The organism is Clavibacter sp. VKM Ac-2872 (genome assembly GCF_015351105.1).
Classification (GTDB): domain Bacteria; phylum Actinomycetota; class Actinomycetes; order Actinomycetales; family Microbacteriaceae; genus Clavibacter.
Map to the genome: position 1 here is coordinate 15,243 of NZ_JADKRR010000005.1, position 57,671 is coordinate 72,913.

Annotated in this window: 49 protein-coding genes and 3 pseudogenes (1 of these 52 only partly in view); 34 read left to right on the forward strand and 18 right to left on the reverse strand. The window is 67.4% G+C overall.

Going from position 1 to position 57,671, the window contains the following annotated elements:
* Positions 1-190: 190 nt before the first annotated feature.
* The 5 genes from miaA to ITJ40_RS16155 form a co-directional block, all read right to left on the reverse strand.
* Entirely contained in the window at positions 191-1,336 is a 1,146-nt protein-coding gene (gene miaA, locus ITJ40_RS16135; RefSeq protein WP_194668045.1) for a tRNA (adenosine(37)-N6)-dimethylallyltransferase MiaA, read from the reverse strand.
* Complete coding sequence (locus ITJ40_RS16140; protein WP_194668046.1) at positions 1,240-2,817, reverse strand: GMC oxidoreductase; 1,578 nt, start codon at positions 2,815-2,817, stop codon at positions 1,240-1,242. Before ITJ40_RS16140 ends, miaA begins: the two co-directional genes overlap by 97 nt.
* A gap of 1,131 nt (positions 2,818-3,948) precedes the next feature.
* Complete coding sequence (locus tag ITJ40_RS16145) at positions 3,949-4,515, reverse strand: hypothetical protein (RefSeq protein WP_194668047.1); 567 nt, start codon at positions 4,513-4,515, stop codon at positions 3,949-3,951.
* On the reverse strand, positions 4,512-5,141 hold the full coding sequence (locus ITJ40_RS16150) for a recombinase family protein (RefSeq protein WP_194668048.1): 630 nt from the start codon (positions 5,139-5,141) through the stop codon (positions 4,512-4,514). The genes ITJ40_RS16145 and ITJ40_RS16150 overlap by 4 nt, the downstream gene beginning before the upstream one ends.
* A 255-nt stretch (positions 5,142-5,396) precedes the next feature.
* Positions 5,397-6,032, reverse strand: coding sequence for a DUF2599 domain-containing protein (locus tag ITJ40_RS16155; protein ID WP_194668049.1), 636 nt, complete (start codon positions 6,030-6,032; stop codon positions 5,397-5,399).
* Positions 6,033-7,209: 1,177 nt separating this feature from the next.
* Here ITJ40_RS16155 and ITJ40_RS16160 point away from each other — a divergent pair.
* Together ITJ40_RS16160 and ITJ40_RS16165 are read left to right on the forward strand one after the other, a co-directional pair.
* Complete coding sequence (locus ITJ40_RS16160; RefSeq protein WP_194668050.1) at positions 7,210-8,052, forward strand: hypothetical protein; 843 nt, start codon at positions 7,210-7,212, stop codon at positions 8,050-8,052.
* 154 nt (positions 8,053-8,206) lie between these two features.
* Positions 8,207-8,464 (forward strand): hypothetical protein, encoded by a 258-nt coding sequence (locus ITJ40_RS16165; RefSeq protein ID WP_194668051.1) that lies wholly within the window; start codon positions 8,207-8,209, stop codon positions 8,462-8,464.
* A 59-nt stretch (positions 8,465-8,523) separates the two neighbouring features.
* Here ITJ40_RS16165 and ITJ40_RS16170 read toward each other — a convergent pair whose 3' ends face one another.
* Both ITJ40_RS16170 and ITJ40_RS17300 read right to left on the reverse strand, forming a co-directional pair.
* Positions 8,524-9,087, reverse strand: a complete 564-nt coding sequence (locus ITJ40_RS16170) for a hypothetical protein (RefSeq protein WP_194668052.1) — start codon at positions 9,085-9,087, stop codon at positions 8,524-8,526.
* An 868-nt stretch (positions 9,088-9,955) separates the two neighbouring features.
* Positions 9,956-10,084 (reverse strand): hypothetical protein, encoded by a 129-nt coding sequence (locus ITJ40_RS17300; protein ID WP_255526495.1) that lies wholly within the window; start codon positions 10,082-10,084, stop codon positions 9,956-9,958.
* Positions 10,085-10,882: 798 nt separating this feature from the next.
* Here ITJ40_RS17300 and ITJ40_RS16175 point away from each other — a divergent pair.
* Positions 10,883-11,170 (forward strand): type II toxin-antitoxin system HicB family antitoxin, encoded by a 288-nt coding sequence (locus ITJ40_RS16175; protein ID WP_194668053.1) that lies wholly within the window; start codon positions 10,883-10,885, stop codon positions 11,168-11,170.
* Between the two features lie 286 nt (positions 11,171-11,456).
* Here ITJ40_RS16175 and ITJ40_RS16180 read toward each other — a convergent pair whose 3' ends face one another.
* The gene (locus ITJ40_RS16180) at positions 11,457-11,798 is read right to left on the reverse strand and encodes a hypothetical protein (RefSeq protein WP_194668054.1); all 342 of its coding nucleotides are present in this window, start codon (positions 11,796-11,798) and stop codon (positions 11,457-11,459) included.
* Positions 11,799-11,905: 107 nt separating this feature from the next.
* Between ITJ40_RS16180 and ITJ40_RS16185 the strand changes: the two genes are divergently transcribed.
* From ITJ40_RS16185 to ITJ40_RS16200, 4 genes and pseudogenes are all read left to right on the forward strand, one after another.
* The gene (locus ITJ40_RS16185; RefSeq protein WP_194668055.1) at positions 11,906-12,400 is read left to right on the forward strand and encodes a hypothetical protein; all 495 of its coding nucleotides are present in this window, start codon (positions 11,906-11,908) and stop codon (positions 12,398-12,400) included.
* A 118-nt stretch (positions 12,401-12,518) separates the two neighbouring features.
* On the forward strand, positions 12,519-12,728 hold the full coding sequence (locus tag ITJ40_RS16190; RefSeq protein WP_194668056.1) for a hypothetical protein: 210 nt from the start codon (positions 12,519-12,521) through the stop codon (positions 12,726-12,728).
* Between the two features lie 309 nt (positions 12,729-13,037).
* A pseudogene (locus ITJ40_RS17500) lies at positions 13,038-13,109 on the forward strand (cell filamentation protein); the annotation flags it as partial.
* 606 nt (positions 13,110-13,715) lie between these two features.
* A complete protein-coding gene (locus ITJ40_RS16200) occupies positions 13,716-14,375 on the forward strand; it encodes a hypothetical protein (protein ID WP_194668057.1) in 660 nt (219 codons plus the stop codon).
* Between the two features lie 169 nt (positions 14,376-14,544).
* Here ITJ40_RS16200 and ITJ40_RS16205 read toward each other — a convergent pair whose 3' ends face one another.
* Positions 14,545-14,880, reverse strand: coding sequence for a hypothetical protein (locus ITJ40_RS16205; protein ID WP_194668058.1), 336 nt, complete (start codon positions 14,878-14,880; stop codon positions 14,545-14,547).
* 426 nt (positions 14,881-15,306) lie between these two features.
* Here ITJ40_RS16205 and ITJ40_RS16210 point away from each other — a divergent pair, with 426 nt between their 5' ends.
* Positions 15,307-16,431, forward strand: coding sequence for a ParB/RepB/Spo0J family partition protein (locus ITJ40_RS16210; RefSeq protein ID WP_370532076.1), 1,125 nt, complete (start codon positions 15,307-15,309; stop codon positions 16,429-16,431).
* Between the two features lie 1,247 nt (positions 16,432-17,678).
* Positions 17,679-19,502 (forward strand): glycoside hydrolase family 3 protein, encoded by a 1,824-nt coding sequence (locus tag ITJ40_RS16215; protein ID WP_370532077.1) that lies wholly within the window; start codon positions 17,679-17,681, stop codon positions 19,500-19,502.
* Positions 19,503-20,104: 602 nt separating this feature from the next.
* Here ITJ40_RS16215 and ITJ40_RS16220 read toward each other — a convergent pair.
* The 3 genes from ITJ40_RS16220 to ITJ40_RS16230 all read right to left on the reverse strand — a co-directional run bounded on the left by ITJ40_RS16220 (position 20,105) and on the right by ITJ40_RS16230 (position 22,417).
* The gene (locus ITJ40_RS16220) at positions 20,105-20,353 is read right to left on the reverse strand and encodes a hypothetical protein (protein WP_194668060.1); all 249 of its coding nucleotides are present in this window, start codon (positions 20,351-20,353) and stop codon (positions 20,105-20,107) included.
* 277 nt (positions 20,354-20,630) lie between these two features.
* Complete coding sequence (locus tag ITJ40_RS16225; protein ID WP_194668061.1) at positions 20,631-21,821, reverse strand: ATP-binding protein; 1,191 nt, start codon at positions 21,819-21,821, stop codon at positions 20,631-20,633.
* Positions 21,822-21,907: 86 nt separating this feature from the next.
* The gene (locus tag ITJ40_RS16230; protein WP_194668062.1) at positions 21,908-22,417 is read right to left on the reverse strand and encodes a hypothetical protein; all 510 of its coding nucleotides are present in this window, start codon (positions 22,415-22,417) and stop codon (positions 21,908-21,910) included.
* Between the two features lie 1,526 nt (positions 22,418-23,943).
* Between ITJ40_RS16230 and ITJ40_RS17305 the strand changes: the two are divergent.
* The 8 genes and pseudogenes from ITJ40_RS17305 to ITJ40_RS16265 form a co-directional block, all read left to right on the forward strand.
* Positions 23,944-24,105, forward strand: a pseudogene (locus ITJ40_RS17305) (histidine kinase dimerization/phospho-acceptor domain-containing protein); the annotation flags it as partial.
* The gene (locus tag ITJ40_RS17310) at positions 24,079-24,567 is read left to right on the forward strand and encodes a sensor histidine kinase (RefSeq protein WP_370532081.1); all 489 of its coding nucleotides are present in this window, start codon (positions 24,079-24,081) and stop codon (positions 24,565-24,567) included. The pseudogene ITJ40_RS17305 and the gene ITJ40_RS17310, both read left to right, overlap by 27 nt.
* Before the next feature lie 483 nt (positions 24,568-25,050).
* The gene (locus ITJ40_RS16240) at positions 25,051-25,806 is read left to right on the forward strand and encodes a DsbA family protein (protein ID WP_194668064.1); all 756 of its coding nucleotides are present in this window, start codon (positions 25,051-25,053) and stop codon (positions 25,804-25,806) included.
* An 854-nt stretch (positions 25,807-26,660) separates the two neighbouring features.
* Positions 26,661-27,044, forward strand: a complete 384-nt coding sequence (locus ITJ40_RS16245; RefSeq protein ID WP_194668065.1) for a hypothetical protein — start codon at positions 26,661-26,663, stop codon at positions 27,042-27,044.
* Positions 27,045-27,314: 270 nt separating this feature from the next.
* Positions 27,315-27,686 carry a hypothetical protein gene (locus ITJ40_RS16250; RefSeq protein WP_194668066.1) on the forward strand — a complete coding sequence of 124 codons (372 nt, stop codon included), beginning with the start codon at positions 27,315-27,317 and terminating at the stop codon, positions 27,684-27,686.
* Positions 27,687-27,948: 262 nt separating this feature from the next.
* Positions 27,949-28,701 carry an ABC transporter ATP-binding protein gene (locus ITJ40_RS16255; protein WP_194668067.1) on the forward strand — a complete coding sequence of 251 codons (753 nt, stop codon included), beginning with the start codon at positions 27,949-27,951 and terminating at the stop codon, positions 28,699-28,701.
* Positions 28,698-30,086, forward strand: a complete 1,389-nt coding sequence (locus tag ITJ40_RS16260) for an FtsX-like permease family protein (RefSeq protein ID WP_194668068.1) — start codon at positions 28,698-28,700, stop codon at positions 30,084-30,086. Before ITJ40_RS16255 ends, ITJ40_RS16260 begins: the two co-directional genes overlap by 4 nt.
* 232 nt (positions 30,087-30,318) lie before the next feature.
* Positions 30,319-31,572, forward strand: a complete 1,254-nt coding sequence (locus ITJ40_RS16265; RefSeq protein ID WP_194668069.1) for an ABC transporter permease — start codon at positions 30,319-30,321, stop codon at positions 31,570-31,572.
* Between the two features lie 593 nt (positions 31,573-32,165).
* On the opposite strand, the gene ITJ40_RS16270 is transcribed toward ITJ40_RS16265, so the two are convergent.
* Entirely contained in the window at positions 32,166-32,507 is a 342-nt protein-coding gene (locus ITJ40_RS16270; RefSeq protein WP_194668070.1) for a hypothetical protein, read from the reverse strand.
* A 448-nt stretch (positions 32,508-32,955) separates the two neighbouring features.
* Here ITJ40_RS16270 and ITJ40_RS16275 point away from each other — a divergent pair, with 448 nt between their 5' ends.
* From ITJ40_RS16275 to ITJ40_RS16295, 4 genes and pseudogenes are all read left to right on the forward strand, one after another.
* Complete coding sequence (locus ITJ40_RS16275) at positions 32,956-33,576, forward strand: relaxase domain-containing protein (protein WP_228512737.1); 621 nt, start codon at positions 32,956-32,958, stop codon at positions 33,574-33,576.
* Positions 33,577-33,643: 67 nt separating this feature from the next.
* Positions 33,644-36,019, forward strand: a pseudogene (mobF, locus tag ITJ40_RS16280) (MobF family relaxase).
* The gene (locus ITJ40_RS16290; protein WP_194668073.1) at positions 36,016-36,633 is read left to right on the forward strand and encodes a hypothetical protein; all 618 of its coding nucleotides are present in this window, start codon (positions 36,016-36,018) and stop codon (positions 36,631-36,633) included. The pseudogene mobF and the gene ITJ40_RS16290 overlap by 4 nt, the downstream one beginning before the upstream one ends.
* A 361-nt stretch (positions 36,634-36,994) precedes the next feature.
* Positions 36,995-37,285 carry a hypothetical protein gene (locus tag ITJ40_RS16295; protein ID WP_194668074.1) on the forward strand — a complete coding sequence of 97 codons (291 nt, stop codon included), beginning with the start codon at positions 36,995-36,997 and terminating at the stop codon, positions 37,283-37,285.
* 22 nt (positions 37,286-37,307) lie between these two features.
* On the opposite strand, the gene ITJ40_RS16300 is transcribed toward ITJ40_RS16295, so the two are convergent.
* Positions 37,308-37,625 (reverse strand): helix-turn-helix domain-containing protein, encoded by a 318-nt coding sequence (locus ITJ40_RS16300; RefSeq protein ID WP_194668075.1) that lies wholly within the window; start codon positions 37,623-37,625, stop codon positions 37,308-37,310.
* A gap of 73 nt (positions 37,626-37,698) precedes the next feature.
* On the opposite strand from ITJ40_RS16300, the gene ITJ40_RS16305 reads away from it, so the two are divergent.
* The 4 genes from ITJ40_RS16305 to ITJ40_RS16320 all read left to right on the forward strand — a co-directional run bounded on the left by ITJ40_RS16305 (position 37,699) and on the right by ITJ40_RS16320 (position 40,932).
* Entirely contained in the window at positions 37,699-38,070 is a 372-nt protein-coding gene (locus ITJ40_RS16305) for a hypothetical protein (RefSeq protein ID WP_194668076.1), read from the forward strand.
* A 10-nt stretch (positions 38,071-38,080) separates the two neighbouring features.
* Positions 38,081-38,320 (forward strand): hypothetical protein, encoded by a 240-nt coding sequence (locus ITJ40_RS16310; RefSeq protein ID WP_194668077.1) that lies wholly within the window; start codon positions 38,081-38,083, stop codon positions 38,318-38,320.
* A 248-nt stretch (positions 38,321-38,568) separates the two neighbouring features.
* Positions 38,569-38,811, forward strand: a complete 243-nt coding sequence (locus ITJ40_RS16315; protein ID WP_194668078.1) for a hypothetical protein — start codon at positions 38,569-38,571, stop codon at positions 38,809-38,811.
* A 273-nt stretch (positions 38,812-39,084) separates the two neighbouring features.
* Positions 39,085-40,932: a hypothetical protein gene (locus ITJ40_RS16320; RefSeq protein ID WP_228512741.1), complete on the forward strand. Its 1,848-nt coding sequence runs from the start codon at positions 39,085-39,087 to the stop codon at positions 40,930-40,932.
* A gap of 343 nt (positions 40,933-41,275) precedes the next feature.
* On the opposite strand, the gene ITJ40_RS16325 is transcribed toward ITJ40_RS16320, so the two are convergent.
* A complete protein-coding gene (locus ITJ40_RS16325; RefSeq protein WP_194668079.1) occupies positions 41,276-41,812 on the reverse strand; it encodes a hypothetical protein in 537 nt (178 codons plus the stop codon).
* A gap of 1,346 nt (positions 41,813-43,158) precedes the next feature.
* Between ITJ40_RS16325 and ITJ40_RS16330 the strand changes: the two genes are divergently transcribed.
* Both ITJ40_RS16330 and ITJ40_RS16335 read left to right on the forward strand, forming a co-directional pair.
* Entirely contained in the window at positions 43,159-43,929 is a 771-nt protein-coding gene (locus tag ITJ40_RS16330) for a ParA family protein (RefSeq protein ID WP_194668080.1), read from the forward strand.
* A gap of 158 nt (positions 43,930-44,087) precedes the next feature.
* Positions 44,088-44,285 carry a hypothetical protein gene (locus ITJ40_RS16335; RefSeq protein ID WP_194668081.1) on the forward strand — a complete coding sequence of 66 codons (198 nt, stop codon included), beginning with the start codon at positions 44,088-44,090 and terminating at the stop codon, positions 44,283-44,285.
* A gap of 156 nt (positions 44,286-44,441) precedes the next feature.
* On the opposite strand, the gene ITJ40_RS16340 is transcribed toward ITJ40_RS16335, so the two are convergent.
* Together ITJ40_RS16340 and ITJ40_RS16345 are read right to left on the reverse strand one after the other, a co-directional pair.
* Positions 44,442-47,522 (reverse strand): DEAD/DEAH box helicase, encoded by a 3,081-nt coding sequence (locus tag ITJ40_RS16340; protein ID WP_194668082.1) that lies wholly within the window; start codon positions 47,520-47,522, stop codon positions 44,442-44,444.
* Positions 47,523-48,309: 787 nt separating this feature from the next.
* Complete coding sequence (locus ITJ40_RS16345; RefSeq protein ID WP_194668083.1) at positions 48,310-48,657, reverse strand: Lsr2 family protein; 348 nt, start codon at positions 48,655-48,657, stop codon at positions 48,310-48,312.
* A 1,046-nt stretch (positions 48,658-49,703) separates the two neighbouring features.
* Here ITJ40_RS16345 and ITJ40_RS17315 point away from each other — a divergent pair.
* The 5 genes from ITJ40_RS17315 (at position 49,704) to ITJ40_RS16365 (ending at position 52,392) form a co-directional block, all read left to right on the forward strand.
* Complete coding sequence (locus ITJ40_RS17315; RefSeq protein ID WP_255526497.1) at positions 49,704-49,832, forward strand: hypothetical protein; 129 nt, start codon at positions 49,704-49,706, stop codon at positions 49,830-49,832.
* Positions 49,833-49,834: 2 nt separating this feature from the next.
* Positions 49,835-50,056, forward strand: a complete 222-nt coding sequence (locus ITJ40_RS16350; protein WP_194668084.1) for a DUF2188 domain-containing protein — start codon at positions 49,835-49,837, stop codon at positions 50,054-50,056.
* A 146-nt stretch (positions 50,057-50,202) separates the two neighbouring features.
* Positions 50,203-50,580, forward strand: coding sequence for a hypothetical protein (locus tag ITJ40_RS16355; RefSeq protein WP_194668085.1), 378 nt, complete (start codon positions 50,203-50,205; stop codon positions 50,578-50,580).
* A gap of 590 nt (positions 50,581-51,170) precedes the next feature.
* The gene (locus tag ITJ40_RS16360) at positions 51,171-51,503 is read left to right on the forward strand and encodes a hypothetical protein (protein ID WP_194668086.1); all 333 of its coding nucleotides are present in this window, start codon (positions 51,171-51,173) and stop codon (positions 51,501-51,503) included.
* A gap of 241 nt (positions 51,504-51,744) precedes the next feature.
* Positions 51,745-52,392, forward strand: coding sequence for an HNH endonuclease family protein (locus ITJ40_RS16365; RefSeq protein WP_194668087.1), 648 nt, complete (start codon positions 51,745-51,747; stop codon positions 52,390-52,392).
* 8 nt (positions 52,393-52,400) lie between these two features.
* Here the strand turns inward: ITJ40_RS16365 and ITJ40_RS16370 are convergent, their stop codons facing one another.
* On the reverse strand, positions 52,401-53,225 hold the full coding sequence (locus ITJ40_RS16370; RefSeq protein WP_194668088.1) for a hypothetical protein: 825 nt from the start codon (positions 53,223-53,225) through the stop codon (positions 52,401-52,403).
* Between the two features lie 966 nt (positions 53,226-54,191).
* On the opposite strand from ITJ40_RS16370, the gene ITJ40_RS16375 reads away from it, so the two are divergent.
* Positions 54,192-55,349, forward strand: a complete 1,158-nt coding sequence (locus ITJ40_RS16375) for an MFS transporter (RefSeq protein ID WP_370532078.1) — start codon at positions 54,192-54,194, stop codon at positions 55,347-55,349.
* A 2,004-nt stretch (positions 55,350-57,353) separates the two neighbouring features.
* On the forward strand, positions 57,354-57,671 hold the 5' end (the start) of the coding sequence (locus tag ITJ40_RS16380) for a DUF11 domain-containing protein (RefSeq protein ID WP_194668090.1). Its footprint extends 3,519 nt past the window's final position; 318 of the gene's 3,837 nt are visible here — the first part of the coding sequence; its start codon is at positions 57,354-57,356; its stop codon lies beyond the right edge, outside the window.

Sequence of the window (57,671 nt, forward strand, 5' to 3'; positions counted from 1 at the left end):
TGGACTTGGTGTCTGTTCCCTGGCTGGGGCTGGACTTGGTGTCCGGTCCCCTTGAAGCGTGATGAGAAGGTAGCACCTGGTTGAGATGAGTCAGAACGAGTTCTCCACAGGGCTTAGGTGGGTGCGAAACGATCTCCTCGCTGGCAGCGCTGTCCCTGCGGCGAGGCTGCAGGCAGCCTCGAGAGAGGGCTCATGCTGTCTCAGCTGGCGTGCGGACGAAGCGTCGGGCTAGCTCTGCCAGCCGCTGACGATCCGAGCCCGTCACATCGAGGACCTCGGCGTCGGCGTATCGCGCGAACCAACGGACCTGACGCCGGGAGTAGTTCTTGGTCACTCGCGTGGTGGATGTCACGGCATCCTCTATTGAGCACCGGCGGTCTAGGACTGCAATCGCCTGAGGGTATCCGTGTGCGGTACTTGCGGTCTGTCCGGCTTCGAGTCCCTGCTGGCGGAGCCTATCGACCTCGTCGAGGAGACCATCACGGAACATGCGTTCTGCTCGTGCATGTAGGGCAGGGAACAACTGCTCGCGGTCCCGTCGTAGGTGGACCGCACGGTAGCCGCGCCACACGTGGGGTGCCGGGGGCAACGAAGGTACGCTCTGGCCGCTCCGGATCGCAATTTCCAGTGAGCGGATCAACTGGCGGGGGTTTCGACGGTCGATCCTCGCTGAGGCAACTGGGTCAAGCGCATGTAAACGGGCCAGTAGGTCGTCTGGACCCAGCTTCTGATGATCACGCTCGAGTTCCGCACGCAGGTCGGGGTCAGTGGCGGGGAAATCGAGGTCATGGAGAACTGCGGATATGTAGAGTCCGCTACCGCCGACGAGGATCGCGACGTTGCCGCGACCGATGATGTTGTCGATGTCAGCCCGGGCTCTCGCGCGGTAGGTGGCTGCGGTCGATCGTTCCGTCACATCGAGCACGTCGAGTTGATGGTGCGGGATGTCATGCCGGTCTGCAACAGGAATCTTGGCGGTCCCGATGTCCATGCCTCGGTAAAGCTGCATGGCATCGGCATTGACGATCTCCGCGGTCACGCCCAGTTCGCGATACCGAATTGCGACTTCAACGGAGAAATCTGTCTTCCCCGTTCCCGTCGCTCCAACGATCCCGATCAGATTGTCATGGTGACGCGCAGGCGCTGGAGCAGCACATCTGGGTGCGAGCGCAGCGCCGCCAGCGGCGCCGCCGTCGCGTAACGCTTGGGTAAGAAGCGCATCATCGTGGTTTGGCGGGATCACTGCTGTTCCTCGTCCCACCCGTGGTGTCCGCGTCTCTCGAGCTCCCGCGCCAGCCGCCGGGCAAGCGCGACCATGGTGAGGAACGGATTCCATGACCCGTGGAACGGGAATGCGGCGCCGCCCAGGATGAACAAGTTGGTTGTACCTCGGAGTCGACCCCAGATGTCGGTGACCGAGCTTGCCGCGTCGGTGCCCATGCGCAGCGTCCCTGTCTCGTGGAACGCCGTCGGCACTCGCCGGGTCGGAAGGCGCCCCTGCCATTGGTCCTCAACGGCATTCCAGTATTCGACTCGCGCGCCTCCGGCGACCGAGGACACCACCGCATCGATTGCCTCGTCCATCTGGTCCCAGACGTGCCTGTCGAAGTCGTCGAGGTGGATGGAGCTGATGGTCCGCCCACGCGTGTCAATCCAGATCCTGTTCATGTCTTGGCCGATTTGGCATAGCCCGTGGACGAGCAGGACCACGTGCTCTGGGTCGCACATGCGCTCGGGTGTGCCATCGCCGAACATGTCCGGCAACAAGTGGAAGACGCGTTGAAGGTCCCGTGCGGGCGCGGATGTGGCAGCGGCCGTGAGGTGCAGATGGAAATCTCGCGGCCCTGCCGTGCCGTTGATGTAGAGCGCGGCGAGCTCTGGTCGGTCGTGTGACAGGCCGCGAAAAGCAGTGCGTGGAATGCGGCAAGTTAAGAAGCTGGCGCCGCTAGCTGATAGGCGTTCCCCGGCGAGAGGTGTGCCCAGCTCCGGTTGGGAACGCAGAACGATGCTGGTCGCTTCTGCGCTACCGGCGGCGAGGATGACCCGTGTACCGCGCACGTCAACATCGCCGTGCTGCGTGCGTATGGCTACGACTTCACCGTTCGTCACCGACAGCGAATGGACCATGCAGCCGGTCAGAATCTGGATGCCGTTGTGATCAGCGGCTGCGCGTACGAGCGGGACGATGGCGGCGAACTTCTGGCCTCCGCCGTCGACATGGGGTAAGTAGGCGAGCGGCGCATCGAGGTCCTTGTCGCACGCGGGGGTGACGAGACTCCTCTGGCGAACGGTGGCGCGAACGGATGACTTTCGTATGGCTGTATGCAAGGCGGCGTACTCGGGACCGGTGTCCACTGCGGGACGCGCTCCGAGCCAACTCCGGGCGTCATGCCAGTGTGCGTCGAGGTCGTCGATGATGTCTCGCGGCCAGCTGCGTAGCTGATCGCCTGTCGGTTGTGGACACGAGCCGCTCCACACGAGCGTGCGCCCCCCGAGATGTGGAACTTGCGGAGCCAGCGAAAGGTCGCCCTCGGACTCCCATGGCGATGCTCCCATCGAAGCCATCAGGGGCTGGTACGAGACACCGAGGTTCTGCGCATGTGTGGGAGTCATCGAGCCCCCCTGTTCGAGGACCAGGACCCGCGCCTCTGGGCGTTGCTCTAACGTGGCATCGATGAAAGCGGCCGCGGTCCCGCCGCCGCCGACGACGACGTAGTCGAATGTTCCGTCGATCTCGTCGAGTGGGGATCCGGTGGGTGAAGGAGCCTGCTCCCGGGCTTGGCCGGAGTTGAGGCGATGGACCTGTGTGGGTTGCATGGAACCCCCTCTGTCGGTGGGATCGGTAGCGCCTAGGGTGGCCACGCCACGAGGCGTCCGCGAATTCTCTGCACACCCCTCATTGCGCGCTTGTGGGGATGACCTCACGGAATCGCGTCAGCGGTGGTTGCTTCGATGGCCTTCGAGTCACGCGGAGAGTGGCCAGGAGTTCCGTGACGGGACCGTCCGCGCAGACACGTCCCACAGGATTTGCGGATCCCTGTCGCCGCACGAGAAGGCGACCTGTCCATCGCGGCCAGCGGGTTTTGATCCAGGCGGCATTATGCAGGATGTAGTGTAGGTCGTACATTTCCACTAGAGCGCGTTGCGTGCGCACCGGCCGGTGTCGAAGAAGTTGCCTCCTTCGCGATCCCGCAGGCCTTGGGTTGCGGGACAGGTGTGGACTTCGCCCTGCCCCTATTCGTCGGCGCCGTCCTCGGCCTCACGGCAACGCAGACCGGCGCGCTCCTGGCCGCGGGGCTCGCCGAAGTTTCATGCGATGAAATCAGTAACGCCCCGGGTATTTACACCTGCCCGGGGCGCTACCGATTTTACCTGGGGCTGGACTTGGTGTCCGGTCCCGGGTGAGGTACGGACTTGGTGTCCGTGCCTCGTTGTGGTTGGCCAGGGAATGGACTTGGTGTCTGTTCCCTGGCTGGGGCTGGACTTGGTGTCCGGTCCCCTTGAAGAGTGATGAGAAGGTAGCACCTGGTTGAGATCAGTCAGAACGAGTTCTCCACAGGGCTTAGGTGGGTGCGAAACGATCTCATCGCCGGCAGCGCTGCCCCTGCGGCGAGAAGCGGTCGGAGCCCGATACGGAACACCGCAGCCGCGACTGTCCCGCAACCATGGCCCGCACGGGCCGGCCGAGCCAGGCAAGCTCATCGCCGGTTGCGTGACGGGTAGGGCGGCGTGGGGAAGCTCATCGGGTACGCGCGGGTCTCGACCGGCAGCAGGGCACGGATCGCCAGATCGTCACAGCGCTCGGACAGTGCAGCGGATCCTGTGCATTTGTGGTGGGATCCCGTCACCCGTGAGACACTGGGCGGGTCGCCCCATTGCGGTGGGGTTGAAAGTGAGTCTCGGGAGTTCCTGCTGGAAGTAGGGCCCGAGACTTTGCGCTTTAACCGGTCAGCCGTCGACGGTGATGATCTGGATGTCGCCGAGGGCGGCGAGCGGTTCGGGGTTGCCCACGCGGTCCTGCACGATCGCGCCGCAGATGATGTCCGCGACCCACAGGACGGGTTCCACGGGGCCTCGTCGGTGATCGAGCCGGAGCGGTCTGTTGAGGGCGCGTGCGGCGCGGAGCGTGTCGAGGTGGTCGCGATCCCGCCGGTCATCTGCCGGTCCACGCGACTCCGCTACGAGGAGCGCGACGTCGCGCATCGTGAGTTCATGCAGAAGCCGTTCCATCGTCTTCCGGCGCCGTCGCTCGAACGGTTCGGTGCTGTCGACCGAGCGGACCACCACCAGCCGTTCGAGAGCGAGCTCTGCGACTGCGGCGGCGAGTTGCAGGCGCCGGGGTTCGCTCTCCTCATGCCAGTGCACCTTCCTGACCTTGGTCCGCCGTAGTCCGTGCATCACGTCCCGCACCGTGTCGAGGTGCTGCTCGTCGCAGATCGCGGCGGCGAGGATGTAGGTGCCGGGGTCGCGGTTCTCCTGGGATCCAGACTCGTCGACGAACGCGGTCCGGGTCACGTCGTCGGTTCGTCGTCGACGCGGGGCAGGGTGACCTCGGCGCTCGTGGTGACCGGGTGCCGGTCCAGCGCCCGGTACACGGTGGCTCGGCCGATCCCGAACAGCTCCACGAGCTCGGAGACGGAGTGATCGCCGGCGCGGTGCAACGCGACCAGGTGCCGCTCCTGGGCGGGCGAGAGCTTCGGCTTGCGCCCCTTCAGCTTCCCTCGAACTCTCGCAACAGCCATTCCTTCACGGGTGCGGGCGCGGATGAGGTCGGACTCGAACCCGGCCACCATCCCGAGCACGTTGAACAGCAGCCGGCCCACCGGGTCGGTGGGGTCATAGACCGCGCCGCCGAGGTTCAATCGGACTTCGCGTTGCGTGAGCTCTTCGGCGATATCCGTCGCGTCACGGAGGGATCGAGCGAGGCGGTCGAGCTTGGTGACCACGAGCGTGTCGCCCTCTCGGCACGCCGCCAACGCCGCACGCAGTCCCGGTCGGTCCCGGTTCGTGCCGGTCATGCCCTTGTCGCTGTAGATGAGCCGCGGCGGCACTCCGAGGGCCCGCAAGGCCTCCCGTTGTGCGGTGAGGTCCTGGGCATCGGTGGAGACGCGAGCGTAACCGACGAGGACGGACGAAGTCATGAGACCAGTCTCACATAAGGCACCGTCACCGGACCCTCATGCGGACCACCTATGTGAGACGTCCGATTGTGCGCAGGTTTGAGGAGAGCCGCCGACCGGAGTCATGTCCGGTTGATGATCGGCTGTTGAGACACCGGTGAATCGCACACGTCACACCGCCGAAGGCGGCCCAGTGTCTGATTCGGGACGTTCCTGTGCGGACGGGATTGCCTACCGCGTTCAAGCGGCTGGCTGCCCCGATGGAGTGGCTGCCGGTCAGTCTTCTCTGCCACCGCCGGGGTTGCAGTCAGCGGCGATAGTTCGGGCGAGTCCTACGTCGGGGCGCTTGCTGTCCAGGTTCCAGCTTGGCTTGTTGGGCGCGCGCAAGCGGACTACCTGCCAGTGGCATGTGAACTGGTCGTGAAGGTTGTTGTGGTCGAGACGTGAGCGAGTGGTCTTCTCAAGCGCTTCACCCCACACTGCTTCGTTTGCAGCGTATGGAGCGAAGATGATGTTCCGGCCGGCCTCGGTAGGGTAGATCTCCGCTGTCGGGCCCCACTGGTCTCCTGGGGTCCAATCTACGTGGCTGATCAGTGCCACGCCGATCCAGGGGTCGGTGACGATGGGGTATTGGAAGTGGCCAGCCTTGTGATCCACGAACTGGGTCAGCGTGTCGCCTGAGATACCGAAGTGCGTTGGCACAGCCGTACCAGAAGCATCCTTCGCCCACGGAGCCGATACCCCAGCGACCCACTGGTTCTTGCTGTTCACGACGCTGACCGACCCGCTGTCGCCGTTAGACGACAAGTGCGTCCCTGCGGGAAGGTTGAAATCGTAGGTGAAGGACGCCGGGGCGTCGATGTTACGAATCACCGTCGTGAACTCGACTGCTCCTTCGTTCTTCGGGAGCACAACGGTGCTCGATCCGTTGCCGTTGTCGAAGGTGCTCTCGGTCGAAGTCGATGTGATCTAGTGCGCATCCCGTGCGAACGGCAGCGCGACCTCGATCGGTGCCTTGCCCTGAGTTGAGATGCTCACTGGCTGCTCCGCATCGGCGGGAACAATAGCCGTCGTGCCCCACTGATCAAGGGTGTACGCACGTCCGGGCTGGCCACCGACACCAGCGTCATCCGAGGACGTTGCCGTTGCCCGGAAGGCTTCGGGGGCTATCGTTCGCACTGCGCTGAGGCCGCTGACATCCGTAAGTGCGTTCGCGGTGGTGGGATGGATGAGTCCGGTCGCGACGAGCCCGACGATTCCGAGCGCCGATCCCCAGTGACGTACTGACATAGCGATGTCCCCTGTCCTAATGCGGGGCAGTGCCGTCCAGATTGTTGGGTCACCCGTGCGCCGCGGTCGGACCATAACTGTCTGCGACGAGTTCAGTGTGAGTTGCTCACACGGGGTTGGTGTGGCGTGTGTCTCTCGCGTGTCGATTCGCACGAACCGCGGACACTGCGGCCACGGCCACGAATCCAACCAACCCGAGCAAGACTCCGATGTACGAGCCACCCAAGGCCACCTTGAGCGCAACGGGTACATCTGCGCTGCTGTCGGACAGGTCGAACGCGACGCCCCACAGCTCCCACGCGGTCACCGCTGAAACAAGGAACACCAGCGCAAGCGCACCCGCCGTAACGGCCCAGGACCAGCGGTTCACTGACCGTGAGTACATCGACGTGAGTCCCATCCCGCCGACGAGTACCGCGAGAACCCCGACCACCGCAAGCGGGGGGGAACACGGCTGCCACGACCAAGCAGGCCGGACCAGCTACCCCCATGAGTAGGACCCAACGCTTCACGGCACTTTGAGACATGACGACTCCCTCGCGCCGCTCACTGTGGCTACGTCATCGTCGCGCCATCGCTCGATTCCCACCTAGACGATCCACAAGGGGGTGGTGTTGAAGCACGCGCATGCGTTGGTGAGGGCACACCGCAATCAGGTGATGAGTCGCGGCCGCAGCTCTCCGTAACTAGACCGGACAGGCATCCCCTATCGGACAAGGCAACTCATCGAAGGAGGGACGTACAGTGACCGCGCGCGAGCAGCCCGCGAGATGGGGGTCACCAGCAGAAGGGGAGCAGCATGACGAAGCCAGAAGACAGGGCTCGTCCGGATGAGGGCGATCTGGAGAGATGGGCTCGCAAGATCGTGAGCGAGAGCATCGGCGTCCCCGTCGACAGATACGACGACGGACTGGAGAACGGGCAAGTGGACGCAGTGATCCGGACCGAAGCAGGTCCAGTCCCTCTTGAGGTTGTTGGCGACCACGACAGCGCGTTCACGAAGACCTGGAACCGGCTCAAGGCGAACAAGTTTCGCTTCGTCGCAGACCCGGAACAGCCCTCCTGGCACGTCATCGTCAGCAGGAACGCGCAGCTCAAGAAGCTGGAACAGTCCCTGCCGGCACAGCTCGCGTCGATGACCTACGCCGACAACCCCTTTGACTACCCGTCGTCCAACAACTTCGACAGCGAAGATGACTACGCGGAGCGGCTGCGCACGCGTGAGGCTCTTGAGCGGCACGGGGTGCAGTGGCTGGCGCCGATCGATGGCATGGGCATGATCCGGGCCTCCGTCGGGGGGTGGAACAGCTGGGAAGACCCCATCGAGTTTCTACCGTGGATTCAGCGCATCCTCAACCGGCATCCCGACAAGGCCACAAAGCTCCAGAAGTTCGGCGGCGCTGAGACGCACGTCTTCATCTGGGCGACCGTGGGCAAGGTCTGGTCAGTCAACTCGATGCTGATGCAGGACGACGACGATCAACCGTCAATGCCCGAAGGGGCGCCCGTGCTTCCTGACGGCGTGACGGATGTTTGGATCGCCAGCACGATGAGTAGGCGAGACTGTCTGCACTGGTCTCCTCGTACGCAGTGGGAGCGCTTCGAGTGGGAACCAGACGACGAGTCGGCCTCCTTGACATAGGCAGGTGAGCGCCGCCCCGAGGCGCCTCCCCTGTCGAGGCGCGGAGCGTTGCAGTGTCCTGAGCGCGGACGCCGGCACCGATGGTCGGTGTGGCAAGGCGATGATCTTCGCCTCCTGAGCTAAGGTCGATCCACGGTTGAAGAAGGGGAGCGCTGTGACAACCATGAAGCGAAAGATCGTAGGAGCAGCAATAGTTGCAGGGGTCGCCGCAGGCCTGGCGACGGTACCAGGGGCTGCCTTTGCCGCCCCTCGAGACGCCGAGCGCGTCAAGGTCGACTTTGCAACGACATCGGTCGCCCCTGGCCTGGGGATTCACGACACCAAGAGCCTGGTTGCCTTCATCGCTTCCGATCGGCACAAGACCATCAACATCGACACGGACACCAACGCCGTCACCTCCGTCTCGGGCTGACGCCAGGACGCGAGAAGGGGTGAGCGGCGTTTCGCCGCTCACCCCTTGTCATGTGCTGGCTATGAAGTGACCACGACCTTAAGTCCTCGGACGTTGTTCACGGTCGAACGGTCGAAGGTGATCTCCGAGTTGTGGCCGAATGGGTCGGTCGTCGACGAGGCTCCGCTGTTGTTGATCGTGTAAGTCAGTTGGCCGCCCCAGTTATTGGAATCCATTGTGCCGCGCCATGGCCAGGACCCGTTGTAAGTGCCAGCTCCAGAGAAGCCGAAGTTTGCATACGGAGTCTTCGCTGCGGACCAGCAGAGGGCACCCGACTCGCAGGGGTTGCTGATGCCATCCAACTGTGCAGTCTTCGTGGTCTCAGTCACCGACTGGACCGTGTTCGTCGTGGGGTCGATCGTGATGACCTTCGGTGTTGCACTCTTTTCGAACGCCGTGAGCTGGTCCTCATTGGTGATCAGGGTCCTGGTCGAGACAGTGGTCTGGCCGATGGTGGTGACGTGGTGGCCGTCGCTCGCGGGGGCGGCGGAGGCCGCGATGGCCGGCGCCCCGAACGCCAGAGCAGCAGTGGCTACCCCGCTGACGATCGTGACGGCGGTGAGTCGCCGTGATGACTTGGACATTGCATCTCTTTCGATCCCGGGGCGTGTACCCAGCTGCGCTCTGCAACCACTGCCCACGCGGTGATCTTGACCCTCCGGCGGGACGCGCCGAGCGTCCATTCCACCGCGCTGACGCGCCGCCGTCGCGCTCGGCGACGGCTAGGGCGTAGGCGAACCACTCGGCACCGGCACCGACCAGGCGTGGGTACCAAGGCGGAATGTCTCGGCGACGCCGCGCCTGTTGACATCGAGGGGTGCGACCGGGAGCTCACGCAGCGTAAGGGTGCTCATGTGCCGAGGGCTGCGGGCGCGAGCGAGGTGGCCAGTTCGGCCTCGCGCGCGGCGGGCACATGACATAAGGTACATTATCGGCGAGGGAGTTAGCTCGAGTAGAGGGGTCCGAACGCGGTCGCCAGGACAGTGCCCGGGCGCCCGGATCCAGTTGCCAGCGGCGGACGTCGGTGTGGTGACCGTGAGCCGGTGAGGCGCGCGAGTTGTGGCCGCACGCCTCACCGGTCCTGGCCCGAGGGCTACACCCGGAGGGTGAAGTGCCGCCCGCAGTGCGTGCAGCGCTTCGGCCCTGCCACGAGTCGGCTGTAGGGGCCGAGGTTCCGGCGGCAGCCCGGGCACGTCACGAAGAGTCCGGAGACGCGTCGCGCGCTCACGAGCGAGCTCCGTTGATCCGGAGGATGCTCTCGATGGCGAGGTGGGGAACCCCTGCCGTCCGGTTGCGGTGGGGTTCTCCTGAGGGGATCTGCCGGGTACTGCTGGTTGTCGTCATGGACATGGTGCTGCTTCCTTTCGCCCGGAGGCGATCAGGTAGCCGTGGGAGGTCGTGATGTCGCATACAGCGAGGAGGGCAGTGCTCTCGCACTGCCCTCCCAGGGAGTTAGCCCTTGCCGAGTGTCGCCGCGGCGTTCGACTTGGCTGCCTTGCTCGACGAGTCGGACGCGAGGGTCCTTCCCGCACGGCTCAGCTGGGCGGTCGAGGGCTTGGACGAGCGCGAGGACTTAGCCATCACGGAACTCCTTCACTGCTACTTCACGAAGCAGGCCCCGACTCCCCCTGTCCGGGGGACAAACGGAGTCATCGGGGAACTGGGTCCCCTAGAATCGAAGTTGTCCTACCAAGACACTCCGGCCCCGACCTGCTGCATCTGCCTTCAACGGTGATGTCACTGTCGGGGCCTTCTGCGTTCATCACTGTACCGCTCGAAGCCGACATTTGCGCCTATGCCGCCGCGGATCCCTACCTATCCCTAGTTGTTGACGGGCTAGCCCGTCAAATCGCCGCTACGGGCCTCCAGTGGCGTTTGAGCCGCATGCAAGCATGGAGTACCCCCGAACTTATCCACAGGTGGAGGCGGCGGTTTACCGCGCTACTCACCCCTGGCTGCATAGGGAGTCCGCGTGCGCGAGGGAATCGTGTGCACAGGATTGCCGCTTCTCTCCACACGAGCGTTTGGAAATCCGGCACTGGTGTGCTGTCCGCGCGCCGCGCGGCGCCGCGCCCCCGTTTTGGGGCATGTAACGGATTGGTATCGTTGCACCCATCGGGTGCTCTTCCTCGACAACTCCATGCGTACGCATGACTTATATCTGTATATAAGGATATAACGGCTCGATCGACACAAGATGTTGGGTATGCACACTCCCCAGCTGGTGCGTGACGGCTGCGGATCGCGGTGGGCCCCGAGAGCCACGGTCGAGCGTCTCGTTCCGCATCATGCCGGTGCCTGCAGTTAGCTGTGAGCGGTTCGAGAACGCAGGTAGGGTGCTCTCTTCGGGCGATGCCTGGAGTCTGGTGAGGAAGAACGATGCCGCTCCTGCTGCACGTGTACATCTACCGCGAAGGCCGCTACTGGATCGTCGTCATTCCCGCAGTGGGCGCGGTCACGCAAGCGCGATCGACACAGGAGATCCGCATCATGGCGCGGGACTGCGCGGCACTCGTTCTCGACGTTTCCCTCGAGCGAGTGCGGATCGGCGCCGTGCGGACGCTGGCTCAAGCGCAACTCGCCCTGATGGAGCAGGTCGCGCCCCTTGGCCCCGTCTCGCCGGGCGCGTGGCGCGTCCGACGGAAGGGATGGGACAGGAAGAGCTGAGCGGGCGGTCCGGTCGTCGACCTCACCACTGGGGTCCTCGACTCTGCCTGCGACTACTCGTCGAGACGCGGGCGGACGAGAGCGACGGCCGTGGCGGCCGTGAGGCTGTCCGTGCCGGTGGCGTCCATGAGCATGGCTCGGCTTCCGCGCGGGCGGCGTGGCCGCGCCTCTGGGTACCCGGGATTAGCGCGAGCTCACCGCGCTCGGCGCGCTCGGCGAGCTCGTCGTAGTTGGTCATGCCCGTTCTCCTCCTTGAGTAGGTGCTGCCGTCGTCAGGTGGTGGTCATCAGCGCTCGGTCTTCGGGGGCTCCGGCTCGGCGGTGAGGATCCTCTCCCCGGATCGTCGCGCTCTCCTGAGTAGGTCCGCGAAGAACCTCAGGACCTCGTCACCGGGCATCAGCGCGAAGATCATGCCGACTTCCCACTCGGCGGCCGTCTCCTGCCGTGCCCTGTCCAGATCCACGGCGGCGATGCCAGCGTCGCGGATAACTGCTTGTGCGGCGCCATCTATGCGGGCTGCGCATGTCTCATTGTCCTCGGTTTCGCCCACTCCCGGGAGGCGAACCAGCCGGGCAAGGCCCTCGAGGATGAGTACCGCGTCGATGGAGGTCTGGTCGTCAAGGGTCATGCGGTCAGCGTCGCATCGCGCCAGGATGTGGCGAGCGGCAGACGCACACGGCCCCTGTCCGGAGCAGGATTCGGCGAGGCGGGGCCGCATGTAGGAGGAGGTGGGGTGTGGCGTTCCAGGGGGAGATCCTGTCCGTGACGGAGATGATCCGGCTCGCGGAGCTGGCGCCGCCGGCGCCGCGGAGCTCCGCGGGGGTGCTACACACCGCGGCGGGCGCTGCCCGCGACGCCGCTGAGCTCGTCGACGCCGGCGAGCCGTCGACGGCCGGCTGGCGGTTCGGAGTTCTCCAGACTCTCGACGACTACACGTCCACTTGCCGGCGCGGCGGCACGGAGCTGGGCGCGCAGGTGTTCACCGAACCACCGGCCCCGACAGGATCCCTCGAGCTCGACGCGGCGTTCGCCGCGCTGGCGGACTACCTCGCGGAGCGGGACGGCTGGGCAGCCCCAACTTGGATCCACGATGCGTGGCGGACCGTGAAGCCCGGCCAGTGGTGGGCGTCGACGCCCAACATCTACCGCGAGACCGCGCTCGAGGAGAGCCCCCGAGCGTTCCGCGAACGCGGCATCTTGATCACGCTCAGCGGCCTGGCTCGGGCATGACCACGTCGTGATCGGCGTGGCCCGTCCGGCCCCTCGTAACCGGTCCCTCACGGGGTCACGATTCCCAGGCGGACAACGCTCACAACCCGTATAATTTCAGGTGAGCAGGGGGGTTCCCATGAGCACCAAGATCACGCAGCGCAGTGCGCCGACGGTCGACGTCGAGCAGGGCATGGCGCTGGTCGAGAAGGCGCAGCAGCTCGCCGGTCACTTCCCGAACGCCGAGGCGCTCGGCCGTGCCCGTCGCGTCCTCGAGGGGACGATGACCGAGGACGAGGCTCGCGCGGAGGTCGCAGCGAAGTACGGGTTCCCTCTCCGCCAGCGCTGAGCGCCGGCGTCGCCCTGACGATCGCATGAGCGTCGACGACAAGTACACGTACCCGGGCAGCGTCGGCGTCCTCATCAATGAGGCGGGCATCCGCGACCACGTACAGCTCGACGAGGCCATGAACGACGTCGCGTTGTTCGTGCTCGCGAGGATCTACACCGAGCCGGCGCCGGAGAGCCTGGACCTCGAGTACCTCCGGGGGATCCACGTGCGCATGTTCGGGGATCTCCTCCCGGGGATCGCCGGCCGGATCCGCGACGTCGACGTCCAGGCGACGGGACCGGGATCCCGTACTGCAGGCCCGACTTCATCGAGGACTACCTCACCGGCCTCGACGCGGACACGTTCACCGAGCGGCTGGCTGATCGGTGGGGTGAGCTCTCCGCGATCCATCCCTGGCGCGACGGCAATACCCGCAGCCAGTCCATGTTCGTGGCCGCGCTCGCGCAGCGGGCTGGCCACCCGATCGACTGGGTGAGCATCGACGTCGACGAGCTCCGCCACCACCGCCTGCAGGCGATCACCGGCCCCGACCGCCCCTCGCTGGCTACCTCCGAGCTCACCTGATCGACACCGCGCCGACTAGGGTCCCCGAGGGCTTGGCGCCCCTCGGCGCTGCGCGCGCCGCCGGCCGCGAGCAGGGGGCGGCGCGCGACGCAGGCGAGGCGCCGGCCTATAGCCGTCGCGAGCTCGCCGAGCGCGAGATGCTTCGCGCGGCGGGCATCGACCCGAACGAGCGCAGCACACCGCACCGCGAGTCGTCGTCGATCCAGGGACCGCACGAGCCTCACCGTTCTCGCGGGGACGAGTCCCTCGAGAGATAGCCGACGCTCAACGACAGCGAGTCGTCGTCGTCAACCCCTGGTTGCACGGTGAGGAGGCATGGATGTGTGCCAAACCAACGCGAACTGCCGGCTGCTGGACGCCGCGCCGGCGCCGAGGAACCGCTCGATGCCTCGGCTCACCATGGCGCTATGGTCGTGGGCCATGGGATCTGCTGATCGTCGACGAGCCGCACGAGACAACGCCGCACAGCGCCGGGCGTACCTGGCTGCCGCGCAGATCACATACTGGCACGGCGGCTACCCCGGGCTCTCGGTCGGACAGGTTCTTCGCCCGCCCAAGGACATCCCGGGCGCGGCCGAGTACCTCCGTGAGCAGATCGCCTCCATGCAAGGGACGTCCTACGGTGAGCACCCCGGCGAGTTCGACCGCGTCTACATCACCATCGACCGGCAGCTCGCTCGCGCCTTCGCTCACAAGATGCGCAACCAGCTCGGAGAGTCCGTCGGCGCGCTGTACCGGGTGCAGCCGGTCGGCGCTCTAGAGCCGGATCCTGACTACGAGGACGTCGTCCCCGGGCTCTCCTCAAGCTGCCCTGTAGCCAGGCTCGAGGAGGACCCCGTCGTGATGACCCTCCTGGAGGAGCGCGCCGCGGCCGGCAAGTACCAGACATGGAAGACCGGTGGTCCGATGTACGACGCCGACGGCTGGATCCTCCCCAACGACGGGCTACGCGCATTCGGCCTCACCGAGGCCGACACCCGAGCACTTTGGGCCCCATGGACCCCCTGGCAGGAGTTCATCGTCGAGGACGAGCGCGTGAGTCGTTACCTGGCCGAGAAGCGCCAGCGCGCCACCTCGTAGAGCAGAGCCAGCCGCGAGCTCCAACCCGTCGACGTCGTCGGCGGTGATTCCCGGCGCGGCTCCCCCGGGAGGCCTTCCAGGGCTGCATCAGCCGGCACCGGCTCGCCGGATCCTTGACCTGAGCGGAGCCGCTGCGCGGCGCCGTTCACCTCAGCGGGGGCGGCGCCCCCTAGTCGGCGAACGGCGTCCAGTGCGGCAGCTCGGAGAGCCGCAGAGTGCTCGCGCCGTATCGCGCCGTGGTGCGGACCACGACCATCACACTGCCGCCCTCCTCGCCCGCCGAGACGGAATGCTCGACATTGGTGACCACCGACTGATCGACCAGGCCGAGACGCAACACGTCAAAGACGGCACGAAACGACTCGTGATGGAGAGCCACTACCTCCCCCATGCGTGGGAGCGCCTCCGACTTCAAATGCCATAGCATTGCCCAGCCGATGGTATTATCCGGCTCCGTTGAACTGATGCTCTTGACGACATGCAGGCGTAGATTCCAGGTAATCATCGTCACAGTGTGTCGGACCCTGCGCTGCTGCGGGGTGCGTGACGACAGCCTGAGCGGAGCCGCTGCGCGGCACCGTTCACCTGATCGGTGCCGCTGCTCGGAGGTGTTGGTCTGAGCTGTGCCGCTCCGCGGCGCCCTCTGCCTGATCTGAGCCGCTGCGCGGCGCTGTGTGGGCCCTGGCGGGCCCGTCTTTTTGCCGTGAAGCCTTCGGCGGCTCGGTCGCTGCGCTCCCTCGTAGCCACCTGCGGGCTCCGCGCAAGCGGCTGCGCCGCCGGCTCCTCCGAGATTTTCGGGACGCGGTCGCAAGCTCCCTTATTTCGCCCCGAAATTTTCTCCCCCACCGCCCTTCGGGTTGCACTACGCCCTCCGGTCGCTAAGGCGTAAAAACGCCTTCACGGCAAAAAACGAGTGGAAGAGAGAACACACGTGACGATTACCGAGAACACCACCAGCACCAACGGGGTCACCGAGTACCTGGACCCGAACACGCTCATCATCGAGGAGAACGTGCGCCCCAGCGCGGACCTCACCCGTGAGTTCGTGCGAAGCATCACGGCGAACGGTGTCCTGACGCCCGTCCTCGCCCGCAGAGACGTCGAGGGCCGCGTGCTCGTCCGCGCCGGACAGCGCCGCACCCTCGCCGCACGCGAGGTCGGCCTGACCACGATCCCCGTGCACATCATCGAGGGCGACGACGCCACCGCCGAGCGGATCGTGCAGCAGCTCGTGGAGAACGACCAGCGCAGCGCGCTCACGGACGTAGAGCGCACGGTCGCGTTCAAGCAGCTCTCCTTGGAGGGCATGAGCATGGCCACGATCTCCAAGCGCACCGGTACCGGACCGCGAGTGGTCAAGAAGACGCTGAGGGTCGCGAACACGCCTTCCCCGGCCGCGGCGCTCACCGACCACCAGCTCACCTTGGATCAGGCCGCCGCGCTCGTCGAGTTCGACGAGTACCCGGAGATCCAGGCTCGCCTCATCGAGACGGCGCGCACGCGCCCGGCGCAGTTCGATCACGAGCTGCGGTTCTCACAGCAGGAGCGGGCACGGAAGCAGGCCGTGCAGGCGGCGATCAGCGACCACGAGAGCCGCGGCTACGTGATCGTGGATCCCCAGAACCCCGAGCACGCGGACTTCGTGCCGGTGCGTGATCTCGTGACGGTCGAAGGCGGCGACGCGCTCCTGACTTCGGAGAAGATGGACGCTCGACGGCCGCGGGGTGCGCGTGGTCGCCTACCTTCGCGAGCCGGTGGCGGTGTACTACCTCCGCGACCCCGAGGCCGTCGGCTACCGCCGAGACGAGACCACCGGAACGCCCACGAGCCCAGCCACGGGCGCGGGCTCCCAGTCGGAGGAGCAGAAGGCCGAACGCCGACGGGTCATCGCCAACAACAAGGCATGGGCCGCTGCCGAGAGCGTGCGGCGCGAATTCGTCGCCGCGCTCGTCACCCGAAAGGCGCTCCCGAAGGACACCGGTCATCGCGGCCGGGCTCACGACCCAGAGTGAGCGGAATGGGGGCGCGGTCGCCCCTACTCGAGCTGATGGCCTGATCTGCGTATGCCCGATAGCCGATCCCACGGGTCGCGCCTCGACGCGATGCCGGAGGCGGAGCTCGTGGCCGAATTGTCTCTTGATCCGGTCGACCTCGGAACGCTCGGTGGCTCGTCTGCCGGCCCCGTGGCGACGCGCTGCCACGTCGCTGTAGAAGTACAGCTGGTCGGGTGCGGTGACGAGGCGTACCCCGCGTATCATTTGCGGGTTCGCGAGGTCGGCGACCGTGGTGATGAGGAAGTCGCGTGCGCGGTGTCAGTCGATCGTCGCGGGCGTGTTCGCGGGGATGGCGGAGCCGTACAAGCCGATCGCGTCTTGAGGCAGCGCGGCCATTTCGTTCTGCAGGGGCGGCTTCCGGCGCCGTGCTGTCGCCGGTTCGGGACGACGGCGAGCGTGTGGATCGATAACCAGCCCAAGTTGTGGGGGCGCTCATCGGTGGAGCTGAATCCGTTGCTGCGTCCGATGGCTACGTGCCCGCCGATCATGGCCACGCAGGTGAGGACGCGGTCGTCAGGGGTCTGTAAGGGCTGCCGTCCAGCCGAAGATCGTTCCTGCGATCTGCTGCGTCTGCCGGGTGAGCTCCTGCTCGTCATCCCGTACTGCTGGCCGGATGTTGATCGTCACGGTGCCCGCCCTCTCGTGCTCGGTCTGGTGATCCACGCACGCCAACCAGCAACGGTCGCAGGGGCCGGACTCCGGCCACAGACCCAGTGAGCGATCCCCCGCTTCTCACGCGCAAGGGCCGAGGTGTCACATGATCGCCGGTGAGCAGGGGGACGATCCCATGAACAGCAAGTTCACGCACCGCGCGAGTGAGGCGCTCGACGTCGAGCACGAGATGGCGCTCGTCGGGAAGGCGCAACAGCTCGCCGGCCACTTCTCCCGACGAGGGGACCCTCCGGCTCGCTCGATGCGTGCTCGAGGGGCCATACCCACGAGGCGCGTGAGTGCGTGGACGAGACCACCTCCTGTCCACGGGTCCGAGCGTCGAAGACGTCGTCTATGAGCCAGCGGGTGTCCGGGCCGCACTGCTCGTCGAAGGATGGCTCCGGGACGCAGCCGACGAGCCGTCCGGTCCACCCGCGCGCTGCATGAGCAAGATGGTCGGGGTGGGGACGATCGGCACGGGGCGTGGAGCGGATCAGTAAGGTCTCCCGCGACACGTCATCGGGCAAAGCGTTTCTCGGGCCGAGCCCTGACGTCTATTCCGCCCGGCGGTCATTCGCAAGACGAACGGAGAGCAACCGTGATTGATGAGACGGCATCTCATGACAGCAGCCCCCTGAGCCGACGGGGCTTCATCGCTGTTGCCGCCACGGTCGGGGCGTCCGTCGCCTTGCAGGCGGCAGATGCAGCTGGTACTACGGCTCACGCGACCACGACGAGCGCCCAGGTCGACCGGATCGTCCGGGGCATGTCCCTTGAGGAGAAAGTCGGGCAGCTATTCGTCCTTGCCGTCTCCGGGCAGGCGGCTGACAGTGCCGACGACGCGGCCGCCACCGCGAACCGGGCGGCCTACGGAGTCGCCACCCCGGCGGAGGTCGTGGCGCGCCACAAGCCGGGCGGCATCATCTACTTCGCCGGAGCTCGAGGCAATCTTGCCGAGCCCGGTCAGATAGCGCGGCTCTCCGATGCTCTGCAGCGCGCCTCGGTGGAGGCGGGAGGGATACCCCTCCTCATCTCTACAGATCAGGAGCAGGGAGGCTACGTCGTGCGTGCTCCTGGGACCCTCCTTCCCGGCCAGATGGGACTCGCCTCTAGCCCGACTGCGTCCGCTGACGTGCGCGCGGTCGCAGCGATCACCCGTGACGAGTTGCGAGCCATGGGGATCCACCAGGCTTTCGCGCCGGTGGTGGACGTGGCGTCCAACCCGGCCAACCCCATCATCCACGTGCGCTCCTTCGGCGACGATCCGGCCCGCGTCGCATCGCTCGCGCAGTCCCAGATCGGCACGTTCCAGAAGGGACAGGGGATCGTGGCCGCGGCAAAGCACTTCCCCGGCCATGGAGACACTGACACCGACAGCCACACCGGCCTACCGGCCATCGGCCGGAGCCGCGCGGAGCTGGAGCGCATCGACCTCCCGCCGTTCGCCGCGGCGATCCGGGCCAGCGTAGGCGTCATCATGTCCGCCCACATCGTGGTCCCGGCGCTCGACCCCAGCGGGGACCCAGCGACGCTGTCCCACGCCATCATCACCGGCGTCCTCCGTCAAGAGCTCGGATACGACGGCGTCGTGATCACGGACGCGCTCGACATGGCCGGCGTCCGTCAGCGCTACAGCGATGCTCGTGTTCCCGTGCTGGCGCTGAAGGCTGGCGTCGACCAGCTCCTCATGCCGCCAGACTTCCCCGCCGCGCGTGACGGGGTGCTCGCTGCCGTCCGCGACGGCGAGCTGTCGCAGGAGCGTATTGACCAGTCCGTCGTCCGCATCCTGCGTCTCAAGCAGCGGTTCGGCATGCTCACGACGGTGCCGATCGCCGGCGACCCCTCTAGCGTGGCCAGCGGGGCGCACCTCGCTACCGCTGCTCAGGTCACCAACCGCACCATCACGCTCCTGAAGGATGACGGCGGCCTCCTGCCGCTGCCGGTCGGCCCTCGGAAGGTACTGGTCACGGGTTGGGGCGTTGGCACGACCACGAACCTCGCGGGGGTCATCACTGCCCACGGAGACACCACCACGCTCTTGACCACCGGCATCTCACCGGATGCGGCGGCCATTCAGAACGCCGCGTCGCTCGCGAAGCAGGTCGACCTCGTCGTGGTCTCCACACGCAACCTGGGTGCTGACACTAGCTCCGGGCAGCTGGATCTCGTCTCCGCGCTGATCGCGTCCGGCGCGCCGGTGATCTCCGTAGCGGTACTCGAGCCGTATGACATCGCTCGTACTCCTGAGGTGGGCACGCATCTGCTGACGTACTCCTACGCGAAGAATGCCCTTGAGGCACTGGGCCGTGTCCTGTACGGAGAGGTCGTCCCGACGAGCCGGTTGGCGGTGGACATCCCACGGGGCGACGGCACGGGAGTGCTGTACCCGCGGGGAGCGCATGTGGAGCTCGCGCGCTCCTGACGCTTACCCCCGCGACAGGACGTCCTGTACTCGTCGGGTGGGGCGTCCGGTGCACCAGGGCCCCGCCCATGCGCGCCTGGTTCTTCCCCACCCCCCACCGGGTGCCTCACCGGATCGGCACCGACGGCGTGTCGGCTGGGCGGTTGGGGTGCGCCACCTGACGGCCACGCGGGTGCCGACGTGGCCTCCCTCAGCGTTAGGACGCCCAAGTCGCGGAGAGTCTTGTGGGTCAACCCCGCTTCTGCCAGACGCACGTCGTGCTCCGCGTCTAATCGTGACTCGGCGGCCGCTCGCTCGGCCGAACGGCACTCCAATTTGTTCAAGAGCTTCCGCTCCGCCTCGTGCCACGCGAGAACATTAATTGCCGCCGCCGTCAACTTCCGCGCCTCATCGAACTCAGTTGTGGTTCGCCTGTAGATAACACCAACTCCGATCACAGGGACGGGGAGGGCGGCGATGTGGAAGTCCAAGATGGTCTAGGCAAGCTGCATATTGTGAGCACAATGGTTCCGCAGCTCTGAACTCTTAGCATGTCGGCACTGATCCGCAGAAGACGATGCGAGTATGGACGTCGTGGATGATGGTGTGGTCGAACATCTGCGCTACGTCCTCGTGTCGGCTTCTGCGAGCCGCTCTGCAAGCGGGCCCCCGATGCTTTGACGGAAATTGCAACCAAGGAGTTGCGGGACGTCGACCGTCGCTACGGACAGTAGCGGCTTGAGCATGCGAATGTGGCTCTTGAACTGCGCGCACTGGTCAGGGTTGTCCATGCCGTCGTCGAATTGCTCGAGCAAGGGCCCGACTATTTCGGTGATGTAGTGGAGGTCGCCGGGTGTGAGCGGCTGAGCCACCAGCTCCTGCTTGTAGGCCTGGCGGGATGCGGGTCAGCTTGCTCTTGTCGACGAGGAGCTCGGACACGATCTAATCGAGGGCGGCGACTTGCTCGTTTGCTGACTTCGACGTGCGCATCGCGCCGCGCTTGCTGTCAAGTGCGCGCCGAGGCCGGTGAGTTGCTGTGTGTAGTCTTCCACCTCATGACCGTGCCGCCGAAGGGCTCTGCTCGACTCTGTCAGATGCCGCCGCCGCCCCCGACCGCGCAGTCAATCGTATGCGCGGGTGCTTCCGTGATCAGGAGTCGCCGAGTTCATCCACGTCGTTCTGTCTGCGGATGAAGGCGTCCATGTTCGGGACGGTGAAGCTGACGTACCCACGGCGCTCGGGGTAGATGATGCCCTTCTCGATCAAGGACTGACGAACCGGGCTCAGTGAGGCGGCGGGCTTGGTCAAGCCAGCTGCGATGGCGGACGTGCTGGCCGTGCTCCCTCCGAGCTCGGCGATTTGGCGGAGGTACTCGCGCTCGAGCGGCGTTGTGCGGTCCCACCTCGCGGGGAAGAAGCCTTGGTCGAGGTCGGCGTTGCCTTCTTCGATGCCGGCGATGGCGACCTGGGCGTCGATGTTGCGGTCGGGGGCGAGTTCCCACACGGCCTTGCCGTAGGTCTGCAGGAAGAACGGGTACCCATTGGCGGCACCGAGGATCTCTTGGAGAGCTTCGGGCGTGAACTTGGCCCCGAACTTCTCGGCGGGCTTGGACAGAGCGATGGCGGCGTCGGCGGGTGGGAGGGCGCCGACTTCGCGGATCGTGAATCGTTCGGCGTAGGAGCGGGACTCGGCCAGGGTGCGGCGGAGCGTGGAGAGGCCGGCGCCGATGATGTAGAACGGCCAGTCGTTCTGGCCGGCCCGGTGCTGGACGGCGAGCAGGGCTGTGAGGAGGTCGGGGTCGAGGTCTTGCATCTCGTCGATGAAGATCGCGAACGCACTGTTGTTCTTCCGAAGCGGCAGGGCCAGGTCCGACACGAGCTCCTCGAGGTCGACCTCGAGGAGTCCAGAGTTGGCGCGGTGGGGTGAGGGCTCGACGCCAAGGGAGATGCCGCTGCCGGCGATGGTGGCGGTGAATGAGGTCACGCTCGACAGGGCGGTCTTCACCTCGTCGGCAGCGTGGCGGAAGCGCATCATCTTCCGTCCCGCCATCGCGATGCCCCGTGCAAGGGAGTGCCGGGCGATCAGCTTCCCGGCCTCCCCCGGCCGGGCTTCCAGCTGGACGGTCACCCACCCGGCGCTCTCCACGATGTGCTGCAGCCTCAGCAGGAGGACGGTCTTGCCCACGCCGCGCAGCCCGTAGAGGATCAGCCCGCCGTCGTTGCGGTGGACGCGGCTGTGGGCGACCATCAGGTCGACGAGGTCGGTCTCGGCCTGGCGGCCCACGAGCTCTGGTGGAGTGATGCCGGCACCGGGCCGGAAGGGGTTGATCAGTGGGTCCACGCCTCGACTCTACGGGAATCTAGTTGTATATGTCAGATTTACTAGATAGGCGTATAGATCTGCCGAATCGGTGACGCCAGCAGGGGTTAGGCGGGTGCGAGTTCGTCGAGGCGGTTCTTGTGGATCTTCTGTCCGAGGAAGGAGCAGACGCGGGGCCAGCGCCCGTCGATCGGCTCGAGCCTCGCGGAGTCGCTCGTGTCGCAGGGCTCGCCCAGGAGTGCGCCGCAGTCGAGGCAGGTGTGCTCCATCACTGCTTGCGCGTACAGTGCGCCGATGCTGGTCTTCTCGTCGGTGGTCAGGTGTCGCCAGCATGCGGGACCAGGTGCGTCACGGGGCAGGGTGACGACGTGCACTTGGCAGTCGTCGCCTCGGCCGCAGGGGGCCTGGGCGACTGCGTCGAGGATGGCTCGAACGGCTGCTTCGGTGGCGCGGTTCTCGTCGAGCTGCTGCGCGTAGGGCTTGCCCTCATTGTTGCCGCCGGCCCTGACCTGCTCGATGAGCTCGCGCGGCGCGAGCTCGTCGGTCCAGCGCTTGCCACGTGGGGTGAGCTCGGGCACGAGCCAGTCGGCGGTGAGGATCTTCTCCGCGAAGCTCACCTCCAGCGCGAGCTCCTCGAGGTCCTCCCGGGGTTGGAGGGGGTCGTATATCGCGCGTGGGCGGCGTAGCCGGTATGCAAGCAAGAACTCGTGCGACGCGGCTTCCAGTTGGTCGAAGGCGGCGGCGGTCGCGTCGGCGGCCGCCTGAAAGCGCGCGCTCAGCTCGTGCTACGGAGCGGCTCCCCTAGGGGGCCGGTCTCCGGTGGGTGCTCTTTTTGCGTCGGCTGGCTCGCCCGTACAGCCAGGGCGCAACAGCGCCCGCCTACGCCCGGGCAACCCCGGGAATCGCTTCTCATGACCGAGACGTGCCCAGACTGTTCATGACCACGGCCGCGTCATCGACGGCGACGAGGCCGCTCATCGAGCACGGCGGATGGTGTCCGTTCCGTGGCCGCACGCATATCGTCGACGGGGAAGCAAGGATCATGCCGCACGAGCTCACCGTCTTAGCACGCGTCCGCGTAGGTCTCCTGCGTGAACGGGTCGCCGAGCTCGCCAGGTGCCGGGTCACGTACCCGAGCGCATGGAATTTCAGACGAGGCCGATGATTGGAGTGGCCTTGTGGATCATTCGAGTCCTCCATGTTATCACGCACTAAAGTGCAAGAAGCCGTACAACATCTCACTTCGGCTATCTATCTAGGAGTATGCGAAATGCGATGGAAAAGCTCGACGAAACGGCTCAAGGGTCCCGCCCTCGTGGTTATTGCGGCCCTGGCTTTGTCTATGACTGCACCTATGGCTGCCAATGCGCGAACCACCCCGGACCGCAGTAGCCTGCCTATTGTGGTCGGCTCCCAGCTATGGGGTAAATGGTCGGGGCAAGACTGCACGGCCGGAGTGGTGCTTAAAAAAACAGGGGCGCATGCCTTTTTCTCACCTCGAGAACGTGGCGCTCGGTATGTAGTGATGGCCAAGCATTGTTTTAGGCGCGTTACTGAACCCGTCATAATGTATCTGCACGGTGGCCACACGGAAATCGAGGTGGGTCAAGTGAAGGCTTTCGCGGACCCGGATGATCTGGCCTTGGTCCGCATAGAAGGAGTCCGTCACAATTTCCACCACTGTGGCGGAGGTTCGGGAGGGCATCAGTGTACTGTATCATTCTCGTTCACGCCCCGTGCGTTTAACAAAGTACTACTTCCCGGTTTCGGCCCAGGGCACGAGACAACCCTGCCGATGGTCTCGCAGGGCGTTCCTGCGCCTCAGGAGAGATTCTGCACCGGGGGTGCTATCACACTGTCAATGTGCATCTGGACCAGCACCGCAGTTCCTGGTGAATGGGTTCCCAACCAGGTCTACGCTGCGGGAATAAGTGACAACGGTGACAATTTGCTCAAGGGTGATTCCGGGGGGCCCGTGATGAGCCGCACTGGTACGTTTTATGGAATAGCGACCGATTCGGGCAGATACTCGACCAATCACCAAAATCACGATATTATGGGCTATACGGACGCAGCCAGGGTGCTTCAGGATTTCCCCGGATATGTCATGGCGCCAGCGGGCTGAGTCCGAGCCGTTGTCTCGCACGAACTCCGAACCCCCTTGGCTGAGATGACCGCCGTCGCCGGGGTCCTCGCGGCGGATGCGAAGCACCTGACCGGCGATACCGCCGAGGCGGCGCATCTCGTAACCCAGCAGACGGGATCGCTCGCGCGGCTGGTGGAGGACCTCGTCGAGGTTTCCCGTTTCGACGCCGGGACCGCAGAGCTGTCCCTGGACGAGATCGAGCTCAATGAGCTGGTCCAGCGGACGCTCGCGATGAGGCGCTGGAGCCACATGGTCGACGTGGACGTCCCCGTCGGCCTGCGGGCGGTCGTGGACCCTCGCAGTCTCGACGTCGTCGTGGCCAACATCGTCGGCAACGCCGTTCGGCATGCCCCCGTTGCGGCCATCCGCATCGTGGCCCGTGTCGAGGACGAGACCCTTCGCATCGTGATCGCTGACGATGGTCCCGGCATGCCCGCAGAGCTCCTGCCTCGCGTCTTCGATCGCTTCGTCAAGGGGGACCCAGCGCGTGCGCGAAGCGAGGGCAGCGGGCTCGGCCTCTCGATCTCGCGCGAGAACATCGCTCTTCACGGCGGCACCCTCGAGGTGGAGAGCGCCACGGGAACCACTTTCACGATCGTGCTCCCGTGCGTGCAGGCGTGACCGCACGGAGACTCAGCGCGATGCGACATCTCGCGACGGCCGAGCGGCCCGGTAACACGCCAAGCGCAGCCCGAGAAGGAGCCGGCCCCTTGCCCCGGGCCAGCGTCGCGACAGGGCTTCTCGTCCGGACGCAGGAGAAGCTCCGAGCTCTGGTCACCGGTGCCGCAGGATCGTGCGGAGGCGATCGCGGGTCCGGGAGAGCCCCCCAGAAGAGCGCAACGACGCGGTGACACTCCACCTCGATGCTCGCGAGCCCGGCTTCCCGGCCCGTGAGGACGCGCTGGCCGACGACGGAGGGGACCGCCTGGCGGGCTTCGTCAGCGGAGAATCCGACGCGGTACATCACCACGATCTCCACGCGCGTCTCCGTGTTCACGTCTCATCCGGAAGCCTGATCCGCGTGACGGGATCCCGTACCAGCGTCCCACGCGTGTCCCCTCCCGGCCCGATGTGCCCGAGGGAGACATCGCCCAGGATCGTGGCATGACCATTACAGGAGAATCCGCCCGCGCCACACGACGACGCCCGCGCTCGTCCCGTCTCGCCCGATCGGCCACCGTCCTCGCAGGTGCCGTCGCGCTGAGCGTCCTCGCCGCCGGCTGCAGCCAGGGCCCCGCTTCGTCCGACGCCGCTTCGGCCACGTCGGTGGCGGCTGAGCCGGTGACGGCCGTCCCCCAGGGCACGATCAACACTGTGCACTTCGACGAGGGCTATGTGCAGTTCGGGAAGGGGGACAAGGTCCTCGACATGTGGGTCGACCCGATGTGCCCGTACTGCAAGGCATTCGAGCAGCAGAATGGGCAGCTGATATTCGGGGACGCCCTGAACGAGAAGCTGACCGTCCGCGTCCACCCGACGGCTATCCTCAACTCGCTCTCGCAGGGGACCGACTACTCGTCGCGATCGAATGCGATGTTCGTCGCCCTCGCCGCGCAGGAGCCCAGCGCCGCAATCACCTTCTTCAGGTCGCTGTTCGAGAACCAGCCGGAGGAGAACACTCCCGGCCTCAGTGACGAGCAGCTCACCGAGCTCGGCCGCCAGGCGGGCATGGAGAAGGCGTTCACCGACATCAGCGGCTACCGCGAGTGGGTTGATCAGCGCACCGCGGCCGCGACCACCGGCCCGCTGGAGGCGACCCAGGACATCCCCGGGATCACCAAGGTGCCTACGGTGGCCGTGAACGGCAAGGTCTTCACGGGTCAGGCGGACGGATTCGCGGACTTCTACCAGTCGAACTGAGTTCCGCCCCGTCACCGCCGCTCAGCGGGACGGCCGGGAGGGCCCCTGGTGGGACGCATCCACGCGTCCGGCCAGGGGCCTCTCCATGGAAGGCGGATCGCCCTCCCGCAGGCATCGCGGATTTCCACTGGGAGGGCGTCATCCCGCAGATCTCGCGCAGGTCCGGGCCCCCGAGCTGTGCCTGCGCGCTCGGGTCAGGAACGGCGATGCGGCCGTCGAATCCCGCACAACCGGATCGCGCCCCTCTCCTTCGTGGATGCCCATCGCGCATCCCGACAGCATCGGAGCCTCGGGTTTCGATCCCATATCGGCACGGTGGGCGGGTGATGTTCGAGGTGAGATGCTCGTCATGATTTGGGTGGAGCCCTGGGCGACCGCTTGACTGCCATGGAGCAGCGAATCGGTTGCGAATACGAAGCGTTCTGGCTGGAAGAAGAGGTGATGATGCAGCGCACCTCGATATCTAGTCGTGAATCAAAGCTGGCGAGAACGCCAGGGGCCCCAGGGGGCCATGTCGGCGCACGGATGCAGCCGCGTCGCCTCTCTCGTTCTCTCTTGCGCGGGCGAGGCTGAGCGATGGGACCCATCGCCCTCGGTCATTCGCCAGCAACCGCCATAGAGGCTCCGCCCATGGTGGCCCATGTCGCGTGCTCCCTGATCGTGAGCACCTGCCGGCAGCGGCAGGGCACCGCGGTGTCGACGGAAGGCGTCGCCATCGCAGCAGGGACGGTTGCCGGATGAGCCCGTTGATGGGGCCGACCCTCGATCGCCGATCGGCCGATGCACCCCCGGGATCGAGTCGCCGGTCCGCGGTGCCTCACGTCTGCGGGAGAGGGCGACACGAGGAGAAGGCCGTGCACGACGTCCCGGAGTCCATCCGCCGCCTCCTGCTTGCCGCAGCAGCGGAGGAGGGCACGGCCGCGGGGCCCGATCTCCGCGAGGCGAACCGCACGACGCGCTACCTGCTGGCGGGCTGCCGACGGGCCGGTGTCCCCGTCCCTGGGCTCGCGGCTCTGCTCGACGTGCGTGTGGAGGCGATCCGGTCGCGGGGCAGCTCGGACGGGATCGTCTCCGGAGCTGCCTTCGCTCGGTTGTCGGGCATGACGCTGGACGACGTGACGAGGTGGCAGAGGGACGGTCTGCTCCCGCCGGCCACGCCGGACGCCCTTCACCGCACCGGTTACCCCGCATCTGCCCTGGTCGCGGCGATGCTGTCCGCCGGGGAGACGCCCGCCTGATTCCCGCGTCCGTCCGAGGTGGGAGACGTCTTCCCGGTACGACCAGGGAACGATCGCCGTGACGCCTGGCGGTAATGGTTCCGTGTCGTCCGGAGTGCGTGTGAGCTCGGCGCGCCCTCACCGCGCCGATGTCAACCTCGCGTGCCACGAACGTCATCTCCCCCGACGATCCGTTGCCCGAGCCGCGTGCCTACGCTCGGACGTGCACATGATGCGCGGGACAGGAGGGGGTGTCCCGCCGATCGACGACCTACTTCGGAGGAGAAGGACATGGAACGGATCACCGACAGGGGCTGGGCTCTGAGGCTCAACCGTCCGAGCGGCTGGTTCGCAGCCACTGGCCTGCTGGCCCTCATGACGTGGACAGGCGCCGTGTGCGTCGGGTGGTTCGCGCCCGCCGTGCTCGGAATCGCCACGGTCCTGTCTGGTGGGGTGGGGGTCGTGCTCCTCCTCGGCGGTCACCCCCGCAGATGGTTCCTCGCGAGCGCCCTCCTCGGGTCGCTCGCCGTCGTCGCGGAGCTCACCGTCGGTTGGTTCGCTCCGGCGGCGATGCTCTCGGCCGCGCTGTGCTGCTCCGGGGTGGGCACTGCGCTGGCGGCCCGGTCGAGGTGGGCGAGGCGTGCCGCCTCGCCGGACCGGTAGGGCTTCGCAGGGCACGGTGCAGTGCGATCGGAACCGCGCTACCGCGCGGTCCAAGGGGTAGGGGGCATCGGTCGTCGTCGTTTCGTGCGATCGGGAACCGAAAGCCGAATTCACCGGCTCCGGAAATGCTTTTGCAGAGTTTCCACCCCGACGCGGATCATCACTCCGGATGATCTGAATCCTCTAGATGGCGCCGTGCGGTTGACGAATGCGGTGCCGAGGTGCGATGCGCGGGATCCAGGAGCGCTGACACGGTTGAGCCATGAACAATCGCCAGGAACCCATCATCAGAATCGACCAGGTGTCCAAGCACTTCGGGGAAGCCTCTCGTCGGGTGACGGCACTCGACAACGTGAGCGTCGACATTCGCGCGGGCGAGTTCACGGCGGTCATGGGCCCGTCGGGCTCCGGCAAGTCGACCCTCATGCACGTCGCCGCAGGCCTGGATTCCGTATCGGCCGGCAGCATCGAGATCGACGGTGAGGACATCACCCGGCTCGCGGATCGCGAGTTGACGGAGCTGCGTCGCGAACGTCTCGGATTCGTCTTCCAGTCCTTCAACCTGATCCCGACCCTGGACATCAGCGAGAACATCCGGCTCCCCTTCCTGCTCGGCGGGAGGAAGACCGGCAAGGAGGAGAATGAATGGATCGATCGCCTCGTCGAGCTGCTGGGGCTCCGGGATCGGCTCTCGCACCGCCCGCACCAGCTGTCCGGCGGTCAGCAGCAGAGGGTCGCGATCGCGCGGGCCCTGGCATCGCGTCCCGCCGTGGTGGTCGCTGACGAGCCGACCGGTGCGCTGGACTCGCGGACCGGCCGCGACGTGCTCGGGATCCTCCGCGGCGCCGTCGCGGAGTGGGGCCAGAGCGTCGTCATGGTCACGCACGATCCGGTCGCCGCCGCCAACGCGGATCGCATCCTCTTCCTCGCGGACGGGCGCATCGTCGCCGATCGGTCGGCGATGAGCGCCTCGGACATCTCGGCGACCATGCTCGGGATGGAACCCGCGTCATGAGGTCCCTTCGCACGTTCTCGCCCACCATCATCGTCGCGGCCCTGGGCACGCTGTTCGGGTCGGTGCTCGTCATCGTCCCCGGCCTGCTGAGGTCGGTGATGCGTCTCGAACCCGGGAGCGCCGACGACGTGGAGGTGCGGCTCCAGATCCTCGGCATGGTGTTCCTCGGGATCGCGCTCTACGTCGGCACGATCGTGACGGCGAACACCTGCGCGACCCTCATCGCCGGTCAGACCCGGGTGCTCGCCCTCCAGCGGCTCATCGGCGCCAGCGGGGCGTCCCTCCGGCGTCACATCACCCGGACCGGCATCGTCGTGGGTCTCCTCGGCGCGATCATCGGCACGGTCGTCGGCGTCTCCGTGAGCGTCCTCGGCGTCGGGGCGCTCGTGCATGCGAAGGTCATGCCCGCAGATGTGACCTACTACTTCTGGCCCTGGCAGCTCGTGATCCCCATCGTCGCGGTCGTGATCACGACGTGGGGTGCGTTCCGCACCGGATCGCGTGCGGTGTTGACCGTGGCGCCGATCGACGCACTCTCCGCCGTGGTCGAGACCGGCTACGGGGAGGCGAAGGTGCGCATGGCGCGCAAGGTCTGGATGGTCCTCCTCTTCGCCGTGGGTGCCGCGTTCATGATCTGGTCCGCGCAGTCCCCCGCCGACCACAGCGAGTACGCCCTGCCGGCGCTGCTCGGTGTCATGTGCGCCGCGACAGGCGGGATCGTCGGCTCCGGTCTCCTGATTCCTCCTGTGCTGCGGGTGGTCGGAATGATCGGGCGGCGGGACCCGGTCGTCCTGCTCGCCGGTCGGAACGCCATGCGATCCCCGATCCGCGCGGCGCGCGCGACGCTCGGCCTCGTGATCGGCGTGTCGCTCCTCGTCGCCTTCAGCGTCGGGCTCCAGACGCTGCAGGTGGTCCTGGAGACGCACTACGCCCAGGAAGGCTGGACCCCGGAGGATCAGGAGCGGGTGAAGCAGATGTTCGTGATCATGAACATCATCGTCATGATCCTCGTCGGGTTCTCCGGCGTGGTCGCAGCGGCCGGCGTCATCAACGCGCTCGCGCTCAACGTGATGCAGCGTCGGCGGGAGCTCGGGCTGCTGCGCGTCCTCGGGCTCACGGGCTCGCAGGTGCGACGCATGATCGTGTGCGAGGCGGTGCAGATGGTGGTCACCGCGGTCGTCTCCGGGCTCGCGCTCGGCACCCTGTTCGGCTGGGACGTCATGCGCGCGGCGGTGGGGCCCGGAGGAGGAGTGCCTCCCGTCCTGTCGCCGACGTTGATCGCCGTCGTGTCCGTGGGAGCGCTCGTGATCGCGGTGGCGGCGTCGATCGTGCCGGTGCGGCAGGCCATGCGCGTATCCCCGACAGAAGCCCTCGCCGGTGAGTGAGCAGGTGACGAATGGAGAAGAGGTCCTCATGGACACAACCAGGAACACGACCATGGTCGTAGGTCGTGCGCATGCACGTTCCCGCGTCCGGGGGTGGTCGCCGCGGGCGATGCGGGGCCTCGGCTCCACTGTCTTCATCGCGGTGATGTCCTCGAGCCTCGGGGCGCTGGTGCTGATCGCATCCGCCGCGGCGAGGCGCGTCACCGAACTGGGGAAGGCGACGGGGAACAGCATGACCGTCGCCTCGCTCCTGCCCGTGGTCGGTGTGACCTTCCTCATCGTGGCCCTCTACGTCAGCGCCATCGTCACGGCGAACACCTGCGCCACCGTCATCGCCGGTCGTACGCGCGAACTCGCCTTGCAGCGCATCCTCGGCGCGACGGGCTCGGGGCTGCGGCGCCAGATCATCGGGGGTGGCTTCCTGGCCGGCATCGTGGGCAGCATCATCGGCGTCGGCGGATGCGTCCTGCTCAGCAACGTGGCGCTCATGCTCGCCGCGCAGGCGGACGTGCTCCCTGAGGTCGGCTTCCTCGTCCCGACGTCGCTCCTCCCGCTGGCGATCGCCGTGGTCCTCATCACGGTCGGGGCCTTCGTCGTGTGCTCCCGGGTGGTCCTCACCGTGGCACCGCTCCAGGCGCTGACGACGACGGTGGAGGAGGATCCCGGGCGGACCAGGTCGACGGGGCGCCTCATCACCTCCCTCGTCCTGTTCGTCGGAGGGAGCGTGGGGCTCGTGCTCGCGATCTCGGTCGCCTCGGCGCAGTATTACGCGCTCTTGATCGCGGTCGGCGCGGGCGTCGTGTCCTTCACCGGGGTGGTGGTCGGCACTCCGCTGCTCATCCCGGCGCTGCTTCGTGTGATGGGGCGACTCTTCCAGGGCAGCCCCATCTCGATGCTGGCGGCCAGGAACTCCGTGCGCTCCCCGCGCCGAGCGGCGCGGACGACGGTGGGCCTGCTCATCGCGATCGTGCTCATGGTGATGTTCGCCGTCGCCCTCGCGACCTACTCGCACATGCTCCAGGTGCAGACCGAGATGCACCCGGAGACCTACAGGGGCACCGAGGAGACGGTCGCGCAGGTCGCCGCGATGATCACCGTGCTCGCGTCGGTGGCCGGAGTCATCGCCTCGATCGGCGTGGTGAACGTCACTGCGCTCACGGTGCGCCAGCGAGCTCGGGAGCTCGGCCTGCTGCGCGTGCTCGGAGCCACGCGGCAGCAGGTCCGCGCCGTGATCGTGATCGAGAGCAGCATCATGGTCATGGTCGCCACGGGCGTCGGGCTCGTTCTCGGGATCGCCTACGGCTGGGCGGGGTGCTACTCGCTGTTGGGGAAGACCGAGGGCGCGGTCCTCGCACCACCGGTGATCCCGATCTACGTCCTGGTGGTGGTCGTCATCGGTGCAGGGCTCACGGCGCTGGTCTCGGCGCTCGGCCCCGCCGCGAGAGCGGTCCGGCCGAGCCCGGTCTCCGCCCTCGCGAGCGAGTAGCCGCCGGAGGCGGTCACCGCGTCGGCTGGTCCTCGTCCGTCGACGGGACCAGCCGGCGTCGCCGCCCGGGCGGAGCCCGACGCATGGCGCGTCCTGTGGCCTTCGGCCGGGCCGCGGGGGACAGGTGTCGAGGTCCCTCGCGCTCCCGCTGCAGGTGCACGTCTCTGACGGTGCCGTACGGGATCGTCGTCGCGATGGATGCGGCCGTTTTTGGGTCTCGGACGGGGGCGGGCGCCAGCCGGCGGTGTGGCCGACGCGATACGCGTACCAGGAGGCGACCGAGACGGCGCTACCCGCCATCACGCTGCTGCCGCTGCACGGGTGCGAAGTGCCGCTCTGCGTCCATGTGGATCCTGATCCGCTGCGAGCCCATGTCATGCCCGGCACGCATCGGCAGAACCTGCTCGACAGGTCGAGCAAGGGGCGCCACGTCAACGGGTGGACGGTCGTGTGACGCCCTCCGCGACCATGGGTGGGACCCGGGACGCATCCGCGAAGCTCTCCATGGCATCCGTCCAGATCAGCCGCTCCTCTGATGATCGACCCGAACCTGACGCCCACCACGCACTAGAGCATCTCCCCCCTCGTGCCGCCTATCGGTCGGCCTCGGGCTTGGGCACATCTCGCAGGGCAATCCCCAGCCGGGTGGCGACCTCGCTCCGCGTGATGCCTTGAGCGAGCATGCGGCCCGCGATGCCTGCAGCGTCTCGGCGGACCTTCGTGCTGGCGTCGTCGGCCCGAGCTCTGGTCTCCTCGATCTGGCGTTCCGCATCCACTTCTATCTGCTTGAGCGTGTCCAGGGCCACGAAGTAGTCGACGGCGAGCTCCTCAAGCGCGCTCTCGCGACGACGGAACTCGGCTGCTCGTTCCGTCGCCCGTTCTCGGGCTGCTCGTCGTGCGGCGGACTGCCTGCCGGCTCTCCGGATCTCGGTCATCGTCTCCTCCTCGTTCCTCGTTCCTCGTCCTCGGATCGTCGAGCGGTGCGGCCATGGTGGCGGTGAGTGCATGCATGTATTCATGCACTCACGGCCAACGACGCTCCTGCCGTCGCCTGCCTCCCGCAGGCCGATGACGTGCGGTGACCCCTCCGGCGGGGCAAGTCGCTCCTCGTTCCTCGTCGCTCCCATGCCCGCCTCGCGGTCTTCGCCCGTCCACCGCGCTCACTCCGACTCCGCAGAGCTCCGTCTGCGTTCCCGGCCGCCACAGCCTGCTGCGTTCCTCGTTCGTCCCTCGCTCGGCTCTCCACAGCCTGATTCGTCACACCTCAGGCATTACGAATGATTGAGGTACCTTCGCGCCGTGTTTCAGAGGCGATCGCTGACTCTGCCCGGCTTCGTCCAAGGGTGTCCCACGCCATTCGCTGCTGAAAGCGAGGGCACGTGGATGGGTGGTGTCCCGGCTGGTGTAGACCCGACGGTTCCGGTGTCGCGGTCGCAGTTTCGGGACGTCGCGGCTCGCGTGACTGATCCCGTCGCCGTCTCTCCGGCCCTCCTGGAGCTCAGGTTCGACGTTCCCCGTTCGGTGTCTGCCCTCTGGGCCACGCAGTCCGAGGAGATCCGTGTACTGCTGACGGAGACAGTTCTCCGTGCGGTCGATGACACGGTGCAGATGCTCGACTCGGCGTGGGTGTTCGCTCGTCGTGGTGCTGGTGGTGTCGCGCAGGTCGCTGTCGCTTCTCCCGTCGCGGTGTGCGCGTTCATGCACTACTTCGACCGTCAGGGGAAGCCGGGCCTGCATGTCCACATCGACGTCATCAACGTGGTGCTCGGCTCGGACGGGCAGGCCTCGGGCATGGACGTGTCCACCTTCCGATCCGCGGATGAGCTGGCTCACGAGAGGTACGCGTCGTCGCTCATGTCCGGACTGCGGGAGCTCGTCGGCGTCGCATCCGACATCTCCTACGGAGACGACCGCCGCACGCACTTCGAGGTTGCCGGTGTCGACCCGGAGCTGATCTGGGATCTGCCCCGGGTACCGCTCGCTCCCGGGGATCCACGCTCGTGAGCACGGTCGCCGCTACGCGCCGACGGCGACTCCGCGAGTGCATCCGGCGACGTTCCTCATGATGACGATGCACGTCCTCTCCGCCGGGGACGGGTATACCTACTACACGAGCGAGGTCGCGACCGGCGACGCGAAGCGCGATCGCGACCGCGAGCTCGGCGACTACTACACCGTGGACGGGAACCCTCCCGGGCGGTGGATGGGTGGCGGGGCCGACGTCCTCGGCGTTTCGGGGACGGTCACCGAGGAGCAGATGAAGGCCCTATACGGTGAGGGGCTGCACCCGGACGCGGACCGCATCATCGCCGACGCCCTGGCCGAAGGGGTGTCCGCGAAGGAGGCACAGCAGCGCGCCAAGCTCGGCCGCTCCTACTACGCCTACCGTGCAGGACCCACCACGCTGCAGGGGCGGATCCAGGCTGGCTACGACACGTTCCAGCGTCTCAACGGGCACGAACCTGACGCCGAGGAACGCCGGCTCATCCGGGCCCGCGAGGGTGCGCAGGCGTTCCGCGACGCCAAGGGTCGCGAGCCGGCGGACAAGGAAGAGCTCGGCAAGTTCATCACCGCCGCGACCCGCCCCGATCAGTCCGCGGTCGCGGGATTCGACCTCGTGTGCTCCCCGTCGAAGAGCGTCTCCGTCCTCTGGGCACTTGGCGACATGGACACCCGGAAGGCGATCGAGGCGGCCCAGGAGCAGGCCGTGCGGGACACGATCGGCTACCTCGAGCGGGAGGCCATAGCCACCCGCGCCGGTACCAACGGGGTCGCGCAGATCGAGGTCGAGGGCGGCATCGCGGCGACCGTGTTCCGCCACTATGACTCGCGCAACGGGGACCCGCAGCTGCACGATCACGTGGTGGTCGCGAACAAGGTCAAGGGCGTCGACGGCAAGTGGCGCACCATCGACTCCAAGCTCCTGCACCGCATGAACGTGCCGGCGTCGGAGTTCTACAACGCCGCCGTGATGTCCGAGGTGTGCCGGCGGCTCGGGGTCACGACGACCGCCCGGGTGCCCTCCCCCGGCAAGCGGCCGGTGATGGAGATCGCGGGTGTCGACCCGGACCTGATCGACACGTTCTCCTCCCGCTCGGCCGCGATCCGCACCATCACCGCACGCCTGACGGAGGAGTACCAGCGCGACCACGGCCGTGCCCCGGACGCGAAGACCCTCATCCGCATCGCCCAGCAGGCGACGTTGGAGACCCGCCCGCAGAAAGACCACGTCCGCTCCCCGCAGGCGATCCACGAGGCCGCGGTCGCCCGCGTCGGCGCCGACCGCGCCGCCGGCCTCCTCGGCGCTGCGCGCGATCTCGCACGAAGCGTCACAGCAGCCGTAACCGCTGACGTCGACGAGATCACGGCGCAGGTGCTTCGCACGGTGGAGGAGCATCACGCGGTGTGGGGCGCGCACGTCATCGAGGCCGAAGCGCGCCGTCACCTCGCCGCCCGGATCCCCAACCAGCGCATCGCGGAGCCCATCGTGCAGAAGGTCACCCGTGCGGCCGTGGGCGCCTCGGTGACCCTCACTCCCCCGTCGCCGCATGGCGCGTTCACGCCGCTCACGCGGTCGGACGGGTCGAGCATCTACGACCACAAGGGCAAGACCTTGTTCACGTCGACGCGGATCCTCGACGCCGAGGACCAGCTCCTCGCCGCCGCGCGCACCCGCACCGTTTCCCCCATCAGCCGGGACGCATTCGAGCGGACCGCCGCGACGCACACCGGACCGCTCGACGCCGGCCAACGGGATCTCGCCCGCGAGTTCGCGACCTCCGACCGCGAGCTCGTGGTCGGCATCGGGCCCGCCGGCGCCGGCAAGACGACCGCGCTGCGCCTGGCCGCGACCGCGCTCGAGGACGGCGGCTGCCGCATGATCGGCCTCGCCCCCTCCGCCCCCGCCGCGTCCGTGATCGCCGAAGCGGTCGGCATCGAGGCGACCACCATCCACGGGTTCCTGACCGCCCACGCGCAAGCCTAGCTGTCCGCGAAGTACGAGATCCGCGCGGGCGACGTCCTGGTCGTCGACGAGGCCGGCATGGCCGGCACCCAGCGCCTCGCCGCCCTGCACACCATCGCCCGCGAGCACGGCGCGCACGTGCGCCTCATCGGCGACGACCGCCAGCTATCCGCCGTCGAGGCAGGCGGGGCGCTGCGCCTGATCGACCGCGAGGTGGGGTCCGTGCGCCTCGAGCACGTCCACCGCTTCCAGGACGCCGACGAAGCCGAAGCCTCGCTGCACCTGCGTGACCCGCTGCGCCCCGGTGACCCGTTCGCCTGGTACCAGGCGAACGGTCGCGTGGTCGGCGGCGACGAAGACCGGATGACCGACGCCGTGTTCGCCGGCTGGCAGACCGACACCGACGCCGGTCTCCGCTCGCTGATGCTCGCGCCCACCGGCGCCACCGTCACCGAGCTCAACGCCCGCAGCGACAGCTGGTGAGCGGACGCGTCCGCGAGGAGACGGTCATCGCCGCGGCGCGCGCCGTCGACACCAACCCGGTACGGGCGCTGTCGGCCTTCCAGGAATACGACGGCCTCGAGCAGGGCATGCGGGCTCCGACGATGGCGGAGGTGCTGTCGCAGGTGACCTTGGACGACGCGTCGGCGGCCCTGCTGCGCCGCCGCGGCAGTCGCCACGCGGCGCTCCTCAGCGGGGAAGCGGCGTGGGCTGATCCGCCTCAGCCGAACAGCCTGAAGGCGTGGATCGACGCCGTCGACGCGGGCGGCATCCGGCTGCAGCTGACCGAGCGCCTCGGCATGTCGTCGCAGCAGCTGTCGCGCGACATCACCGGGAACGCCATGAAGCCCCGCCACCTCATCGAGGCGGCCCGACTTGCCCACACGTCGCTCACCAGCGGTTTGGCGGCGGCCGGGGTGGTTACCCTGCAAGAGGCGGGGTGGCCAGCTGATGCGCGCGACCGGGCGGTCGAGCGGCTGTCCGAGGTCGAGCTGATCGAGTTGGTCCAGGCGAGGCTCGCCACCGCGCATCGTGTCGCGCGCCGCCGTGCGGACGATGACGCCGCCGCCCGCCGCATCGAAGAGAACCTGGGATAGAACATGCTGATGACGTACCTCGCCGCCGTCGTGCTCGTGGCGTTGGCGGTCACCCGCCTGCCCTCGGCGATCCGGGGGCAGAACGTCCTCATCGCGTCGTCGGCCATCGCGGTGGCCGTCGCGTTCACCCTCATCACCCCGCCGGTCTACGTCGCCCTCGACACGCTCGCGCCCTTCCCGAACTTCGTGGACCTGGTCGCCAAGCTCGCGCTCTTCCTCGGGCTCCTTCTCGCCGGCACGCAGGTGGCCCGCGCGTGGGAGGCGCCTGCTACGCAGCGATGGGTTGCCGGACCTCCTGGCCTGGTGGTGTTCGTGGCCGTGTTCGTCCTGGAGGTGGTCCTGTTGGCATTCGCGCGTCACGGTGCTCACGCCCCGGACGGCGTACATCGCCGCCCTGCTCCTCCCCCACCTCCGAGCCGGTCTGTCATCGACGAATCGGACGGCGCGTGCGACCTCCACGTTGCTGTTCATCGGCTTCGGTCTCGCCGTCGTGCGGTTCGGCTTCGGGCTCGTGACGCTCGTCCTGCCGCCGGCCTACTTCGTGGGCCAGGCGGTCAGCGGCCTCGCGGCGGTCTTCGTCGCCTTGGGGCTGGCCACGGCCTTCTTCGCCCGTATCCAGCGGAAGCGCCGGGCCGCGCACTCCGCGAGCTAGGTCACATGCAGTCGTTCCGCCTCTAGAGGGCGCCGGTGAGCGCCATCGACAACGCCTTCAGCATCGCGTCGACGCGCTTCTGCTGTGCGACGTAGCGCCGCGGCTTGCGGTCCGGCTCGGATCGCGGCGGGTCCAGCGTCACCACCCCGAGCTCCTCGAGCAGGTCGAGGTTCTTCGCCACCATCGAGCTCGAGAGGTCCATCTCGCGCGCGAGCTCCGGGCGCGTCTTCGGCCCGTGCGCCAGCAGGTGTCGGAGCAGGGCCACGCGCACCCGGCTGCCGAGGGCGTCGATGCTGATGCCGACTTCGGTGGGCAGGGGCGGGTCGACGCGTTTGGGCACCTCGCGAGTGTGGCCAAGTCGTGCGCCTAGGGCATCTACTGGTATATAAAGTACCAATCATGGAGGAGGGGCCATGCGGGTTCGGATGCACGGGACGATCGTCGACGGGCCCGTGCTCGCGGACACGGGCAGCGGGGAGCTCGCGGCGACGTTCACGTACGCCGACACCGCCGGCCGCACCGTCGTGCCACTCCCCCGGGCGTGCTGCGAGGTGGTCTGTCGTGGATCCCTCGCCGTCGCCGTCCTGCTCGATCTTCGCACCGGCGCCGACGTCCGCATCGACGGCGAGCTGCGGCTGCACCGCCCGCCGCGCACCGGAGAGGATGAGGACCTCGTGCTCGCCACGGTCGACGCCCGGAGTGTCTCGTCGCAGACGACGCGTGTCGCGCGACTCGGATCGGACACGCCGCCGAAGAGGCCTGTTTCTGAATCAGGCCGCCACTAGTGTCTGAGGCATGGCTGCACAGCGACACCACGGAGGACGACCCGCGAAGGGCGACCGTCAGGCGCTCCTCTCCCGGGTCCCCGCGCCCCTCGGCGAGGCCGTCAAGTCCCAAGCCGACATGCGCGGCATGAGCGTGAGCGACTACATCGCCGCACTGCTCGCCCAGAACCTCGGCATGGCCGAGCTCGTGGCAAACCCTCCCGCAGTCATCCCCACACGTCAGGAGCTGCCCATCGCGGACGTGGCCTAAAACGACGGAGCCCGCCGCTTCCGCGACGGGCTCCTGAACGAGTTGTAGCTCTGACCCTCACTGCTTGCCGGCTCCGAGGTTCGAGCTAATCAGATCAACCAGCCTTCACAGGAGGTCTTTCTATGTCCACGAGCATAGCCCAGGAACACGGGGTTGTCGCCGTACACGCCACGGCATCTGTCTACGGACCCGACGACACGGCCGCCCGCCTCCGACTTAGTGGACCCCTTAATCGCCAGGCTTGCGCCATGACGCGCAACCACGCCGGCACCAGACGCAACCGTCGACCCACCGGCGAGATCGCCGTCTCCCGCAAGATCCGACTGGCTCCCGAGACCGAGGCCGCCTTCCAGGCTGCCGGCGAGGCATCCGGGAACCTCTCGATGTCGCTCTACCTCGAGCGACTCGCAGCACAGCTGCGCACCGACTTGGGAGCACTGCCCGTGCTCTTCCCTGCGACCGCTTCTGAGGAGGCCGACACGACGACCTAACGAATAAGGGCCCGTCGCTACCAACGACGAGCCCTTGAAGATTCGTAGCTCCGACCCAACCACGGCTACCAACCACGGGTCCGAGCTCCAGCACATACCTACCGGCTACCAACCGGGGCTTTGCCATACCTCCGAGGAGATGTCACCATAGTAGCTTCATCGCGCCCGCAAGCGCCAGGACCACGACCTGAGAAGACCATCGGCGTGTCGCCGTCTGTCGACTCCGCGTGGGAGCTGACGCGCCGCTTGAGTCCACGCGATCAAGTGCGCGCGATGCTCCGCGACGCCTACGGCCGCCTGGACAGCAACAGCTATCCGCGGCTGCACTCGCTCGGCCCGGACGCGCCCACCACACCGTGGGCGATCCGTCTTGCCGACACCGCCGGCCGGTATCGACTCCTCTGCTTCGACTTCGACGGGAAGGACAGTACCGGCGTCGTCCCCGAGCTGATGGAGCAAGCCCAGGACCAGGCCGCTGTGCTCTCTCGCACGCTCGATGAGCTGGCGATCGCGCACGTCGTCTGCCGCTCCTCCGGCGCCGGCGGCCGCCACGTCTGGGTGGCCGTCGACGGCGGCGCCGGAGCCGCGCAGATCGGCGCCCTCGCGACGGCGGCGCGTGCGAACTTCTCCACCCTGGACCACGGCATGCTCCGCAACCCCGCGGAAGGTGCCGCCCGTCCGCCGCTCTCGCCGCACCGCGACGGCACGAGTTCCCGCGTCCTCGCCGGCGACGTCGCGGCGCTCCTGGCACCGTCGACGACGACGGCCGACCTCGACGCGCTCACCGCGCTCCTCACCGACCGCATGCCGACGCGCGGCGCCGAGAGCGGCCCGTCTGGGCCCGTCGATGCCCGCCACCAGGCGCACCGGACGCTCAGTCGCGCCGGCACCGCGCACATGGGCACGATCGACGGCGGCGGTAACCCGTCGTGGACGGGCTTCATGTGCCTGCTGTCGGCTGCGAACGCCGGATGGACCTTCACCGACGTCGAGCACGCCGCGCGCACCGCGCCGGGGATGGAGCACTACCGGACGAAGAACACCGGTCGAGGCGCTCGTAAGAAGCGCAGCTCCGCCGAGGCGCGCGAGCGCCTCGAGCGGCAGTGGGCCAAGGCCCAGCAGTACGCCGCCGTCCAGAGGCCGCTCCCCCGCCGGGAGCCGCAGGACCTCAGCGAGCTGCAGGCGATCGTCGCGGACGTCGACGCCATCCTCACCTCGTTCCGGGTCACCCCTGGACGGTGGGGACGCTCCGAGGCCGACTTCTCTCGGCGCTCGATCCTCACCGCGCTCGTCTACCTCACGCTCCAGACCGGGAAGCGGACCGTGGCGGCGTCGATCCGGGATCTCGCCCTCATGTCCGGCCTCGGCCGGACGACGGCCGCGGACGCCCTCCACGCCCTTCAAGAGACCGGATTCATCACTCGCGTCACCGTGGCGGACGCCGGCAACGCCGCCGAATGGCGAGTGACTTGGCGCCTTTCCACAGGTCAAGGACCTGTCCGGTCACAACCACTAGACAACCCCCGCCCCCCGTCCGAGCTCTTCGCACACCGCGGGGAGCTCGTCGCTCGCCTCGAGCGGGAACTCACGGACCAGAGGCACGACCTGTTCACCCGCTCTGGCCTCGGACACCTCGCCGGCAGGCTCTACGCCACTCTCGGTCAGCACGCGTCTCTCACTGTCAACAGTGCAGCCCGGATCCTTGGTGTCAGCACTCGTCACATGGCGTCGATCCTCGGCCGACTCCGTCGACACCGCCTCATCAAGACCCACCCCGAGGGATGGGCCCGAGCCGTACGTGACCTCCGTGACACCGCCGCCCGCACCCTCGACGTCCTCGGGATACTGGCCGACCGAGCACACCGCTACCACGCGGAGCGCGAGGTCTGGGCTTGGTGGAACGCCGAGCTCACGACGATGCACACCACTCCCCGAGCCCGACCCCGACGCCCTGCCGTGTCGAGCCGGCCCTTGTTCGCGGCGCCGGGCGGGGGCGAACGCGTCTGGCCCCGCTACCCCCGTACGGCGATGCGTGGGGACCATCGCGCAGCTCGAAAGCTCGTCCTCGACGGTGCCCTCGATCCCGAAGCCCGCTGGCAATACCTCGGCGAGGCCGCGTGACATGATTCGAGACTGATCAATGGGTGTTGGGACTAGCGGTCGGGGCGCCAGACGTCGGGGCTGGGCATACCCAGTTGATGCCATCCGATGTTGCTGTTGTCTTGGCCTGTCGAGTTCTCGTTCGCGCCGGGTTTGCCGTCGGATTCCTCGTACTCAGGCCGGGCCATCTTGGCCCTCTGTGAGGTATCCGAGGGCTGTCGTCGAGTCAGGCTCCTCGCCGTGTGTGAGGTGTCCTAGGACGTCGTCTCCCGTCGCGTACAGGGCCCCCAGATTTGACCCTGGATCCTGTTCGTTGGCGTCGCCAGATCCGGTTGTGCTGTCGTCGTAGTCGGGTCGTCCCATGTCAACTCCCAAGTGTTTCGGCTGCGAAGACGAGCGTCAGGGCAGCTGTTGCGATGGCGAGGGTCCCAAACCCGACCCACACCCACGTAGATCGAGCGCGCAGGTCCGTCTCTCGATCCCGCAGCACCGTCGCCTTGTCTCGCACGAGCTGCGACTCGATCTGGTGTGCCGTCTGGGTGGAGTCGACGTAGCGATCAACGAGGCGCTGGGCTTCGATGCCGGGCCGCTTGCCAGGTCGCACCGCGACGGCGGCACACGCCAGTGCCACGCACGCCAGGGCCAGCGCTGCGACACCGAGAATCGCGGCCACGGTCCACACCTGCGTCGTGGATGCGGCGACAAGAATCCCGGCAGATACCGCGAGGAACGAGGCCTTCCCGGTCACGCTCGCGGTGCGTTCGGCCGCGTCAGTGCCGAGGCGGTCGAGCTCCTCATTGAGGAGCCGCACTCGCCCGAACTGCGCACGCCGATCCTTCTCATCACCCTCTGCCAATGCACGAGCTGCTTCCCCGTCTGCTTTCGAAGTGGCCCTGGTCATCCCGTGAGCCTAGGAGGGCCCGCCGACATCGGCCACATGAAGACGCCCACGAAGGAGCAGCACGTCGTCCTGTCGTCTTGCTCAGCGGCACGGAGACGTCGATCACGAAGAGACGGGCAGCACCCCTGCCATGTTGTCAGGGTCGACCTCCCGCAGCTCGAGGCATGGTGTCATCGCCGGAGCGAAGCCGAGGAGGTCGCCACCGTCGACGAGACTCCCGAGAGCGACCCGCCGAGTAGCGGCGGTGCAGGGAGCCTTCCCGGCCGAGGACGCCCACACGGTCGCCAGGCGACCGGAGAGGGGTGATTCCGCTCGCGCTCCCCCGTCAGCAACCGGAACGGGCATTAGGATCGGCGACGTCGCGCGCGGACGGCGACCACGACGAACTTCACGCTGACGGCGAGGAAGAACACGGCGAAAACTACGACGGGGTTGCCCCGGCGTGAGACCCGGTCGGAGTCCTAGATGATGCGCGCTGTGGGACAGATGCTGGCCAGCAGGAAGAACATGGCCATGCCGATCACGACGCCGGGCTAACGTTTTCGGCGTTCATCAGCACGCCTCTCAGCGCTGTCCGAGGGCCGCGTGGATGCCGACCATGAGGTCGCTCGAGCGGAAGCCGAGTGTCCCGGCGTCTGACATGCGGGCAGACGAGAACAGCCGTTGTTCCGCAGATTGTCGGGCGACGTAGGCCATCACCTCGTGGCCGAGCAGTACATCGAGCTCCGCCCGACCCAGTCAAGACACGCGCTCTGGCGCGTCCACGATCAGCGTGTTGCCGTCATACGCGGCGCACACCGGATCCTCGCGCATTCGCCTCTCAGATCGGTCCCAGGAGGACTACGAGCCGTACCTCGCCGTGCAAGAGATCCAAGCCGGATGTCTCGAAGTCGATGTGGCGGCCAAGAGGTCGAGGAGCAGACGCCCTGACTTCAGGCGGTTCTTTCCCGAGGAGGCTTGGGCGTGGAGGGGTCGTGTGGATGTCGAGTACGGCGACTTCCGACCCCCCGCGCTTGTGCGCTGCTGTTACCCGTCGAGTGTCGCAATCCGCCGATGAAAGGCGGACTGCACTCGCTGGGGGGATGAGGGAAGGCGCAGGCGTCCCACTGCCGCCGCTCCCGTGCCTTCCTCGGCCAGGTGGTGCATGCATGCAAGCACTCATGGGAACAATCACCTACGAGGCGTGTGCATGCAGGCGAACGTGTGCCCGGGGGAAACATGCACGCATGCTGGTATGCCAGCTGGCAAGGGGGCATGAAGGCGGACATGCATGCATGAACGGGGACTTGCACACGAGCAAGACGGATTGCTTGCAAGCCGCCCGCAAAGCCGGCATACTTGCATGCATGCAAACTGTCATGGTGTACAGCGAGTCCGGTGGTGTCTCGAAGACGACCACGGCCGTGTCGCTGGCGATGATCGCCGCGACACGGGGTCTGCGCACCCTCCTCGTGGACCTCGACCCCCGTGCCGCGTCGACGAAGTGGCTCGACGTCGCGCCCGCTGAAGAGGGGCTGCACGTCGGAGCCATCCTCGGTGATGAGAATCCTGAGGGGTGGGCCGAGGACATCGCGGTTCCCACAACGTGGTCTGAGCGCCTCCGTGTCATTCCCTCCGCGCGCAACGTCTCCAACCGTGAGGCGGATCGTGCCGACCATGCCGAGCTCCGCCTGCGGACGTCTCTCGAAGACGTTCACGCCGATCTCGTCGTCATCGACTGCCCGAATCGGCAGGGTGGACCCTTGACCCTTGCCGCTCTGAACGCCGCCGACACCGTCGTCTACGCGTCGACGGCGACGAGCGATGGGATCGACGGGGTCAGCGGTGCCCGCCGGACGGTCGAGCAGTTTCGGCACAGCCGGGCACGCATCGGAGCGCCCGTCGCGCTGCACGAGGCGGGCATCGTCGTCGGGGGAGTGAGCGACACGATCATGTCCCGACCCGCGGTCGCGAGCATCGACGAGCTCCGCGAGACCGGCATGCTCCTTCTCCCTCTTGTGCCCCAGCGGGCGATCGTCCAAGAGGTCCGCCTCACGGGGGAGTGGTACGGAAACTTCAGGAAAGGGGTCCCTGTGCTCGATGCATACAGCGCCATCGCGGACCAGGTCATCCGATGACCGACACGCAGCCGGAGCGGCCCGCCGATCTCCGCGCCCGCCGGCGCGCACAGCCCGCGCCCGACGAGCGCATCGATCCGATCGACTACCGGCGTGACCCCGAGTCGGCGACTCCTACGGCTGCTGCGCCGGAGGTCGCTCTAGCGGGATCTGCGCCCGTGGCTGAGTCGGCTCCGACGCCCTCACGCGGCAACACCCGCCGCGAGGTCGCGATCCCGTTCAGCACGCGCCTCGCTCCTGACGTGCTCGAGCTGATCGACCGCGCCGTGACCGAAGGACGCGACACGGGCGACGGTCCCCAGACGCAGCGGGCGGTGGTGGAGAAGGCCATCCGCGACGCGTACCGCCGGCAATGATCACCCAGGACGTCTCGTCTCGGATCGTGCTCATGAATCGAGCGAGAGCCCGTGGGTTGTTCGTCCCGGCCGCGTCCGACGGGGTGCCGCTCGAGGGGAACGCGTCGAAGACGCCTGGTCACTGGGCCAGAAGTCCCGCCTCAGGGAGGTGCGCTCCTACCGCAACGACTCGGAGAGCTCGCGGAAGAACGGGCGCTTCGACCATGACGCCCGGTCGCCTATGACGTACAGACGTCTTCGAGCCCGGCTCGCTGCGACGTTCACGAGGTTGACCCTTTCGGATGCCCAGACCTTCGCGCCCGGAGCGGACGGATCCCCTCCGAGGACGAGGAACACCACGTCGGCCTCCTGTCCCTGCGCCGTATGGATGGTCCCGCCCTTCATGCCGGGATGTCGACGGGCGACCCCCTTGAGTTCCCGGGCGACTGCACGGAACGGGGAGACGGCGATGATGCTCTTCGGTGACACCCCCTTCTCCCCGAGGTAGGCGATGGCGAGGAGGAGGCGTTCGATCTCGCGGGGTTGGAGATGGGACCCGGGTGTCTGTGCAGGTTCGTCAGCCCAGAAGCTGGGTGCGATTCGCGGCGAAGCAGGGCCATCGAACGGGTCCGCGCCATCGGATTCCCGACCCGCGCCGCGGATCATCATCCCGTCGTACGCGACCCGGTTGCAGAAGGAGAACATCGGGTCGTCACAGCGACGATGGACACGCAGCGGCGCGCTCACCCAGACGTCGTCGTCGCCGCGGGGGAGGAGCGTTCCAAACCGTGCAACCCTGTCGGCCAGAGTCTGGACGGACGCGGTCGACGGGAGCCACTCCGGAGGCACCTGGTACTCCGCGGCGATAGCCCGCTCTGCCTTGTGGGGCATCGTGACCACCGGCTCGAGCTGCAGGGGGTCGCCGACGACGAGGACCCGTCGGGAGCGCCAGATCGAGCCGACGGTGTACTGCGGGCACGCTTGCCCGGCCTCGTCGATGAGGAGCCAACCCAACGCCTCCGCGTCGAGGCCGTCGAACATCCGTCCCGCCGAGGCGAAGGTGGTGGACACCATCGGGACCACCATGAAGAGCAGTTGCCATGCCGCCTGGATGGTCGCAGCTGGGAGGTCCCTCGGGCGGTCTCCGGCGACGACGTACATCGCCGCTCGTAGGCCGGTGAGTGCCGTCGACGCACTGTTCGCGAGCCAGTCCTGGTGCAACTGGAGGGCGGCGAGGAACAGCTCGGATCGAGCCGTGTCCAGCTCCTCATCGAGCCACGGAGCACGGAGCTCGTGATCGGGATGGTTCCGGTCGGGTGTCGGATAGGCAGTGGCGAAACGCGACGCGTCGTCAGCACAGAGCTTCCGGAGCGCCGACTCCGCTCGCTGCGACTCTTCGAGCTGGCCTCGGCAGGTGCGGAGGTGACGCTCTTCGTCCGCGAAGACCTGCTCGCAGGTGACCATGTTCGACGCCGCAGCCGCGGCGGCTGAATGGGCGTCGACCCATGATCGTTCGATAGGTGCGAAGCCGTCCCGCCAGCGACGGAGGGCGGATCCGAAGGAGAGGATGGTCTCCAGCCACCCGGGTCTCGATTCGAGCGCCGCCGTCCTCTGCGCGGTCATCGACTCCAGCGTCCGATCCGCGCGGTCACGGAGCTCTGCTTGGCGGCGCATCCGCGTCTCGGCCGTCTCCGAGCGCTGCTCGGCGCTGGCGACGTCCGCCTGTCGTGCCTCGCGCTCCGCGCGAGATGGCGCGAGTGCATCGCGCCGCGCCTGCGCTGCCGCGCGGACGCCGACCAATTCTTCGACCCGGCGCTCGGCCGCGTGGAACTTCGTCCGTGCCGTCGACCAGGACGGTACTGGCTCGTCTCCGTTCTTCCTGCGCTTCAGCCAAGACTGCATGGAGGCGCCATCAGCACCGCCCAAGAACCAGAACGCTTCACGGAAGTCCATGCGGTTGCCCTTGTTGCCGAGCTTCGCCGCTACAAGGCCCCACGCTGGGGTGGGCACCGCGTCGGCCGGGCGCGCCGTGTTGAGGATCACGCCGGCGAGGTCCGAGAAGTAGTCCGCGGTCTCCTGCCACCGGGAATGTACCGCGTCACGCCTCGGGAGCTCCACGGATATGTTCTCGACGGCGGCGTTGTTCGCGGACGCGACGACCATCTCGAATCCGGTGAGCTCCGGGCGCAGTTGCGGGACGCGTTGCAGGTAGTCGCCCGCCGTCCACCGGTGCCAAGCACTGGTGAACGCGGACTCCGGTGTTCGGAGGGCAGCGAGTCGGCGTGCTCGCTCGACGACGTTCGCGGCGAGGACGTCCCGGAGCATGGTGGTCTTCCCGGTTCCCGGGGGACCGTTGACCCCGCGGAGTCCACCCGAGCCGGCGAGGCTGGAGAGGGCCTCGTTGACAGCGAACTGCTGGCTGCGCGCGAGCGGTTTGGTCGGATCCGACGGCCATCTCCCGTGCGGGAGGCGGCTGATCCCGAGCGCCGCATCGGTGTGTTCGGGTGACGCCACCACATCGACTCGTTCTCGGTGCGGCAGGGCTTTCGGGGCGAGGTATTCGCGGAAGGCCCGACCCGAGCGGCCGGCATGGCTATGCTCCAGGACCAATCCCAGGTCGTCGAGGTAGAAGCTGTTGAGGAAGTCCTGTTCTGGGGCAGCGTCCGCCCGATCGACGGAGATCGGAACGCTGTGAACCCGGACCCGCATCGTCGCCAGATCAGTGATGCCGGCTACACCCGCGGTCGTGTGTGCCAGCGACAGGAGCTTCTGCACGAGGGGCCCGTCGAGCACCTGGGTCTCGGCTGGAGCTGTCTCGTCCGCAACGGCATCGTCGACCGCCGCCGCGAATCGCGTGAGGTGCTCGTGGAACTGGTGCGCCCACCGGGAACTGCTCGTCTGGTGGGCACGGATGCGGCCGATCGCCCATAGCGACGAGGAGAGGATCGCCGAATCGCTCAGGTACCGGCCGTGTTCGTCGACGATGAGTGCCGCACAAGCGCTCTCGCCTGGAGGTCGCTCGTCGTACGCATCCCGGTCCTCCGTGAAGGCCCGATGCAACCATTCGTACGTGGTCTCCAGCTTGTACGTCCCGAGGAATACGTAGTGGCGCCACGTCAGAGCTGTCGCGCCGCGAGGCCTCGGCGGCTGCAACCTCTCCCAGGGCAGTGGGATCCCCGGATGCCAATCGCTGACCGGCCTCTCTCGGTCGGAGTCATCCGCCTTGGGTATCTTCTGCGGCCCGAACAGCTCCAGCATCCGCCAGCACTCGAGGACGCGTTCTCCCCACGCTGCGGTCCGTCCGTCCAGCTTCGCCTCCGATGTGCTTCGAGATCCGCGAGAGGTGCGGTAGCGCTCTCGGCGCTTCGTCGATGATCGCTCGCGTCGACCATGCTGGACTCTACCTAGGGCTGCGCCGCCGGCGCCCGCGATCCCACGCAAGACAGGGCCCGACGAAGCCAGCCTGGACTGTGCCGACGACGGGCTCCGCTCCGCGCGCTCACGCGGCTGCCTCCGCGTCCTCCCCGTGGTCGCACATCATGGCTGGCGGCTGACACCCCGAATTCCCGAGGGTGCGACCTGCGGCCGGGCGATCGTCGAACCGGCCGGCCACGCCCATTCCATGCGTGCTTCCGGTGCAACCTGTGTCCGTCGGCGGCGCATGACGCCTTCGTCTGCGATCCCACCTCGACCACCTACACGCGAAAGGAAGGGGCGAGGTTCCAGTCACCTCCCCGAGCCGTCATGAGGAGGGCGAGGTCATCACCGTCCAGATGGAGCAGCCCCCGTTTCTTGCGTCGTCCGGGGTTTCGTCACGGTCGCTGTCCTGTGGGTCCTGTCCGCGCTCGCGCTGGCGGATCCTGCTGGTCGAGCAGGCCGCACTCAACGAGGTCGCCAGCCGCCTCGCGGCGGCTGTGGTCCTTCAGTGGGCTCCTGCTCCAGCGGGCCATCCGCTGACTCGCATCGGCGCCGGCCACCGATTGAGCCGCCAACGACGAGAGGGCCGGCAGGTGACGGGTCGGCCCTCTCGTGGTTGCGGTCGGCCCTACAGGCTGGCGCGGTACTCCTCGAGCAGGGGCGCGGCGATGCGGCCGCGTTCGGAGACCTTATGGCCATTCGCCCGCAGCCATTCGCGCGCCGCACTGAGATCCTCCTTCGGCCCCGAACCCGAGGAGCGGCGCGGAGCGGCTTTCCCCGTGGTCGCACGGCCGACGCGGCGGCCCTTCTCGATGTAGTCGTCGAGCGCAGTCCGCAGCTTCGCGGCATTGTCATCGCTGAGGTCGATCTCGTAGTTGACGCCGTCGAGCGCAAACGGGACGGTCTCGCCCTGGCCCTCGTCGATCTGCGTTCCGTCGATGTCGTCAACGAGCGTAGTAAACACTTTGCGGGCCATCTATTTTCCTCCCCTATGGATTCAACGCAGGTAGCGCGAACGATGCAACCTTACCCGTGCACTGCGACAACGCGGCAGAGGCGACCACTGCGCGTACTCCGCCTCATCGTCGTCCTCTAGATCGCGTGCCATCCGCTGGCACCTCTTGTCAATATCGGCCTGCTCCTTGGCCTTGTCTTGAGTAGTTTCTCAGTGGAGTGAAGGAGGACCCGGCTGCTTCTTGTCCGTCCTCCGTCACGACCCGCTTATCGGCGGGGCGGTTGGCAAACGTCGTGTAGACGGAGGCGAGCGCCGCAAGCCCGCCGGTGCCACCCAAGACCTGGACAGCCTCGATGGCACGCTCGACCGCAGAAAGCCCGAGGACGGTGCCGTGATCTCGTGCTCATCGAGGAGGGCGCTGATCTCCTGGCGGCACTCGCGGGGAAAGCGTAGAAGAAGGGAACCGCCCCTCGGCTCGGACGTCGTGCGCAGCGGTATGGAGTCGCCTGCGATGGTCATGAGCCGAGTGTGGACTGCGGTGTGCCTTTCGTCGGCTTCCGGCTCGAGTCGGGTGTGGAAGCGGGGAGATGTCCTCCGTGTCGAGGTCCACTATCCGCCGAGGGCGATGCGTGTCTAAGCGTGGGGGTGCGCGTCACGAAGGCGATGTGGTTCTCGAACGCACGACGTTGAGGCGAGTCCGGTCCGCGCGTCATGGACGCGCTGCACGCATCCACGCGACAGGCGCGGCGTGATGGGTTCCACCCTCGCCGCCCTCGCATCGCGCTGGGGTTCCATCAACAGCGGGACTCAGCCACTACATGTGGGGCCTCACAACACGTCGAGCGGGTAGATGTAGTGCCTCGCCGGTAGAATTCGAGGCGGAACGCGTTCGACCCCGCACAGCGCGGGCCAGCCGAGCGGAGCGGGGTCGTGAACCAGTTGGGAAGCCGGTTCATCGAACTTAACACCGCCGGGCACAACCGAGTGCCTTCGGCCCACACCGTCGCGTTCTGTAAGGACGAAACATCATGGCTACGAACACAGGGCGCGGCTCTCGCGTCGGTGCGGTGAAGGGGCGATCCCAGTTCGTCAACCCGACGAACGGCACGCACGTGAAGCGGGACACCGCCACGGGTCGCATCATGGATGTGAAGGCGGACGGCGCGCCCTTCAAGGGCGTCCGGAAGGAGAAGTAGGCGTGGCTCGCACGCGCTACGACGTCGTCTACAAGAACTTCGCCTGGGCCGTCACCCACGCGGGTTCCACCGTCTCCACCCACATCACGAAGTCGGCGGCGATCCTCGCGGGGGTGAACCTGGCGCGGCAGAACGAACCGAGCCAGGTGATCATCCACACCATGGACGGCAAGATCGAGGACGAGCGCACGTACGGGAATGATCCCTTCCCGCCGCGCGGCTGAGCTCTGCCCATAGGCGGCGTCACGAGGCGGTCGACACCAGCCGGTGCCGGCCGCTTCGTGGTGCGTCGACGCCACCAGGTCTCCGGAGGGCGGCTCGGTCGGGATGGTTGTGATGGCGCCTCGAGGGTTATCGCTACCGTCGCTCCATGAGCTTCGGACACCACACTGCGACCACGCTTCGCCACTCGGTCATGGCTCGACTGTGGATGGGCGTCATCGCCTTGACCATCTTCGGCATCGCCTGTGGCGTTGCGCTCCTCATCGCGCTACCCATCTCGATATCGAACGCGATCAACAGCACTCCCGACCAGAACCTGCAGATGGTGAAAGAGGTGGGCTGCATCTCCTACGCGGACGGTGTCTTGGACCTGGCTAAGCAGGGCTATACCGCCGAGCAGATCCAGAACGTCTATGAGGCGGCCACGACGCCCGAGCCGGACGCCGATCGTCTCGATGACGCGCCGTCGGGTCTCGCGATTCGCTACTGCGGAGCTCCGCAGCACATCATCGACAGCGCCAAGTAGAGCCCCGTTTCTATCTCGCGTCACATGATATGTGTTACCGGCGTCGCCGCAGCAGATCGGGCCAGGGAGGCGATCGACGAGTACCTCGATCGGCACAAGGACGACCTGCATCGCCTCGTGGGTTGAGAAATCCGCGCGTGGGTGGCCGCCCGCGGAAGCCACCACCAGTCGATCGTGAGTTGCGGGACGCCCACAATCGCGTGATGCGGTGCATGACTGTCCGTCATTCGTCCGGATGATGCACGGCCATGCCGAGGGGGGATGCCTCGCGGGCCCCGATCGAGCGACCATGGTCGAGAAGGCCGGCATCCGTCCGCGATCCACCCGCATCGAACCGTGAGAGTCCTGCCGGCTCCTCCGCGGGCATCGATCGAGTGCGTCGCATCGCCCGGGGGAGGGCGACGAGGACGTCATCCGCGGCGTCGGCGGGGCAGCCCGTCGACCCGCTGCGGTCGCCGCGTCATCGGTGGCCACGTGGAGCCGCGACCCCCGATCGGTCGCGCCGCGACCACGTGGTCCCACCGCGATCGAGTAGCAGGCCGTGCTCGAGAGCCATCACCGCACGCCACGACGACGACCACGAGGAAGACATGATCACGCAGCCCGGCCCCCGTTCAGTCCTGGAGTCCTCGAGGGACAGCGGTACCCCCACGAGGGTCGTCGTCGCCGAGGTGACTGGGCTCGTCCTCGCCCACCGGGGAGCCTTGAGCATCCTCGTGGGACTGAGCTCGGTGCTCCTGGGATGGACCCTCATCGTCCCGATGATCGGGGTGTACCTGGGTGTCACCGCCGGCGTGCGGCACCCCGAGGCGCGAGGGACAGCCACCTGGGGCATCCTTCTGAACGGCTTCGCCCTGGGGGTGTGGGTCATCGTCGTGATGTTCTCGTTCGCCAACACCTTGATGTGGACGGCCCGAGCGTGACTCTGCGTGACAGGCGGCATCCCCTCAGCTCAGCATCGTCGACCGCCGTGCCGCATGCCGGCGGCAGGCAGGACGTTCCCGTACTTCCCGACGCCGGCCTCATGGTGCCCCAGTGAGGCTGCGGATCGCCGGGGCAGCCGTCGCCGTGTCGGCTGTCACCGGGCTCGGCATCCTGTCCTCGCTCGCCGTGTCGGACCTCGAGACGGCGACGGCACCCGGCTCGGCCGCCCGGATACGAGGCGTGGCCGCCGCCCTCACCGAGGCCGGCCTCATCGACCACGGGCTGATAGACGCCGATGCCGTCCGAGCGGTCATCGATGCGGCATCCGCAGGACCGGGTGACCCGGCGCCCGCCTACGACCGGCGCGCCTTCGGTCCGTCGTGGAGCGACACCGACCACGATGGATGCGACCAGAGGGAGGACGTCCTCTTCCGTGACCTCGATGCTGTGGCCGTCCTACCCGGGACGCGCCGGTGCGTCGTCACCTCCGGCAATCTGTCCGACCCCTACACGGGCACGTACGTCGACTTCGTCCGCGGTCCCGGGACGAGCGACGCGGTCGGGATCGACCGTGTCGTGTCGCTTCCGTGGGCGTGGGGGCACGGTGCGGCCACATGGGATGCCGACCGGCGGGAGGAGTTCGCGTCGGACCTCGAGAACCTCCAGGCGGTGGACGGCCCCACCATGCAGGACAAGCGGGAGCGCGGACCGGCGGCATGGCTGCCGCCCGCGGAGGACTACCGGTGCGTCTACGCCGCTCGGTTCGCGCACGTCGTCGCCGCACACGGGCTGTCCTTGGATGACGGGGATCGGGATGCGCTGCGGGCGGTCCTCCGCACGTGCCCCGCGCCCGCGAAAGACGTGCATGGCCTTGAGGACGCACGCTGATCTGAGTCTCAGAGGGCTTCATCGCTCAGCGACGAGTGGATGAAGCGAAAGCGGAGCACGCCGTCGCGTTCGTCGGGCGTCGCGAAGTCGAGGAGCGCGGAATGGCCGCCGAGGTCTCTCGATCGCGACAGGTGCAGTCCGCTCCTCTCGAGGTCCGCGATCATCTGCTCCCGCATCTCGGGTTCCGCGCGTGGCTGGATCACCTCCACCATCCGGCCCCTATGCCAGCCGTACATGTGGACGCTGGTCGCGTCCAGCGCATCGAGCATCCCGAGGCGCCGGAGCACCACGCTCGAGTAGCGGCTGCTCCAACGTCCTTCCCCGTCCCACCTCTCGCGTTCGTGTCGCCCGATGGCATCCATCGTGGCGAATCGGAGGGCCGGGTCGTCCGTGCGCGCCGCCTTCAGCCACGACAGCAGGGGGACGCCGGCGAAGATCACGGCGGCGTCGATCCCCGGTCGATGGATCACGGCGCCGCGCGGATGCCACGCGAGTCGTGCTCCGGCGACCCCGCTGACGAACATGCCGTCTTCGATCAGGGGAGTCACGCCCCCCACCAGGTCGCCCAGCTCGAACCCGGGGCCGGGATGGATGGTGAGCGATCGTCGGGCTGGCTCGACACATGCGATCGACTGCGTCACCGTGCCGGGCGTCGGTCCGTAGGAGATGGACCGGAAGCCATCGAAGACCAGGCCCTCCAGTCGCTCCTGTTCGGGCGTCGGCTCCAGGGCCCGGCGGTCGGCCTGGAGCAGCCGGAGGGCGGTGCTGTAGGGCAGTCGGGTGAATCGCTGCAGCTGGGTGGCGCGGCGGGACGGGACGGAGCGGTTCGGCACGGAGATCCTCCAGTCGACGCCGACCCGTCGAGGGGAAGAGGTGCGGAAGCGGGACACGTCCGGGCGCGCGCGGACGGCTGATCGAGCTGAGCTCGTTCTCGCCTCAGGCGGCCGTCCGGGTCGGGGACTGGCACGGGCGAGCGGATCGCAGAATCCCCGCGCCGCGACCCTAGCGCCGTCAGGAGGGAGTTCGGAAGTCGGGCCTGTCGGCGGAGACGCACTCAGGCGGCCCCAGCGCCGCGTCGGCAGCGGCGTGCGTCTTTGGCGCGCCTCGCATCGCCCCCGGCTCCTTCGAGTGACGGCTACTCCATCGCTGATGGCGATCTCGTACCGGGGTGAGATCCGACGTGGGGCCACGGCCGGTTGTCGCGACCGGTCGGCACATCGCTGCAAGCGCGGCATATGGGTCGCGAGGGGGAGCCTCATGCGCCCTGCGGATGACTCTTGCTCCTAGTGCCCCCAAATCGGCATTCCCGACTTGATATGACGCTCTCCGACATGTGAGCATCTACCGACACCGCGGCGGCGCCATCCCCCTGGGGCTTCCGCGAGGTCACAACGCCCTCAGCCCGGGATCGGTTCGTGGGTCGAGCTGAGGTGGTCGGCTCCGCGTGACGTGGATGGCGAATCCCATACCCGCCCCCACGGAAGGCGGAGCCGGTCAGACCGGCCTCGACCAGGTGCTCTGGTCGAGGCCGGTCCATCACTCGCGGCTATGGGCCACCGCTCTGATGCAGCCCTCTGCCTCACGTGAGTGGCGCCGGCGGCCCGGCCCCGATCGCCGATCGCGGCTCACCCGCACCCGAGACCAGGAGCGCTCATGGCATCGCCACCGAGCATGACCGGCGGCCATCCGTCGCGCACCGGCGCCCCGGGTCGTGGCTGCTCCACGGTCCCGTCATCAAGGCCGAGGTGATGATCCCCGCCTCCGGTGCGGACGCGCGGATGCGGTGGATGCTCCGGAGCGTGACGCTGATCAGCGGTGCCGGCCAGGTCATCGAATTCGTCCTGCCCCTGTACGCGGCTGATGGGCTCGGTCTCTCCGCCGCCTGGACCGGGTTGCTACTCGGCGCTGCGCTGATCGCCGCCTTCCTCGTCCGGCCGTTGGCCGGTGTCGCGGTCGACCGCGTCGACCGGCACACGATCGCAGCCGCGTCCGCTGTCATCTTGGCTGCCGCCTATGTGCTGCTCGCCACCGCTGACTCATTCGTCGTCGCCCTGGTCTCCGCTGTCATCGGACGCGCGGCCAGCACCTTCCTCTGGATCGCGTTCCGGGCGATGGCAGCGGGGCGGAGCTCCACCGAGCCGCGAGCGTCGTCGCGCATGCTCCGGGCCGAGGACCTCGGTTCATGGCTGGTGCTCGCCCCGGCGGTGGGGCTCGTGTCCCTGGTCGGTTTCGAGGCGGCCCTCGCCGCCGCCGCGGCTTGCGCGCTCGGCGGGGCGGTCGTGCTCGTGCGAATGCGCACCGTGCAGAGGGCGCCTCGTGCGGAGTCGTTGCCGATCGGCGAGCTCATGCTCGGAGACAGGAGGACCGCGCTCACGCGGAAGCTGAAGCGCGACCTCCGCCCCGTGCTGCTCGCAGTCCTCCTGATCGGTGCCGCCGAGGCGGCGATGTCGCTCCTCCTCCTCATGCACCTCCAGCGTCATCTCGGGCTCAGCCCGCTCGCCCTCGCCGTGACCGTCCTTCCCAGCCTCCTCGCGCTGACCGTCGCGCCCCAGAACGTGCGGACGCTCACGATCCGGTACGGGCGGCGACGCATGATCTGGTGCGCCTTGGCGGCGCACGTCGTGTGCGCCGTCGGCCTCGCGGTCAGTCGCGAGCCGACGATGATCGCCGCACTCTGGGCTCTCTCAGCAGTCGGGCTGTCCGCCCTCCTGCCGATCGAGCAGACCATCGTCGCCGCGGTGGCGGGCACCCGCAGGGTCGGCCGAGCCTTCGGCCTGTATGAGACTGTCGCGCTCCTCGGTGCAGGGGCGGGTGCCCTGTTCGCCGGCGTCCTCTTCGACAACTGGCCATGGCCAGCGATGTGCTTCGCCTGCGCTGGTGCCATGGTCGGCGGCGGACTCGTGCTGGTGTCCTGCGTGCCCGTGACGCGCATGGTGCCGACCCGAGTCGAGGCCTGATCGCCACGTCCCGCCTCGAGCGGCTCGTGCTGTGCGATGGCGTACCGCCCGCTGGGAGTGGGCGCGACCGTGGATGGTCTTCTGCCAGGCCGCCACGACGCACGCTGCGTCCTCAGCGCGGTGGCGTGCGCGGAGCGCCCAGAGGAGGGAGCCTGGGATGGCGACGGCGATGATGACGATCGCGGCGGCCGTCGACTCCCTCGAGTCGGTGATCGTCCGGACCGCTGCGAGGGCGCACGCCGGACCGAGAAGTGCCGAGACCATGGCGACGACGAGTCGCCCGTGGAAGCTCCGCCAGCGGCGCTGCGCCTCCCGGCACAGGTCGGCGAGCTCGGCGAGCTCGTCGGCGGAGGGGCGTTCTGCGTTCATCCGCGTCGCCTTTCGAGGCTGTTCCAGGTTGACAGGGTTCATGTGAGGTGGCCGACTCGGTGCGGCTCGCCGGCGAAGAACGGGGCGAAGCGCTGCGCATCCGCTCGTGTGGTGGCCAGCGGCCCTGAGCATTCCCGCTGGCGAACCCATATGAGGCCCGAATGCGCGGGGGAGACGTCTTCGGGAATCGACGTCGCGGCGAATGCGAGCAGGCTGCAGAGATGTGCGCGGCAGTCGACCGCGGCGATCACGGGCACCGAAGCGTTCTGCCGCGATCGACACGGGGACGATCCGCGGATATCGCACCGGGGTTGTGGTGAGGGTCGGGATGATCGTCTCCAAGTGCTGCGTCTCCATAGGGGTGAGAAGCGGGGTTAGATCGCGGATCACCTCTTTCTTCCGGGTCGGGTACCCGGCTCGACAGTATGCATCAGCAGATGCTCGGGCGCATGTGAATGGGTGCCGGATGTCCTTTCGTGGACAGGTGGTGGCGCCGTGCGAAGATCACGAGCGGGCGATTCCCAGCTCCGGGCGTCGACCTGTGGTTCGACTCGGTACGAGAGAAGCGCTATTCGCTTCTACCGTTGGTGCGGGTCCGGAATTCGGTTCAGGCTACTGGGCACACGGCCAAATCTTCTCATGTGTTGTTCCACGGGGCGGCGGTCATCCGAACCGGCGCGTTCCATGGCGCCGACATCGGCTCGGGCTGATGTCGCCAAGATCTCAGGAGTGCGGCACGAACGCCGCTCGGATTTCCGCCGACTTCCCGGGCTGCAACGTGGTGTGTGCTGGGTGCGCCGGTGGCGGACACATCCGTGCACTCATCCCGTCAGGGGCGTGCGCATCCGCATTGCGGCGGTGGAGCGGCGACGTGAACACGAGCGAAGCACGGATACTGGCCTTGCATGCGAGCCTGGGACTACCCGGCGATTCGCCGAACGCAAGATCGCGGGAGAGCCTTCGTAGAGTACGCCTGCATCGTTGTCCCCGGCCGACGACCGCGACCGCCCTCATGCGTCGTACCTGCCTTCAGGGAGACAGTGTTCTTTCCTTCAGTAGGCAGGTGGCTCTGGAGCTCCTCGAGGTGATCGATAGTGCTCGTGCAGTCGATGCCCGAGATGTCGTCGCCGACACGGTGTCGCCGGTGGGCATCCACGCACCCCTCCCGCTTTTAGCCCCGTCGCGCCAGCATGACGTGACGGGCATGAGCGCTGGATGCCCCGCTCCCGCGGCTTCAGTCCCTGGGCTGGTGCTCGGAGGTCTGAGGCGGCTCGATGCTTCCGTGATCGGAAGATGCGGCGGGAGTCTGCCTCCCGACCCCTTGAGGTCCGAAGATCTCGTGGCGAAGTCCCCTGAGCGCATGGTGCCGGTACAGGTCGGGGGTGAGAAGAGGGAGGACAAGGGTGAGGAAACGGGCGGTATCCGCGCCACAAGTTGGCGGATCCGCGCAACCGCCTATCTACTGGTGCACGCTCCCAGGACTACCGACATCCATGACGCTGGTGAGCCCGGACACACAGTAAGGACCCAACCGTGCACCAACTTGTCTCTCGCCGCCGTGATGGCGCGCCTCCACGGAGTGTGGGTGCTGTCGCGGCGACACTGAGCCTCACGCTTTTCGTCGCGTCGCTCAGCGTGGTCGCCCTCACCCCCTCGTCGGCCACCGCGGCCCCCGGTAACCCGGGAACGCCCAGCGCTCCCAAGACCCTGTACACCGAGAACTTCGAGAACCAGTCCACGACCAACCCCGTGCCGCTCGGCTCTTACACCGGCGCCGACGGCACGACCTATGGTGCGGATGGCCTCTACACGGACCAGGGCGAGTGCAACGGACTCATCTTGAGCGTCAATTCGACATATGTGGGAAACCAGTGCGCCAACGGATCTAACGCGGCCAACAACAAGATCACGTTGAAGAGCATGGTGAGCGCGCTCGGCGCGCTCAATGGCACC

Bases quoted from the DNA above. Each gene is read 5' to 3' on its own strand.
- miaA (WP_194668045.1), bottom strand. From the start codon at position 1,336: ATGGAATCCGTTCCTCACCATGGTCGCGCTTGCCCGGCGGCTGGCGCG.
- ITJ40_RS16140 (WP_194668046.1), bottom strand. From the start codon at position 2,817: ATGCAACCCACACAGGTCCATCGCCTCAACTCCGGCCAAGCCCGGGAG.
- ITJ40_RS16150 (WP_194668048.1), bottom strand. From the start codon at position 5,141: ATGACTTCGTCCGTCCTCGTCGGTTACGCTCGCGTCTCCACCGATGCC.
- ITJ40_RS16160 (WP_194668050.1), top strand. From the start codon at position 7,210: ATGACGAAGCCAGAAGACAGGGCTCGTCCGGATGAGGGCGATCTGGAG.
- ITJ40_RS16170 (WP_194668052.1), bottom strand. From the start codon at position 9,087: ATGTCCAAGTCATCACGGCGACTCACCGCCGTCACGATCGTCAGCGGG.
- ITJ40_RS17300 (WP_255526495.1), bottom strand. From the start codon at position 10,084: ATGGCTAAGTCCTCGCGCTCGTCCAAGCCCTCGACCGCCCAGCTGAGC.
- ITJ40_RS16175 (WP_194668053.1), top strand. From the start codon at position 10,883: ATGCCGCTCCTGCTGCACGTGTACATCTACCGCGAAGGCCGCTACTGG.
- ITJ40_RS16180 (WP_194668054.1), bottom strand. From the start codon at position 11,798: ATGACCCTTGACGACCAGACCTCCATCGACGCGGTACTCATCCTCGAG.
- ITJ40_RS16190 (WP_194668056.1), top strand. From the start codon at position 12,519: ATGAGCACCAAGATCACGCAGCGCAGTGCGCCGACGGTCGACGTCGAG.
- ITJ40_RS16200 (WP_194668057.1), top strand. From the start codon at position 13,716: ATGGGATCTGCTGATCGTCGACGAGCCGCACGAGACAACGCCGCACAG.
- ITJ40_RS16205 (WP_194668058.1), bottom strand. From the start codon at position 14,880: ATGATTACCTGGAATCTACGCCTGCATGTCGTCAAGAGCATCAGTTCA.
- ITJ40_RS16240 (WP_194668064.1), top strand. From the start codon at position 25,051: ATGACCATTACAGGAGAATCCGCCCGCGCCACACGACGACGCCCGCGC.
- ITJ40_RS16250 (WP_194668066.1), top strand. From the start codon at position 27,315: ATGGAACGGATCACCGACAGGGGCTGGGCTCTGAGGCTCAACCGTCCG.
- ITJ40_RS16255 (WP_194668067.1), top strand. From the start codon at position 27,949: ATGAACAATCGCCAGGAACCCATCATCAGAATCGACCAGGTGTCCAAG.
- ITJ40_RS16260 (WP_194668068.1), top strand. From the start codon at position 28,698: ATGAGGTCCCTTCGCACGTTCTCGCCCACCATCATCGTCGCGGCCCTG.
- ITJ40_RS16265 (WP_194668069.1), top strand. From the start codon at position 30,319: ATGACCGTCGCCTCGCTCCTGCCCGTGGTCGGTGTGACCTTCCTCATC.
- ITJ40_RS16270 (WP_194668070.1), bottom strand. From the start codon at position 32,507: ATGACCGAGATCCGGAGAGCCGGCAGGCAGTCCGCCGCACGACGAGCA.
- ITJ40_RS16275 (WP_228512737.1), top strand. From the start codon at position 32,956: ATGGGTGGTGTCCCGGCTGGTGTAGACCCGACGGTTCCGGTGTCGCGG.
- ITJ40_RS16305 (WP_194668076.1), top strand. From the start codon at position 37,699: ATGCGGGTTCGGATGCACGGGACGATCGTCGACGGGCCCGTGCTCGCG.
- ITJ40_RS16310 (WP_194668077.1), top strand. From the start codon at position 38,081: ATGGCTGCACAGCGACACCACGGAGGACGACCCGCGAAGGGCGACCGT.
- ITJ40_RS16315 (WP_194668078.1), top strand. From the start codon at position 38,569: ATGACGCGCAACCACGCCGGCACCAGACGCAACCGTCGACCCACCGGC.
- ITJ40_RS16320 (WP_228512741.1), top strand. From the start codon at position 39,085: ATGCTCCGCGACGCCTACGGCCGCCTGGACAGCAACAGCTATCCGCGG.
- ITJ40_RS16325 (WP_194668079.1), bottom strand. From the start codon at position 41,812: ATGACCAGGGCCACTTCGAAAGCAGACGGGGAAGCAGCTCGTGCATTG.
- ITJ40_RS16330 (WP_194668080.1), top strand. From the start codon at position 43,159: ATGCAAACTGTCATGGTGTACAGCGAGTCCGGTGGTGTCTCGAAGACG.
- ITJ40_RS16340 (WP_194668082.1), bottom strand. From the start codon at position 47,522: ATGCTGGAGCTGTTCGGGCCGCAGAAGATACCCAAGGCGGATGACTCC.
- ITJ40_RS16345 (WP_194668083.1), bottom strand. From the start codon at position 48,657: ATGGCCCGCAAAGTGTTTACTACGCTCGTTGACGACATCGACGGAACG.
- ITJ40_RS16355 (WP_194668085.1), top strand. From the start codon at position 50,203: ATGAGCTTCGGACACCACACTGCGACCACGCTTCGCCACTCGGTCATG.
- ITJ40_RS16360 (WP_194668086.1), top strand. From the start codon at position 51,171: ATGATCACGCAGCCCGGCCCCCGTTCAGTCCTGGAGTCCTCGAGGGAC.